Below are 57,671 nucleotides of genomic sequence, written 5' to 3'. Positions count from 1 at the left end.
ATCTCATAGATCCGAGGGAGTTAGGAGAAGAAATCAAGATAGAGATGCCCAGTGAATTTTTGGTGAATGACAATATGATAATAAAACCGCCTGTGAATGCGGATGAATTTGATGTTGTAAGAGGTCCAAACATAAAGCCTTTCCCTATCAATACTCCTCTTGCAGATATTGAAAAGGCCGTCTTGATAAAGGTAGGGGACGACATTACGACAGACCACATTATGCCGTCTAATGCTAAGCTTTTACCACTCAGATCTAATATTCCAGAGCTTTCAAAGCATTGTTTTGAGACGATAGATCCTGATTTTTCTAAGAGAGCTTTAGAAAATGGCGGTGGCATAATAGTTGGCGGAAATAACTACGGTCAAGGTTCCAGCAGGGAGCACGCCGCGTTGGCGCCGCTTCAACTGGGAGTGAAAGCAGTAATTGCAAAGTCATTTGCAAGAATACACAAGGCAAACCTCGTAAATAGCGGAATTCTTCCTTTAACATTTGTAAGTGAAGATGATTATGACAAGATCGATGAAGGCGATGTGCTCAAGATTGAAGGTGCTGTAAATCAAGTCAAGGCAAAAGGCAAGATTGTCGTTAAGAATGTGACGAAAGGGTATGAATTTGAAGTAGATCTTGACGTCAGCGACAGAAATCGGGAAATCCTAATAGAAGGTGGACTCATAAATTACGTGAGAAAAAAAGATAAGGTTTGATGAAAAAGCATGCTACGGCATGCTTTTTTTAGTAAGCTCTTTGGTATATAATAAAAATATATGCGAAAAGAGGGGTATTTACTTATGGAAAATGAAAGGCTTAAAAAGCAGATAGAGTTTTTGAAAGAGATAGACAAGTTAAAGCAAGTATTTAGGCAGACGCTTCTTATGGATGGCACACGCCATGAGAACGATGCTGAGCATTCTTGGCATCTTGCAATGATGGCGTTAGTCCTTTCTGAATACGCAAGCGAGAAAATCGATGTTAGCCATGTGATTAAGATGGTTCTTGTACACGATATAGTAGAGATTGATGCTGGTGACACATTTGTATACGATGAGAAGGGATATGAAGACAAAGCAGAAAGAGAGAAAAAAGCGGCAGAGAGGCTATTTAATATTTTACCTAAAGATCAGGCAGACGAGATAAAAGCCTTGTGGGAAGAATTTGAAGAACGCAAAACTAAAGATGCAAAATTTGCATCTGCCCTTGATAGGATGCAGCCTATAATACATAATTACTATACGAATGGGCATTCGTGGAGAGAGCATGGGGTAAAAAGCCATCAAGTTCTTGAGAGAAACAAAATTGTCAGCGAGATAGCGCCAGAGCTATGGCAGTTTATCAATGATATATTGGAAGATGCAATAAACAAGGGATATATTGAAAGATAATTAAAATTTTTGATAAATATTAAGAATATAGGAGGTCAATTTGATGTCGGTTTTTGATGTATTGAAAGAGAGAAATTTTATACAGCAGATGACGCATGAAGATGAAATCAAAGAATTACTTGAGAAAGAAAAGGTTACTTTTTACATAGGTTTTGACCCGACGGCAGATAGCCTGCATGTTGGACATTTTTTGCAGCTTATGGTTATGGCTCACATGCAAAGGGCAGGACACAGGCCTATTGCTTTAATTGGTGGTGGCACTGCCATGATAGGCGATCCTACTGGCAAGACAGATATGAGAAAGATGCTGACGAAAGAGGAGATAACACACAATGCCGAAGCTTTTAAAAGACAAATGAGCCGCTTTATAGATTTTTCAGATGGCAAAGCGATACTTGCCAATAACGCTGACTGGCTTTTAAATCTTAACTATGTGGAGTTTCTAAGGGATATAGGAGTACATTTTTCTGTAAATAAGATGCTTACTGCCGAATGCTTCAAGACGAGGCTTGAAAGAGGACTTTCTTTTTTAGAGTTTAATTACATGCTTATGCAAGCGTACGATTTTCTTATGCTAAACAAAGAGTACGGCTGTGTGCTTCAGATGGGCGGAGACGATCAGTGGTCAAACATATTGGCAGGCGTCGATCTGATAAGGAGGAAAGAAGGAAAACAAGCTTACGGCATGACATTTACTCTGCTTACTACAAGTGAAGGGAAGAAGATGGGTAAGACTGAAAAGGGAGCTATTTGGCTTGATGCTGATAAGACGCCGCCGTATGATTTTTATCAGTATTGGCGGAATATAGATGATTCAGATGTGGAAAAGTGCCTCTCATTGTTGACATTTTTGCCTATGGATGAAGTCAGAAGACTTGGCTCTTTAAAGGATAAGGAGATAAATGAGGCCAAAAAAGTTCTGGCGTACGAAGTTACAAAACTTGTACATGGTGTGGATGAGGCTGAAAAAGCGAAAAAGGCAGCAGAAGCCTTGTTTGAGGGCAGAGGAGATTTAAGCAATGTGCCTACTTCCACGATTACAAGTGACATGTTAGGATCAAATTTGTTGGATGTTCTTGTAAAGACGGGCATAATTCCTTCAAAGAGCGAAGGAAGGAGGCTTATTACTCAAGGTGGCCTTTACGTAAATGATGAAAATGTAAAAGACGTAAATGCTGTAGTTACAGAAGACATGTTTAAGGAAGGTTACATGATTTTAAGACGAGGTAAAAAGTCTTACAACAAGATAATCCTTACATGATGTGTGGCGTACATAGTGTGCGCCATATTTTTTTATAAATTTTATAATTTATTAATTATTACTTATTTGTAAAATATTATATAATTATACATGAGATAAAAGGGGTGGGCATTGTGAAAAAATTTATAATTTCTGTACTTGTATTGATAGCTGCATTTTTTATATCGTATGAGGTGACAATGGGTAAAAACGGCATCATACAAGAAACCTCTAAAGTTGGCAATGATAATTTAAAGCAGATAGCATCGATAGATGATAAAAATGTAAATAATGCTCCGATAGAAATTACCGTAAGCGCTGCAGGTGATACGACGCTGGGATCTGATGAAAGCTTTGGCAAAGAGTACACGTTTGACGCAGAGTTTCAAAAGCACAGTGGCGATTACGGGTATTTTACTCAAAATGTGAAAAGCATCTTTACAAATGATGACATGACAATAGTCAATTTAGAAGGCACGTTGACAAATGCTTCAAAAGAGGCCGACAAAGAGTACAAGTTTAGAGGCAATCCCATTTATGTAAATATATTGAAAGATGGTGGTGTTGATGCTGTAAATTTGGCCAATAACCATTCTTTTGACTATGGAAGGCAAGGATTTGATGATACAGTTTATACCCTTAAAAAAGCAGGAATAGGCTTTTTTGGATATGGGTATAAGTACATAAAGGAAATCAAAGGAATAAAAGTAGGAGTTTTAGGTTATACAGGTTGGAGCTTTCCTGAAGATTTGAAAAAGCAAATAAGAGAAGATATTCAGGATATGAAAAGGCAAACCAATTTAGTCATCGTATGCTTTCACTGGGGTGATGAGGGAAAGTACTATCCCAATAAGATACAGGTAGCATTAGGACATTATGCAGTTGATGAAGGAGCAGATCTTGTTTTGGGCACACACCCTCATGTGATAGAGGGCATAGAAAGATACAATGGCAAGTACATAGTCTATTCTTTAGGCAATTTTATCTTTGGCGGCAACAGAAACCCATCAGACAAAGATGCATTCATCTTTCAACAGTCTTTTACGTTTGATAATTCAAAAAGACTAATCAGTTTATCAAACATGAATTTAATACCTATATCAATTTCCTCTTTAAAAGATCGGAATGATTTTAGACCCGTCATATTAGAAGGCAGCGAAAAAGAAAGGGTATTGAAAAAGATTGCGGATCTATCAAATGGAATTAAATAAAATAAAAGAGCAATGTATTGAAATTACACTGCTCTTTTTAAATTTTTAATCTTTTAAAGGCCTATTTTTTTCGTCAACAAATACTACTTTCGGCTTATAAGTTTTAGCTTCTTCATCATCCATCATTGCATATGAAATTATGATCACAATATCACCGGGGACGCAAAGTCTTGCTGCAGCACCGTTTAAACATACAGTGCCTGAATCTTCTTCTCCTTCTATGACGTACGTTTCGAATCTTGCACCGTTGTTGTTATTAACGATCTGCACTTTTTCCCCGGGCAAAATGTCGGCAAGATCCATTAATCTCTTGTCAATAGTTATAGAGCCCATGTAGTTTAGGTTTGCATCTGTGACGGTTGCTCTGTGAATTTTAGATTTCATCATAAATCGCTGCATTATTCATCAACACCCCATAGTAGATTGTCAATCAATCTCGTATTTCCTATATAACATGCAATTGCAATCAATGCTTTATCACCTATAGTGTTTAGGTCATCCAACGTATCAGGGTCAACACATGAGACGTACTGTACTTTACATTGAGGCTCATCTTCTAAAGTTTTTCTCACAGCATCTAAGATTTTTTCTGCACTTCTTTCTCCAGATACAAGGAGTTTTTCTGCTTCTTTTAGTGACTTGTTTAAAATTAGTGCTGCACGTCTTTCCTCATCAGTTAAGTAAGTATTCCTTGAACTTAGTGCTAATCCGTCTTCATCCCTTACTATAGGTGATGCGATTATTTCGACTGGTATATTTAAGTCTTCCACCATTTTCTTTATTACAGCTACTTGCTGAGCGTCCTTTTGGCCGAATACTGCTATATCTGGCGTAAATATATTAAAAAGTTTTGCCACTACAGTGCATACGCCGTCGAAATGTCCTGGTCTATATGCACCGCAAAGCTTGTCTGTGATTTTCCTTACGGTTATTGTCGTAAGCCTTTCGTCTGGATACATTTCTTCTACCGATGGTATAAAAACAAGATCGCAACCTTGATTTTCCAACAGTTTAATGTCCCTTTCAACATCTCTTGGATATTTGTCATAATCTTCGTTTGGTCCAAATTGGATTGGATTTACAAATATGCTGGCACATACGAAGTCCGAATTTTCTTTAGCTTTTTTTATGAGGGAAAGGTGCCCTTCATGAAGATAGCCCATGGTTGGCACAAGCCCTATCTTTTTATTTTGCTTCTTTTGCGACTTTATGATTTCTCTGACATCTTGTATCTTTTCAACGACCATCATTTTTCATCACTCTCTCTATTAGCAAATGAGTATTCATCAGTTGGGAAGGATTGATTTTGGACATCTGATATATAGCTTCCTACGGCATCTTTTATTATTTGGCTGATGTTTGCGTACTGCTTTACGAATTTTGGCTTATGCCCCTGTGTAAGCCCCAGCATATCGTGAAGTACAAGTATCTGACCATCGCAGTATGGCCCTGCTCCGATGCCTATTGTAGGTATTGACAGAGATTTAGTGATTTCTTTTGCCAGATCCATCGGTACGCATTCTAAGACAAGAGCACAGATACCGGCATCTTCTAATGATTTTGCATCGTTTTTTAACTTTGATGCTGTTTTATCATCCTTGCCTTGAACCTTGTATCCACCTAATTTGTTTACAGATTGAGGTGTGAGGCCTATGTGACCTACTACTGGAATGCCGGCATTCACGATTGCCTTTACTGTTTCAGCTATTTCGATGCCGCCTTCCAGCTTTACGGCTTGTGCGCCTCCTTCAGACAAAAGGCGAGCAGCATTTTTAAGTGCATCTTCTTTAGATATGTTGTAAGACATGAAAGGCATATCAGCCACAACAAAAGCATTTTTTGCTGCTTTTGTGACAGCCTTTGTGTGGTGTACCATGTCATCCATTGTGACAGGTATGGTACTATCATATCCTAATACTGCCATGCCGAGGGAATCACCTACAAGTATAAAATGAATACCGCATTCATCCAATATCTTTGCTGTCGGATAATCATAGGCAGTCAATGCAGTTATCTTTATGCCATCTTTTTTTAATTTCTTTAGAGTAGAAACTGTTATTTTATCATTCATTAAATATCTCCTCCAATTCCGATATTTTCTCATCACTTGAGCCTTTAAAAAGTCTTATTGTGGTATTTCCCATGGCTTTGTATAGTTTTAAAATTTCATCATCGTTTATGTTTTCCACATGTTTTTTGACCGTTTCTATGTCGCATCTGGCAATAGGACCTGACAATGATGCGTCATATCCTCTTTCACTTATGTTTTTCAAAGTTCCATTTATAAGCGGTAAAAGCAGATCTGGATGTTTGTCAAAAGGAAATCCAGAAGCTTTTAAAAGTTCATTGGCAGCTTTTACAAGTGTAACAAGGTAATTTGATGCTATGACACATGCTGCGTGATAAAGGGGTTTATTAATGCCATTAATTACTATTGGCTTTGCTCCTATTGCTTTAGTTATACTTATTCCGACATTTACAGCAATGTCATCTCCTTCAATTGTAAAGTAACTTTCGGGAAGCAGAGAGACGGCAGCTTCTATTGATGGGCATGTTTGAATCGGGTGTATGACCATCGTGTGTCCATATTTTTTAAGAGGCTTTAGTACATCAATAGATATTGAGCCGCTTAAGTGGACAAAGATTTTATTGTTTATAATAGATTTGTGCTTTAGGATTTCTTCCACGATAGATTTTATACAGTCGTCTTTTGTGCTTATTATGATTACATCTGATGCGTTTATAATGTCTTCATATTTTGAAAAAGCAGCAGAATTTGTAAGTGATGATGCGTTCAATGATGAATTTACATTTCGACTTAGATATCCAGAGACTTTTATTGAAGAATGTGACAATAAAATACCTAAACCTGTGCCTATTTTTCCTGCACCTATGAAACCTACTTTCATTTAAACAACACTCCCTTCAAATGTGGGAGATAACAAAAAAACCTTCCGCACGGAAGGCATAATACACCATCTTATCTCCCGTCCCGGTCATATGATCCTGGCGAGGTATAAACTTTTAAAATTTTAACATCATGTATGGTTCCACTCGGGATACCATCATAATAAAAATAGCACTTTGATTCGATAAAGTCAAGAAAATTTGCTTGTCTTAAGATTTGGATGGTAAAATTTCATCTAATATAGCAACGAATTTATTGATTGTATACATGGAAAATGGTAAGATTTAATAAAAGCTTGAAAGAAGTCTCCCATCCTCTATAGGTGGGAAACGAATTTCTATTGTCTGCCATAGAATAATATGCCATAATGGATACAGAAAATTTTATTGTAGAAAGCCAAGGTGAGAAAAGATGATGACATGTCAGCATTTTTTCATAGAGCCAACAAAAGAACAAGAAGAAAAGCTTTTTTATACATTGTATTTATGTCGCAAATTATATAATTACTCACTAGATCAAAGAATAAAACATTACAAACAATATGGCAAAGGACTTACATATAAAGAACAGCAGAACATGCTTCCAAAATATAAAAAAGAACATCCAGAATACAAATTAATACAGTCGCAAATATTACAGGATGTGTTGAGAAGATTAGATAGAGCATATAAAAACTTCTTTGACAAAAGAGCCAAATATCCTAAATTCAAAGATAAATATCACTACACATCAATAACACTTCCACAATGCGAAACAAAAAGAAACTTTGGGAAAGAAGGATATGTATACATAAAAAATATAGGGCATATAAAAATCAAAGCACATAGAAACTTTGATCCAACAAAAGTCAAAACAATAAACATAAAATACCATGCAGGAAAGTGGTATATAAATCTGTCAGTTGAAGTAGAAGAAGAAAAAGAAAAAACAGTCATAAGAGAAAAAGCAATAGGAGTAGACAAAGGAATAAACTCAATAGCTGCAACATCAGATGGAGAATTATACTCAAATCCTAAATGGCTACAAAAATCAGAGAAGAAACTAAAAAGACTGCAAAGACAATTATCAAGAAAAAAGAAAGGAAGCAAAAACAGAGAAAAGCAAAAGAAAAGATTAGCGAAACTTCATGAAAAAATAGCGAATCAAAGAAGGGACTATCTACATAAGATAAGCTATAACATAGTAAAACATAATGACATCATATGCGTTGAAGATTTGCAAGTAAAAAATATGATGAAAAATCATAAACTTGCAAAATCGATAGCAAATGCAGGATGGGGAATGTTAGACAAATATCTCCAGTATAAAGCAGAAAAAGAGGGAAAAATCTTCGTAAAAGTAGATCCAGCATATACATCACAAAGATGTTCAAGATGCGGGAAAATAGTGGAAAAAGATTTATCGGTAAGAATACACAAATGCGAGTGCGGATTAGAGATAGACAGAGATATAAACGCAGCAATAAATGTACTATATGAAGGATTAAAACAATTAGGCATAGCAGCATAAGAGTAATAATTTTGTAGGGAAGGTTCCTCCCGAAGTTACGCCCATGGAGATTGTGTAAGACCTGCTGTGAATAGCAGTAGGCAATGGTCTATGAAGTAGGAAGCTCCACCCTCTATAGGATGGAGTGGGTTCACGTGTTATGCATCTTTTAGATATGCTGATACTCAGTTTTTGAGAGAGCAAAGGAGACAGTATCTGAGAAAAGAAATAGATAAATTGTTGAGGGGTGAATAAAATGGGTGATACGTGAAGCTGGAGTTTTGGATGTAGATTTTGCAGTTAAGATTGCTCCAGCTTCTGGTTTGAGGAATAGATTAGTGCACCAGTATGAAAAAATTGATGATAAAATTGTGTACAACAGTGTTAAAATGGCAATAGAGGATTTTAGCAAATATGTTGATATAATAAGCAGGTACATTGGTGTATGAGAAGTTATGTCCATAATTGTCAGTTTCATTCTTTAACTTTTAAAGTAAATCTTTGACTTGCTTCTATGTTGAAAGATAAAAGGTCTTTTCCGTCAAATTTATTAAAAGGACTACAAACGCTATAGCTAATAATCTCATACAGTCCTGGTTTATTAGGAGCAATCAATTCCATTTCCCCTATTCCTGTACTGCCTTTTGGAATTTCCAGTAATAAATAAGGTTTATTATTTATTAAGACTTGCTTGTATCCAATGGTTGTCAATAATAAAACTTGACTGCTTTCCTTTGCAGAAGGGGAAGAGACGTTATAGATTAATTTAAACTTTTGATTTGGTTTTACTGTGAAAACAACTGGAGGATTAGGCAAGATTTTCGTTTTAAGTATGCTATAATCATAGTCTTGATTTAACGTATAATTATAACTGGATTTAATAAGATTTTTTGGTATTTCGAATTCTTTTGTGTTGTCAAAATTGATATTTTCCGAATTAAAAATAATATCTTGAATTGTTGCACTTCCATACCAGTCTATGGTTTGATTTAAGTCAGATGAGTGTAAATCCGGGGCAATGCAAAAAGTTATAAGCAATTTGTGAGATCCAGACTTTGTCAAATTTTGAGGAAGATATAATGGTAGTTCAATTTCATATCCATCATTTAAATTAAAAATATATTTTTGATCGAATTTTCCGTTTGAATTAATTTTAAATTTTATTTGTTCGTAATCATAATAAACATTCATTATAAACTTTCTGTCTTTTCCATTATTGTTAAACATAACGGTAATTGGTTTAGTTAAATCAGAAATATATAATGTGTGATTTGCTTTGTAGCTATTAGGATCATTTTTTATACCTGTATTAAAACTATTTTCATTATAAACATTTATTCCTATGCTACTAGGAAAATTTTCGTATTTTGAATTATCCCATTTATGAATTCTATTAATATTTTTATTAAAACTACTACAACCAGATAAAATAATAATTACGATAAAAAATAGAACTGTTAATCTTTTTTTCATCAAATTTATCATCCTCGTTTCTATATTATTAAATATCAATAATATTTCAAATAAGACGTGGAACAAAGTTTCCACATCTTATTTGAAATAGATATAAGTTAAACTAAACAGTCGTTGAAGTAGAAGCTGTTTGAGTACCAGATGTAGGTGTGTCTTGAATTTCACCATATCCTTTCCACGTGACAGGTGAATCAGTCGTACGGCTAAAAATTTTTCCAGTAGTTGTAGAAGAACTATTATAAGCGTAATTAGTTGATGCTGGAATGCTGCCTAGTCCATCTGTGCCAGATACTTTTGCATATAAGTAGTAAGCTGTTCCGGCATAAGTAGACATTGTAGCATATGCATAATTTCTTCCGTTCCAAGTAAGGGTAACTTTTCCCCAAGATGCAAGTATGCCGATACCAGGTAGAGAAGAAGATGCCGAAATTGATTTTTCTCCAGCTATTGTAGCATCCTTATCTGCTGCATACGTTGTAATTGGTCCTAATAACCAAGATGCAATGATCAGCAGCATGATGGCAATTAGTATGCTTATCATTTTTTTTGTTCTGAAATCCTTCGTATTTCGATATCATGATTGATTCTCCTTTCGGTTTATTTTATAATTTTATAATTGAAGAAAATTATTTATCTATTTTGATGGGGCGGAAATTGATGTTTCTCCTTCTACAAGAAAAGGCATGTCAGTGTGAGATTGAGGTGTTACTTCCACTCCACCACTGGGTACAGAGATTGATGTTTCCCCTGCCACAGAAATGATTTCATCTGTGGCATAAGCCATACCTGTGCCAATTGTTGCTATTAGCAATGTTATTAAGATTGCAGATATGGCTACCCATTTTTTCTTTTGCTTGTAAGGTGAGTTTTGTTCGCCCAAAATCTTATTTAACCTCCTTTCCAGCTGTTTCTGCTTATCACTGAACGCAGAAAACAGCTTGACATTTTGATTTGCCACATTCCAGAGCACATTTAGTATTAATTCACAATATCGCCTCCTTTCGTAGCTGTCCATTGGTTTTACAACACTTTCGTCACATGAGAGCTCACAATAATTCTCAATATCATGTCTTGCGATATATGCCAAAGGGTTAAACCAATGGAGTAAATTAATGAGTAAAAATAAAATCTTTAGATATGGATCATGACGCTTCCAGTGAGTAAGTTCATGAAGATAAATATGCTTCAATTCTTCTTTGGTAAATTCAATGTCTGGCAAAACGATGCGAGGCTTAAAGATACCATACAGAAAGGGTGTAGTCATGCAGGAAGAGATGTAAATTTTTATGTCTTTTGCTATTAACATTTCTTGCTTGCATTTTAAAAATACATTTAAAGTCTTAGTACCATTGGCCAAACGGCACATGCTGAAAATACGTTTGTATTGGCTATAATTCTGAACAACAGTTGTAATTGTTGCTACCAGTGTTCCTGCCATCAATGTGTATGGGATCAAATCAAGGTAAAGTGATATAGATGCATGTATTTCATGTCTTGATGTAGCGATACCATTGGCAGCAGAACTTATATACCAAGATAGATATTGTGCAAAGCTCAAATTAAGCCAAGATACCAACCTGTGATACGGTATCAGGAAAAACATGTACATAAATATGTAACTGTAATAATGCCAGGTTGAAGAAAAATATTTAAAAGTAAATAGACTTAAAAGTTTTAAAATCAAATATAGTCCTCCAGCCACAACCGACATTATAAGCAATTGATTATAGATTATTTTAATCATAAGTAACACCTACTTTTTAAAACGTTTCATTAGGCTTTCAATGTCTTCCAATGTTATATCGCCATTATCACATAATGAAGAAATGAATCCTAATATAGAACCTTTATGGACATCTTTTATAAATTGCTTTATTTCAAAATTACGGTATTCCTGTTCAGTAATGCAAGGCTCATACTGGTTAGCCTTGCCTATTCTGGTTGCCTTAAGAATTTTTTTTCTAATTAAGCGAGTTAAAAAAGTAATCACTGTGTTCTGTTTCCATTCCGCTGCCTCAGGCAGATTTTTAATTATTTCAGAAGTTGTTACAGGATGCCCGGCAGCCCAAATATACTCCATTATCTTTTTTTCAGAATCTGACATTCTTTGCATCGTCTCAAGATACTCCTTTCGAATCTACACGATGTAGTTTAATTTCATTCTACATCGTGTAGGTTAATTTGTCAATATGTTTTTTATATATTCATATAATTTTGATAACGTCCCTCATTGTGGTATAATTCTATTTAAAAATAATATCATACGAAAGAGGGTATTCATTATGGAGAATGCTTTAATTAATAGGGATGAAGCTTATAAGTTATTAAAGGAGTACAACAAAAGTGAAAGCCTTATCACACATGCGTTGGCTGTTGAGGCGGTTATGAGACATTTTGCTGAGCTTTTTGGTGAGGACCAAGAAAAGTGGGGCATCATAGGACTTTTGCATGACCTTGACTATGAGATGTATCCAAATGAGCATTGCAAGAAAGTAAGAGAAATATTAAAGGAGCATGGATGGCCTGAAGAGTACATTCATGCAATAGAAAGCCATGGGTGGAAATTGTGCTCGGATGTAGAACCGGTACATAAAATGGAAAAAGTTTTGTACACAATTGATGAGCTGACAGGACTTATTACAGCTACAGCGCTTATGCGCCCCAGCAAAAGCATACTTGATTTAGAGGTGAAATCTGTAAAGAAAAAGTGGAAGCAAAAAAGTTTTGCAGCAGGTGTCAACAGGGACGTCATAGAAGAAGGTGCAAAAATGCTTAACATGGACTTAGATAAAGTGATAGAAGAAACCATAATAGGAATGAGAAGTGTAGCGGATGAGATAGGGCTAAAAGGTAGTCTGTGATTCAAAAATTTAGAAAATTTTTATTGATTAAAATATGGTAAAGTGGTAAAATATAACTGATTGAAAATTAACAAACAAGTCAAGGAGGGGTTATTGTGAAAAAGTTTGTTTCTATCTTTTTATCAGTTATGCTGGTTGCAGCTATTCCAGTGTTTGGTTTAGCAGCGCAGCCGTCGCCATCATACATGACGAGACAGGAGTTTGTAAATGATCTTGTAAAGGGATATGGGATTGATTTATCTGGACAGGATATCTCTCAGTATGTGAAAAGCAACCATATATTAGAAGGCGATGGCAAAGGAAATTTGATGCTTTCAGATCCAATCACTTACCAGCAGGTTGCTACCTTATTAAGCAGATTTTATGGACTATCGATGATAGATGCGCATCAGATAGAAGGGCCTGAATACGTATATGCCTTAGAAGAAGGCTTGATTCCTCAAGATGTTTCTCTAAATGATAAAGTAACAGAAGATGAAGGGCAGCAGTTATTGTCAAATATATTCGACAATTACGATAAAGTTAAAGATATGATAGATAGCAGCAAGAATTCTACAATGAAGAGTGGCAGCATAAGTGGCAATATGAAAATTGCCATCGGCTTTAACAATGGTGTTGCATTGCCATTTGATACAGTTTCTACACAAGTTTATGCTGATTTCAATTTAGACCAAGGAATCCATGAATCGATTAGCATGACTATTCCAAATGAAGGCTCAATGGATGTAGAAGAGTACATGATGGGCGATAAGGTTTACGTAAAATCACCTGATGGTCAGTGGAGCTATATGACGGTTCCAGGTATGTCAAACATCATGAACTTGGAAAAATTGCAACAACAAAATAATCTCTTCAGCAAAGACGTACTTTATAGATATGCTGGTACAAGCTATTTAAACGGAAAAGCAGTAGATGTGGTATATGCATACACTAAAATTACGGACATGTCAAAAATTGATGATTTAGTAAATGCTCTTGGCCTTGGAAATATTTTGAATGGTATGAAGTACAGCGATTTAGTCGATGGGGCGTATGGAAGAAGTGTTTATTATATAGACGCAACTACAAATCAGGTGTCTAAGCTTGACATGATTGTAAAAATCGTTTATAAGCAAGGAGCAAAAATTGGAGGAGTCGAGATACCATTGAAATGGGAAATGGTAAGCGGCTCAATAGTTTACTCGAATATAAATGGAAATGTCAATGTTGTGTTGCCTGACGATGCTAAAAACGCGAAAGAGTTGACAGCTCCAGCACAAAATTAATTTGTAAACTATAAAGACCCGGAGAATCCGGGTCTTTATAGTATGTTTTCAAGTGTCAGCTTCTCATTTGATGGTATGTGGCTATAAAGCTCTTTCAATGTTTTAAGCTCTGATAGGCTTAAATCTTTGTCTTTAGTTTCGATAAAGCTTTTAAGCTTTGAAAGACTCATATCAATATCGTCTATTTCTCTGTGCTCAACTAAAATTGCCCATTTGTTGCTTACTTTTCCCCAAGTTTTTTCTAAATCATCAGCATTTGTTTTGGCACTCATCCACTTCTCACTTTTTATGTTTTGTTCTATAACTTCAAGTTTTTTTTCCATGCTGTTGGATGAAGTATATAAGTAGTTGTACGAAGCTATATCTACAAGTATTATTAAGACAGTTATGGCTGCAATCAATGGAATCACGTGCTTCATTTCATGTATCACTCCTTCTTGTAAACTGTCAATACGTTATTGGGGTCAAGTGATGCCAGTATTACATTATCTACGCTGCTTATATTCCACATCTTCAATTGTTCATTAAGCCAATTCATATCTACATTTGCTATTTCCATGTTTTTTTCTATTATTTTTCCGTCTATTATTACTGGAAGAGGTAATCCTTCGTATTGTGGTGTCAGATTTAAGTCATTAGGTGTTACGGGTCTTTTATCGACTTTTGGTATTACGCTTAGGCAGCCATTTGTCTCCAATATTGCGTACTCTACGTCAGCTATATTTGGATAGCCCATGACTCTAAGCTCTTCTAAAAGGTCATTTATATTGTACCTTTCTTTTTGAAGTTCTTTTGTCAGGATTTTTCCTTTGTCAATTAGAACTGTAGGCTTTCCACAGATGATTTCGCGACCGTGCAGGCTTTTCATCGACACATACGATAAAAAAAGCTGTGATATAAGCAAAGTAAAAATAGGTATTATGCCTGTTAAAAGTGGTATACCTTTGTTTTGCATAGGTACGGCAACCAGGTCTGCTATCATTATTGCAACAACCAATTCGTACGGCTGCAATTGCCCTATCTGCTGTTTTCCCATTATTCTCATGACGACGACTACCAAGAAATAAAGGATTAACGTGCGAAAAAATATAATAAGCATAAGCCCACCCTTCCATTTAATATGTTCAAATATATTTTGAGAGTATTGATGCAAAATATACACTGTAAAAAGTTTGTTAAATAAAAAATGAAAATGTAAAATTTTCAGTGTTAACGTTTTATGCTAAATTATGATATAGTATGTAAATTTACAAACTGTTATAATATAGATATAGAAAAATAAACGTAGGGGTTGAAATATATGTGTAAGTTATTTGTAACAGATGCCGATGGAAGCCTTTTAGATAGCAATAACAAAATATCTGAAGCAAATATTAACGCCATAAATGAGCTGAGAGAAAAGGGAGTCATTTATACCATTGCCACAGGTAGGATGTTTTCATCAATATTACCATATGCTTTAGAGCTTAGGGTAAATGCACCTGTCATTTGCTTTAACGGAGCTTTGATAAAAGATATTTACACGAAAAAAGTGTACTATTATAACCCGATTCAACCTGATGATGCCATAGCAGTCATCGATGTATTAAAAAGCAGTGGCTATCAAGTAAATCTATATATCGATGATAAATTAGTGGTAGAAGAAATGAATGAAAGGGTTGAATGGTATTTGTCGTTTAATACGGTTGAAGTTGATGCTGTTGGTGATCTTGCTGAATACATCAAAAATACGGGAAAAGGCACTGCTAAAATATACGCAATAGGTGACATTAAAAATCCTGCCCCTGTAGATCCGGAAGTTTATGATAAGCTTTCAAAGATAGTTTCTGTTTCCACATCTGGCGGTGGCCATTTGGAGCTTAACGCTAAAGGTGTCAGCAAAGGCAATGCATTGAAGACTTTGGCAAATATGTACAACATTAAGAGGGAGCTTGTTGCTGCTGTAGGAGACAATCTCAACGACTTATCAATGATAGAGTACGCAGGTTTTGGTGTTGCAATGGCAAATGCGCCAGAGCTTGTAAAGATAAAGGCGGATTTCGTCACAAAGTCAAACAATGAAGATGGCATCGCATTTGCGATAAATAGGATTTTTGCAAGGCAACAAATTATAGCCGTTTAAAGACCATAAAACCACCTTTTGCATATAATGTAGTAGGCTTTATAAATGCCGGAGGTGGTTTTGTGGAACAGTTGATCGTAAAGCTAAGCATTCTTGTGGTCTTAGTTGTAGGCATAATGTACATGGCCATGTCTTTTATACCTTTGTTTGTTTTAAAAGATAGAAAAAAAGATGTTGATGAGGATGAAGACAAGTGATCTTCGTCTTTTTTTGTTGATTTATGAAAAACAATGTAAAATTTTTTCGAAAATCTATTGACAAATTTTCATTAAAAAAGTAAAATATCCATAAGGTATGAGAAAACGATAACTTAGAGGTGGTAAAGAGTGAATGCTACTATTAAAGATGTGGCTAGGGAAGCGAAAGTTTCTATAGCTACAGTGTCGAGAGTTTTAAATAACAGCGCTGTTGTCACTGATGAAACAAAGCAAAGGGTGTTGGATGCCATAAAAAAGACAGGCTATAAGCCAAATGCTTTAGCCAGAAGCCTGAAGATACAGAAGACTCACACGATAGGGCTTATTGTGCCTGATATATCAAGTCCCTTTTATCCTGAAGTTGTAAGAGGCATAGAAGACATTGCCAGCATGTATTCTTACAATATATTTCTGTGCAATACAGACCAAAAAGAAGAAAAAGAGATGAATTATATAGAGATACTTAGCGAAAAGCAAGTTGATGGCATCATATACATGGGCGATATAATTAGAGATTCTGTAAAGCAGCAGCTAAAAGACATTGGTATACCGATTGTCTTAGCAGGTACAGAGGATGCCGAGTCGGAGTTTCCAAATGTAAATATAGACAACAAAAAAGCCTCTTATGATGCTGTCAAATATTTGATTTCTTTAGGGCACAAGAAGATAGGCATGATATCCGGACCTGCTGATGATCCTATTGGAGGCGTACAGAGGACAAATGGATACAAAGAAGCCTTATCTGAAGCGAAAATAAGATTTAAGCCGTCGCTTGTTGTAGAAGGCAGTTTCAAAGCAAGGCAAGCATACCTTGCAATGCTAAAGCTTTTGGAAAACAATGTTGACGCTGTCTTTGCAGCATCAGACGAGATGGCTGCCGCTGCAATAAATGCCATATTTGACTCTGGATTTAGTGTGCCTGAAGACATTCACGTTATCGGATTTGATAACACGTATCTTTCGTATATGTTTAGGCCTACGATAACTACTATACAAAGGCCTGCATACGATATAGGTGCTGTAAGCATGAGGCTTATGACGAAACTGCTTGCTAAAGAGCCTATTGATGATATGCACGTGGTTTTGCCTCATCAGCTTATCGTCAGAGAATCAACAGGATATGGTGAAGAAAAAAAATAGCCTTATTGGCTATTTTTTTTCATAGACGATTTTCCCACCGACAATCGTCTTTTTTATCTCTATATTTTCGTCAAAGATTACTATATCTGCGTCATATCCTTCTTTTATAAGGCCCTTTCTGTCATCAACACCTATTACTTTTGCGCTGTTGTAAGACGCCAGTGCGACAGATTCAGGTAGTGATAAATCTGTATTGGATAAAATATTCTTGATAGCCTTGTCTAATGTAAGGGTGCTTCCTGCCAAGACACCGCTTTTTAGCCTTGCAGCACCGTCTTTGACGTATACGTCTTGACCGCCCAACTGATAAAGGCCGTCCCTTAAGTTTGCGGCCATCATTGCATCTGTTACAAGATTTACTTTTTCTTTTCCCTTTAACCTTATAAGCGCCCTTATGGCTGGGAAGACTGAGTGTATTCCGTCAGCGATCACTTCTGCGCTTATGTCGAGATCGAAGACTGCTCCTACTGTTCCTACTTCACGGTGGTGAAATCCTTTCATGGCGTTAAAGACGTGGGTGGCATGTGTTATACCTGCTTTGTATCCTAAAGCTACATCATCATAAGTAGAATCAGTATGTCCAACAGATGCGACGATGTTTTTTTCTTTTAAATAACGTATAAGCTCTAATGCTCCATCAACTTCAGGCGCTATTGTTACAAGTTTCACAATATTTACATATTCGCCGCAAATTTCAGTGAAATTTTCTACTGTAGGTTTTAAAATGAATTTATCATCTTGCGCTCCCTTTTGCTTTGGGTTTATGAAAGGCCCTTCCATGTGTACGCCTAAGATTTCAGCACCTTCAACACGGTCTTTGTTATCAAACACATTTTTTATAGCATTTTTGATTTTGCCTTTATCCTCAGTCATGGTTGTGGGGAGAAATGACGTGGCGCCGTGCATTGCCACAGACTTCGATATTGTATTTATTGCTTCAAAAGTCCCATCCATTGTATCAAATCCGGAAGAACCATGTATATGTATGTCTACAAAACCTGGCGATACGTAGTTTCCTCCAGCATCTATTATGTTGTCGCCATAAAGACCGTTTCCGATAGCCCTTATTTTATTTCCTTCAATCAATACATCTTTGTTACTTACTATATTTCCGCTAATTAATAATCTACCATTTACGATTAGCGTCTTCATATTATCACCTCAATTAAATTTTAGACTTATTTAAACATAAAATCAATTATATACAATTTTCACATAGAATATGATATACTAAAAATGGAGGTATCGGCTATGGAAAACATTTTAATTATCGATGATGAAGAAATGCTTGTAAAAGGGTTGAAGCTATCCCTCATTCAAGAAGGATATTACGTCGATTGTGCCTATGATGGTGAAGAAGGTTTGGAAAAAATAAAAAATGGCAATTATGATTTAGTCATATTAGATTTGATGTTGCCAAAAATCGACGGTCTTACACTTTGCAAAGAGGTAAGGTCATTTTCGAATATACCTATAATAATGCTTACAGCCAAAGGCGAAGATGTGGATAAGATAGTAGGCATTGAGATGGGAGCAGATGACTACCTTGCGAAGCCTTTCAACACGCGGGAATTGATTGCCAGAATCAGGGCTTTATTCAGACGGACAACGACACCTTATGTAAAAAAACACGATGTAATAAAGTTAGGTGATATTACGATAAATGTTCCTGACAAGATAGTCCAGAAGAATGGCAAAGACATCGACCTTACAAACAAAGAGTTTGAATTATTAGTTCTTTTAGCTTCCAATCCGGGAAAGCTTTATTCTAAGGACAAACTGATGGACTTAATATGGGGATTTGACTTTTATGGAGATACGAATACTGTAAATGTCCACATAAGAAAGCTTAGAGAGAAGATTGAAGACGATCCGGCAAATCCAAAGCATATTTTCACAAAGTGGGGCTCTGGCTACTACATGAAATAGGGTGATACGTTGAGTTTAAGGTGGAAGATATTTTCGATTTATTTTATTATCCTAATAGTTTCGCTGGCTTCTACAGGCATTTATCTTTTCAACAATATTTATGAAAGCTACCTTGCAAATGAAAGAGTCACTAATTTGACGCAGGCTAATATGATTGCAAATTTGGTTTCTAAATTTATAGGCGTCTCCTCGTATTTGATTGAGCCTACCATTGTTGACTATGCAAACCAGATTAACTCAAGGATCCTTTTTACTGATGTAAATGGAAAAGTGATAGTTGACTCTGCGGGAAATGGCGGTATCGAAGGCAAAGATATAAATAACTACAGTGATATTAAGTCTGCTTTAAAAGGGACAGGCTCTACAAGCATACACTACATCACAGGTTCCGGTTGGACCATGTATTCTGCTGTTCCTGTTACTATAAAAAATGAGATTGTAGGTAGTATCCTATTATCTACGTCTATTGACGATGTGATGAATTTTTTGTACTCAATTAAAATGCAGATGATATACACATTTACTGCCATAGGTTCTATCGTAAGCATACTAAGCCTAATAGTCGCTGCATTTATAACTAAGCCTTTAAAAAGGCTTACAGATGCTACGAAGATAATATCTGAAGGCAAATTTGACTACAAAGTTGATGTGAAGGGAAAAGATGAAATCGGCAAGCTGGCAGATGCATTTAACGATATGGGCACAAAGCTTATGAAAATAGACGAGGAGAGAAAAAGATTTGTCTCCGATGCATCCCATGAGCTTAAAACGCCATTGGCGGCAATAAAAGCCCTTGTAGAACCGCTTATATCCAGCGATAATGTCGATATATCCGTGTATAAAGAGTTTTTAAAGGATATAAATTCTGAAGTTGATAGAATGACGAGACTTGTAAATGAATTGTTGGTTTTAGCAAAGATTGATAAAATACGCTCAATCGAAAATAAAACGGAAAATATCAGCGAGATTGCTTACAATGTCATTGAAAACCTTGAAGCTATAGCGGATCAAAAAGGTGTTTCGCTGATATTTGAGAACGAGAAAAACATTTTTGCAGATGTTGATGCAGATAGATTTTACAGGATGATATACAACGTCGTGGAAAACGGCATAAAGTACACTCCAAGCGGTGGCTCTGTTAAACTGACTCTTGATTCTGACGATAAAAATGTCTACATCACCATATCTGATACAGGCATAGGAATAAGTCAGGAAACGCTGCCTAAGGTGTTTGAAAGGTTTTCCAGAGGCGATACGGCAAGATCTCAAAAGACGGGAGGCTTTGGATTGGGTTTAGCCATAGTAAAGGAGATTGTGGATTTGCATAAAGGACACATAGACGTTAAAAGCACTGTCGGTGAAGGCACCGTTTTCTACATAACGATTCCGGTTAAAAACATTTAAATAAAAATTTATTAAATTTTAAGGTTCTGTTAATACAGGTGTAATAAAAATGTTGTATCATATTTTTAGGAGGGGATAACAATGAAGAAGGCGTTTTTAGTCTTGATATTGATCGCTGCAATTTCTTTGTCAGGTTGCTTTACAAACACGAAAACTAAGACGGAAAAAAATGCCCCTATAAGTCCGAAATCTACTGTTCAAGCTGTTAAAGAAGTTTCACTGTATTTTTTAAATAGCAAGATGTCAGGATTGAATATGGAAGTAAGAAGCGTATCCGAAAATGCGGACTTACTGAAACAGGTGATAAATGAGTTGATGAAAGGCCCTAAAGACCAATATTCAAAGCCGATAATTCCTGACAACACAAAGCTTTTATCGGTTCAGTTGAAGGATACTACGGCTTATGTCAATTTTTCTAAAGATTATACATCTTCAACAAGTATCGATGGGACTACGGCAAAGTACATGGTTGCTGCACTTGTAAATACACTTACTGGGCTTCCAAATGTAAACAGTGTCCAGATTTTAGTGGAAGGCAACAAGATAGATTCACTTTATGGTTACAAAATAGGCCTTGACCCATTGAGTAGGATTGTGCTTACAGGAGAAGTGTACATTGATAAGGACAGGGTAAAAAAGCTTCAGGAGAGTACGTCATTTGGAAAGGATTCATGGAGACTTGATCCGATGAAAGTGATACAAGAGGAAGGCGGTGTTGTTGGATTTTCGCCTGATGACGATTTTTCATTGGAATCTAAAAAGGGTGGAATTGCACTCATAAATGCTATCCATGACAATAAGTCTTATCTTGTGACACTTGTCCAACCAGAAGGCGATAAGGAAGGCAATATATGGGTTATAAGTGATGTTAAGCCGAAATTTACGAAGATACCTGAAGCAGACCCTACAAAAGGAGAGACATTCATATATGGCATCGTAAAAGCCATCAATTACGATACGAGAGTCGTTACGATAGAGAGGGAATACCAAGATACAAGTGATATAAACAATGTAGCAGGTCCAGATATTAAGGTATTGCCAAATGCCATAATACACCGCCAGTCAAAGATCGGCTACGACAGTCAAGGTGGTTACCAGTATTCAGAGACAGACATGGATTTTACAGATATAAAAGTAGGTGATGAGCTTGGCATGATTTTGACGAAAAACAAAGAAGCGCGGGCTGTGATTGATTCTGACAAAAACACGATCACATCCTACAGCAGCCAAGAGGCAAACATAATCGTGCTGTCGCCTATGAGAAACAACAGCGTTACAAGCCCTATAAAAGTGGTAGGAAAGGCCAGAGTTTTTGAAGCTGTTGTGAATATAAGACTGTTGGATTCAAATGGCAATATATTGACGCAGACGTCTGTGCAGGCAAGTGCGGGTGCACCATCTTGGGGAGATTTTCAGGCAGACATACAGTACAATCCATTGTCAACACCACAAGATGGCACATTACAGGTATTTTCATTAAGTCCAAAAGATGGCTCTGTTCAAGATCTTGTATCAATACCATTGTACCTAAAGTAAAAAACATTAGCTCTGACTTACGTCAGAGTTATTTTTTATGGCTGCTTTCAAATAAAAAGCTCTATGTACGCTCATGGCGATGACTTCTGCCATCTCAAATACAAATCCAAGCCTTGTATTATGTACAGGTATTATGTCAAAGGCGTCAATCACGCCTATTATAGATATGTCGCCGACAGCAGGCAATACTTTTCCTACTCCTTTACCTGGATATATTGGCGATTTTTTTATGGATATTTTACCTATGTTGTCCTTATCTCCAAGACAAGCATCAACAGCAATGATGTTGCTGTATGGGTGCTTTCTTTTTATGTGTGCGATGTTTTCTTCAAGGTTCATTGCATGTATCGGATTTTTTAATGTTCCATAGACGCTTATGCCGCTGGTCATTTTTGATATCATGTCTCCTACAATAGGGCCTAACGAATCTCCGATGCATTTATCGGTACCTATGCAAAGTATCACAGAATCAAAGTTTATCTGATCTGCTAAATACGCCGACATGAGATTGATGGCGTTTTTGTCGTCATATCTAACCCGCAATTCATCCATAAAATCTTCCTCCAAAATTTGTATTAAATGCAGTTAAGGATGAAATAATAAAAGTATTCGAAGGGAGTGTTTTTTGGTGAAGAAATCAATCTGTAGCATTGGGATCGTCGTCGCTATTACGGCTGCCAGTATTATATTTATGCTTGATGCTTTTATAAAAGAACAGCCACCTCCAAATGAAGTCTTAAAACCGGAGAATGAAAGTACATACTACTCATCTACGGATAAAATTAATCAAAATGAGTTGCAGGTGCCTGTTTTTAACACTACTCAGAATGTGAAAGAAAATGAAGATAAATCGGCAGCAGATAATGAAAAAAGCGATAAGAAAAATTCGGATAAAAAGAACGGTGAGGAAAATGACATAAGAAAATTTGATGAAAAATCGCTGGATAAATTAATCCAAGAGAGGAACAGAAATTTTACAAATATAAACGGCAACAACAATTCAAAAGAAAGCAGTGAAAATTCAAACTTGAATAGAATAGTTGTGACGCCTGAAAAAATATTAAGTGTTCAAAGAGAGATGGATTTTGCAACAAAATCTAAGGCTATAGGCATATTGATGAAATTAGGCCCGTCAGGCATAGGCGAGATCATGAAAATGTCTCAAGATGGTGTGACAGCAGAAGAAAGCTACGAGATGATGGATATACTTAAAAAGCACCTGTCAGAAAATGACATAGATTTTTTAAAGAGTGTGGTGAAAAAGTATTTTGATGATAAAAATACATCAAAGTAAAAGATGCGCTTTTAGCGCATCTTTTACTTTGTAAACAAATTTTTATCTTGATAGTAAATGTCTTTTCCATTTACCATTATTGAAATGTATCTGGCGTCATTGTATATATCCATACTACCACTGCCATTATTTGTTCCATAATTAGATATATACCGTATGTTGTCATTCAATGTCGTATAAAAAGGCGTATCTCCGTTGTATATTATCCATACGTTTTTACCTGTATCTTCTCTGAATTTTTGCAGTGTATCCTCAAACAGTTGAGCTTCTTTTGTATCTTTGAACCCATCGGAGCCCCATACAGGTTTTGGCAAAACTACAAATAGATTATCTCCTTTTACGCTGTTTAATGTGTTTAAAAACCAACTCCACTGTTCCTTATTTGATGATAGCAAACCTCCATTAGTATCATCTAACATGATAAATGTCGAATTTCTAAAGTCATATACTCCATAAGAATTACCTGCTTTTATATAAGGAATCGTAAGTGATTTTAAGACTTTGTCATTTACATCCCCTGTGAAAACTATTAAAGGATAGTCTTTATTGGCTATGCTGGCAGCTTTTAAGGAAATTTGAAGCTTCAAAAGCGTATTGTAATCTGTGTCCCCAAATACCATGAATTTAAACGAATCGTTAGTGTTGCTGACGCTTACTTCCTTATTTTTGCTGTCAACAGATTCAAAGTCCAATGGCTTTGGAAGCTGTGACGCATCAAAATCTGATCCTTGCCCCACTTTTACCATTAAATTTCCTATTTTTCCGTTTATATTTACCGATAAAGCACCAGATAGATCACTATTGGCTGCTTTGAAGACCCCATTTGAAATGGTGCCTACATTGTTGTAGACAGTCCAGCTTATGTCTCTGTCTTCTATAGGTGCTCTATAGCCGTTTATGTCTTTGCCTATCACAGATATTGATGTAGTCCCGCCTTTATCGACATTGACCGAATAAGGCGTAAATCTTATGTCTGCTATAGCATCTAAAGCCTTTATTTTCAATGTACCAGTCACATTGCCTACTCTTGCTATTATTACGCCATCACCCGCACTTTGAGGCATGAATTCATTTCCATCAAATTTTCCTGCTATGCCGCTTATTGAAAATGATACGGAGTTTTGATCGATTTTTACTGGTTGATAATTTGCATCATATCCTTTTACAGTGATTGCTCTGTGGGTGCCTACAAAGACATTTGGGCTATCTGCTTCAACTTTTATGGCGTATAGATTTCCTGTTGGTGCTGTGTTAAATACTCCAACGCCGTTGGCTACATTTCTTTCGAAACCAGGAACTTCATTTTGGAGCTTTGCTTGACTATCTCCTAAAGGTCTTATGGCCATTTGAGTTGAGCCGCCGCCGTCCAAGTTCATAGCATCATAAGCGCCTAAGCTTAACATAAGCTGCGCTAATTCACTTTCTGTCATTCCTCTCGTGTTGGCGTTGTCAACTGTTGCTATTATTACATGCTTCTTATCTTCAGTATAGCCTATAGCTGTCCTTGCGTACATGCCGTCTACATTGTCGGTAAATTGCGACGGTATTGAACCGTTTTGTACCAAAATGGTTCCTCCGCTTACAGCCATCTTAAAGTTGTCAAATGGAGGGTCTGTAGAGATATTTTTGATGACTTTATCTCCTTGCTTTAGATTTAAAAGAATCTTTGCGACATCACCTGTTGCATCTATAGAATAGCCTCCATCGGGAATTGCTACAGGACCTTCACCCTGTCTTACCTCCAAGACGCTGTTGCTTTTGTCAACTAATACTTCAACAAGGTCTTTATAGCTATCGCTTAGACCCGGTGTCTCATCATTCCAGTCTTTTGTAAATATGACGCAAGATGTACCACTGCCTATGGAACCTACGTTGTTTAAAGCACTTACTGGAACTTGACTGCCGTCAGGTAGTGTTATGCTAAGAGAAGTGCTTTTCCAATATCCTATTGATGGAACATTGTTTTTATCTATGGCAAATGTGGCGTAATTCCCTTGATAGTATGGGACAGTTAAAAGATTTCCGTCTTTAACTGATGCTCCTACGATAAACCCTTGCTTCGTGTCAAAAAAATCGCCATTTACTGCGGCTATAGCACCGTTTCCATTTGCCATGTCTTCTACATCCATTCTGTCTTTAAAACCAGATGGATTAAAAATGGTGGATATTGATGTGTTACTGTCGCTTAAGTCCACATCCAAAACATTGATATTGATGAAACCATCTGTCGTAAAATATGTAATGTTTTTTTCTGTAACACCTTTACTTAATATTTGCTGGCTTTCATTTGAAGTTATTACGGTGTAAGCATCTGCAGCAATACCATTCATAAAAACCGATGAAAAAATGATTATTGAAGATATACACATGCTTATAACTTTTCGGTACTTCACGAAAATCCCTCCTATGTATTTAGCAATTGTTCTTTAAAACTTATCTTCGGCAATTTAGCGCGGTTGATAAATTTTCCATACCTATACAACCATATTGTACCTTTTGTATATTACAGTCGTGTTACAATTTCATAAAATAAAAATAAAAACTAATATTATTATTGCCTAAATTGTGTATAATGATTATAAAAGATAAATGGAGCATAAGCGAAAGATATCGAAAAAATGCCAAATTAACTGATGGAAACCGGCTAAAATGAGGAATAATAAATCTTGTGAAATTGATAGATTTCAACTATAATCAAATATGTCGCGAGACGCCGGGGTGTAGCGCAGTTGGTAGCGCACGTGCTTTGGGAGCATGGGGTCGGGGGTTCGAGTCCCTCCACCCCGACCATGATTGGTCGTATAGCTCAGCTGGGAGAGCACCTGCCTTACAAGCAGGGGGTCATAGGTTCGAGCCCTATTGCGACCACCATTTCTATTTGTGAATATTTTTTCTCATTAAAATAAAATAATCATGGAGGGATACCCAAGTGGCTAAAGGGGGCAGACTGTAAATCTGTTGGCTGGTGCCTTCGATGGTTCGAATCCATCTCCCTCCACCATGAATACAAGGCTAAAGGGCCTTTTTTTATTTTGCCTTTCAAGATTTCCTTATCATAATGATTTTTAAAAACATCGATAAAAAATTTTCCAAATCCTATTGACATAAAAAATAATTGATGTATAATAATACTTGTGAAGGGAAAATAGTTATTAATAGAAATAAAATATTAATAGCTTATCCAATGTATGATTGACTAAGAAGAATAGATGAGAGGTGTGTACATATGTCGTTGGTAGGTAAGAAAGCTCCTGAATTTAAGTTAGACAGCACAAAAGGTCAAATATCCTTAAGCGATTATAAAGGTAAATGGGTAGTGCTTTTCTTTTATCCACTTGACTTTTCGTCAGTATGTTCGACAGAAATACCTGAGTTTAACAGGATGAAACCTGAGTTTGACAAGCTCAATACAGAGCTATTAGGTATCAACACAGATAGCGTTTATTCACACAAGGCATGGATAGATAGCCTCGGTGGTGTTGATTTTCCGCTTTTGTCTGATTACAACAAGGATGTCACAAGGCAGTATGGAATACTTATTGAAGATGCTGGAATTGCTTTAAGAGCTGCTTTTATCATTAATCCAGATGGAATTATTGATTATGAAGTTGTACATGAGCCAGTAATCGGCAGAAATGTCGATGAAATACTAAGAGTGCTTAATGCACTTCAAACAGGTCATGCTTGTCCTGTAGGTTGGAAACCAGGGGACAAAGTATTAGATTAAAAAAAGGAGGAGATTTTGAAATGAGAGAAATGACGACAAAAAATCTAAGCGATGCATACGCAGGTGAAAGCCAGGCCCACATGAGGTACCAAATTTTTGCTGATGTGGCTGAAAAGGAGGGTAAGCCAAACATAGCAAAGCTTTTTAGAGCTATCTCATATGCAGAGCTAGTCCATGCTAGAAATCACTACAATACATTAGGAGAAGTGAAAGACACAGTAGCAAATCTTGACAAAGCAATAGCAGGTGAAACGTTTGAAGAAGAAGAAATGTATCCTGCATATAAGGCAGTTGCTGATCTGCAAGAAGAGAAAGCTGCAGATAGAAGTTTTAATTATGCGTTAGAAGCAGAAAAAATACATGCTAAGATGTACACAGATGCAAAAGCTGCAGCATTGAAAAATGAAGACATAAAGATTTCTAAAGTATATATTTGTCCAGTATGTGGCTATACTGTAATTGATACAGCACCAGAAAAATGTCCTGTATGCGGAGCTCCAAGGGATAAGTTTGTTGTATTCTAAAAGGCAAAAGAACCCCTTCATTATCATATATTAACTTTAAAGTGCTTGACAGTCGTCAAGCACTTTTTCACTTTCTAATTGACTTATTAGTTGTACTGTGATATTATATTTTAAGTTAAATAAGTGAAACTCTTATCAAGAGAGGTGGAGGGAAGAGCCCTGTGAAGCCCGGCAACCTGTCTTACGACAAGGTGCTAATTCTCGCAGAAGTTTACTTCTGAAAGATGAGGGTGGATGTGCCTCTTCTTTTGGAGAGGTTTTATTTTGTTTTAGGTCTTTTATGTGATTTAAAAAAGGAGGATACAGATGAAAAAGTATTTTACTTCAGAATCAGTTACTGAAGGACATCCAGATAAAATTTGCGATCAGATATCTGATGCTATTGTAGATGAGATCTTAAAAAATGATCCATATGCGAGGATAGCCTGCGAGACTGCTGTTACAACAGGTATGGTATTGGTGATGGGAGAAATATCCACAAAGTGTTACGTTGACATACCTAAAATCGCAAGAAAAGTCATAGAGGAAATAGGATACACTCGTGCAAAATACGGCTTTGATGCAGATACATGCTCTGTGCTTACATCAATAGATGAACAGTCTCCAGATATAGCATTGGGAGTTGATAAGGCTCTAGAAGTTAAAAAAGGCATCTCCCACGATGAGCTGGAAGAACAAGGCGCTGGAGACCAAGGCATGATGTTTGGATACGCATGTACAGAGACGCCTGAGCTTATGCCTCTTCCAATATCATTAGCACATAGGCTTGCTCGCAGATTAGCAGAGGTAAGGAAAAATGGCACTTTAGATTACCTAAGACCTGATGGCAAGACACAGGTGACGATTGAGTACGTTGATGACGTGCCAAAGAGAGTTGATTCAATCGTCGTATCTACACAGCATTCACCAGATGTGGATCATGATAAGATTGAAAATGATGTAAAAGAGTATGTGATAAAACCTATCGTTCCACCAGAGCTTATTGATGATGATACGAAGATATATGTAAATCCGACAGGGCGATTTGTAGTCGGCGGACCACAAGGAGACAGTGGTCTTACAGGAAGGAAGATAATAGTCGACACTTATGGTGGATATGCAAGACATGGCGGCGGTGCTTTTTCTGGCAAAGATCCATCGAAAGTAGACAGATCTGCTGCGTACGCTGCAAGGTATGTAGCGAAAAACATCGTAGCTGCTGGGCTTGCTGAAAGGTGTGAAGTTCAATTGGCGTACGCTATAGGCGTAGCTACACCATTAGAAGTCAATGTAGATACTTTTGGCACTGGGAAAATATCTGATGAAGAGATATCAGAAATAGTTAAAAAAGTATTTGATTTGAGACCTGCTGCTATTATAAGAGATCTTGATTTAAGAAGGCCTATTTATAGACAAGTTGCAGCATATGGACATTTTGGACGCACAGATCTTGACCTTACATGGGAGAGAACTGACAGAGTTGAGATACTGAAAAAACTTGCTTTCAATAAATAATAATTTTAAAGCCCGGAGTTTCCTCCGGGCTTTGCGGCTTGTATATTTATATTTATAGCCGCGATTTTTATAAAAATTGTACGCTCCGCTACTTTTATTATAGCATAAATTAGATGGCGATTCCATTGCTTTCTCTATTTTCTTTTTCGAGAATTTGTGTCTTTGTTTTAACCAAATTTTCTAATGCTGAAACAAGCATTTGGTTGTACTTTGCATCGCACTCTTTCAAATCTTGTATTGCTTCAATAGCATTTTTAGCTTTTCTATACTGTCTATCGTTTGTCATTGCGTCGAAAGAATCACACACTGCTACAATCTGTGCGCCAAACGGAATGATTTTTAAACCATAAGGATAACCTGTCCCATCTAGCCTTTCGTGATGATATAGCACAGTAGATGTCAAATATGCAAGTGGTGTTAAGGCTTCCAGTATATCGGCGCCGTATTTGGGATGCAATTTCATGACGTCGTATTCCAATTCTGTAAGTTTATCTGGTTTTGCAAGAATACTAATCGGAATCATCACTTTGCCTATATCGTGCAGCAATGCACCCTTGTATATCGTTATTTTTTCCTTTATATTAAGCCGCATCATGTTTGCTACATTGTATGATAACTTTGCGACTCTTATGCTGTGCTTGTACGTCTCGTAATGGTAGTTTTTTAGTGACATCAAAAGATGCGACATCAGTTTTTCTTCATCATAATTCATCTCATTTTTCCCCTTTTTTCGACAATTAATATTATATTATAATTTTTTGTACCAGTCAATAATTTCATGCATTGTAATAAAATTCAAAAAAAAAAAAAAAAAAAAAAAAAAAAAAAAAAAAAAAAAAAAAAAAAAAAAAAAAAAAAAAAAAAAAATTCGGAAAATTTTTAAACGCATATCCATATATTGACTTTGAAGTTGTTATTTTATATAATAAGTACAAACATTAGTTCGTAAAGGAGTAATGGAGATGAAGGATTTTGATATACCTGATGTCTACATTGCCATATTGCCTTGTTATCTTGATGATTACGGAGATGGGACGGAATTAATAGACTTAAATGGCAATGTATTGCATATAAAATCCAGTGTCAAAAGTTGTCTAAAGAGGACTTTGAAAAAGTATGCTGTAGATTTAAGTGCCATAAAAGAAAAGTACGCCAAAAGCCTTGGCATTAAAAATACTTTTCCAATTCCTATAGCTTCTAACTTTACGCTTGTGCAATTAAAAGTTAGAATTCCAAAGGTGGCAAAGGATGTATCTTACGGATATGTGTGCTATGAGAAGATAAAAGAGATAGAGGAGCATTCTACGTATTGCATTGTAAATCTTGGTGACGCTAAGATAAAAGTATATCAAAAGAAGATTACGATCGAGAAGCACTTGAGAGATGCTGCCATGATAAAGACTTTTTTTGCTAATTTAAGTCCATTAAACTTTGAAAGTAACAGATCTATGTATAACCTACCAGCAACGAAAGCAGACATAGCTCTTTTGTATGAAGAAATCGTGAAGATAAAGTACAAAATTGAAAAAATATGATGCGCGCTTCAAATATCTATGAAAATAATATACAATTGTAGATAGAAAATAAAAAAGTAGGGATAGCTATGGTTGAAATAATAGGTACTGTTGAGGAAATAATTTTTAAAAACGAACAAAATGGGTACGCTGTGTTAGAACTTAATTCGAAAAGGGATACTATTACAGTAGTAGGATATATGCCTTTTGTTGGGATAGGTGAGACGCTTAAAGTTGAAGGCGAGTGGATGGTACATCCTGACTATGGGGAACAGGTGAAGGTCTCAAAGTACGAGACGATAGCGCCGTCGACATTGTATGGGATGGAGAGATTCTTGTCATCTGGACTCATAAGAGGTATAGGTCCTGTCATGGCGAAAAAAATCGTCTCAAAATTCGGCGTCGATTCTCTAAACATCATAGAATCTCATCCGGAAAAGTTGTTGGATATACCTGGAATAGGCGAAGAAAGAGTAAAGATGATATCAGAATCTTATGAGCAGCAGAAGACATTGAGGGACGTGATGGTTTTTTTACAAGGTTATGGCATCTCCACTACGAATGCAATTAAGATATACAGGCAATACGGCGATGATTCTATAGAACTCATAAAGCAAAATCCATACAGATTATCGGATGAAATTTTTGGGATTGGCTTTAGGACGGCTGATAAGATAGCTCGAGCAATGGGCGTTGACTTGCATTCCAGCTATAGGATTTCATCTGGCACAAAGTATGTTTTGATACAATATGCATCAAATGGTCATACGTATGTGCCACTTGAACTTTTGCTTAAAGAAACAGCAAGGCTTCTTGAAGTATCAGAAGAAGAAGTTTACGATTCATTGGTTCTTTTGGCACAAAGCGAAAAAGTGAAGTTTGAGACATTTGAAGATGGTTCTCACGGTGTATATTATATACCGTATTTTGTAGCTGAAAACAACACTGCAGATAAGATTTTAAACATGACGCTGACAGATGTAAAGCCTGAGGATATTGATATTGAAAATGAAATATGGAAGATAGAATCAGATATGGGGATTCACCTTGCAGACAATCAGCGGATTGCAGTTTTAGAATCTGTCAAGAACTCAATTCTTGTCATAACAGGTGGACCTGGAACGGGAAAGACTACAATAATAAATTTCATAATAAAGCTTTTTAAAAAATTTAAAAAATCGGTAGCGTTAGCTGCGCCTACAGGGAGAGCTGCAAAGAGGATGACCGAAGCTACAGGGTTTGAAGCGAAGACGATACATCGCCTATTGGAATACTCATACACAGAAGAAGAAGGACGAGGCTTTGGCAAAGAGGACAAGAATCCATTGACAGAAGATGTCATAATAGTGGACGAGGCTTCGATGATAGACATATTGCTTATGAATGCTCTACTTAAAGCTATTCCGTTAAGCTCAAGGCTTATACTTGTAGGTGATGTCGATCAGCTTCCATCTGTTGGAGCTGGTAATGTGCTTAGAGATATCATAGATAGCGGCTTGGTAAAAGTGATAAGGCTTAATAAGATATACAGGCAAGGGAAGGAAAGTTTGATAGTAGTAAATGCCCACAAGATAAACAATGGCGAGTATCCTGTGCTAAACGATAAAGAAAATGACTTTTTCTTTATAAATGCTTCATCGCAAGACGAAATTTTAAATACTATATTGGATTTATGTAAAAGGCGGTTGCCTGAAGCGTATGGATTCAACCCATTTACGGATATTCAAGTTTTAAGCCCTATGAGAAAAGGCTTGATAGGCGTTATAAACATGAACAATGAACTGCAAAGGTGCTTAAATCCTTCAAAAAAAGGACTGGATGAAAGGCAGATGAAAGATTTTACTTTCAGAGTGGGAGACAAGGTGATGCAAATAAAAAATAACTACAAGATGAAGTGGACAAAAGGTGATGAAAAAGGCGAAGGTGTCTTTAATGGCGATATGGGTATCATAGAGTCTATCGATAATGATTCGCAGGAGCTTACTGTCTTATTTGATGATGATAAAAGAGTTGTTTACGATTTTGCAGATATAGATGAACTAAGCCTTTCTTACTGTGTGACTGTCCACAAAAGCCAAGGAAGTGAATTTCCGGCTGTCATCATGCCTATGAGCTTTGGACCGCCTATGCTTCTCACCAGAAACCTTCTTTACACTGCTGTAACGAGGGCTAAAAAGCTCGTGGTAATAGTTGGACAGGAAAAATATTTAAAAAGCATGATCGACAACAATCTCATATCAAAGAGGTATTCAGGGCTTTTGCCTAAACTTAGGAAAGTCCTTAAATTCATGGTGGAAGAAAGTTGATTAATTTCACGAATGTTAAATAAATTTTAAGATATGCCGATATAAAGATTAAATAGATGGACGGAAGGATGTACTATGATATTTCTCGATTTGCTATTTCCACCAAAGACAAATTGCATACTGTGCGGAAAGGTGATAAGAGAAGGAAAGATATGCCTTGACTGTGAAAGCAATTTACCGTTTATTGTTGGTAATAGGTGCGTTGTTTGTGGAAAGCCTATCATAGATGGCGACAAATGCCCCGACTGCATGGAGACAAACCATGTTTTTACTCGCAGCATAAGTCCTTTTGAGTATGACGATACGATAAAATCGCTGATTGCCAGATTCAAATACTACAAAGAGAGAAGTTTATCTGAATTTTTTGCAGAATACATGTATAAGTATATTAAAGAAGATGGTGTGGAATTTGATACGATAGTGCCTGTTCCGCTTCACAGGACAAAGCTGGATGAACGTGGATACAACCAATCAGAGCTTTTGGCGAGAGAGCTTTCTTATAGATTCGATGTAATCATGTCAAAGCCTTTGAGACGTATAAAAAACACTAAATCTCAAACTGAACTTAAAAGAGAAGAGCGGATGAAAAACTTAAAAGGTGCTTTTAAAGTGGTTTACGCTGATCTTGTCAAAGACAAGACCGTACTTTTAGTGGATGATGTTTTGACAACAGGTTCTACCCTTGATGAATGCGCAAAAGTTTTAAGAGAGAGCGGTGCAAAAGATGTTTTTGCAGCTACAATAGCAACAGGAAGGAATGTGTGAGGTTCTATGAATATAAGGAATTGTAAAAGGTGTGGAAAACTTTATAACTATACTGGGTTCGATTTATGCCCAGAATGTTTCAACAAAGATGAAGAGGATTTTATGAAAATCAGAGATTACATTGATAGAAATCCGCAGGCGACGGTTTTAGAGGTGTCCAAAGCTACAGATGTTGAGGTGAAAAGAATATTAGACTTTTTAAAAGAAGGCAGACTCATATTGGGCTCTAAAAACACCAATATTTCATTGACTTGTGAAAGGTGCGGTAAAAAGATATTGTCAGGCAGATACTGTGAATCATGTTCAAGAGAACTTGAGAAATCTTTAAAAAGCGCATTAGATGTTGATAAAAGAGACGAAAGTTTTGAAAAACTTTATTTGAGAGACGATAAAAAAGACATTAAAAGAAAATATTAAGTGAAATTGAATTTAACCGATATAATATTGGGAAGGTGGGAATGGAATGAAAATATACAATAATATCAATGTTAACAATATTTACGACATGTATAAGTCTGCAAATGCCAATGCTTTAAATAAAAGTAAGGCAAACAAAGTTGACAAAGTGGAAATATCAGATAATGCTTCTAAGATCAACAAAAGTTTTGCAGAATATGACAAATTGAGAGAAGAAAAGGTGCAGGATATAAAGGCTAAGGTTGATAGTGGCAATTACAACATAAAATCTGATGATATCGCTGAGTCCATAATTAAAGGGGCTATTTTCGATAAAAAAGTTTAAAGGTGGTATAATTATGCCAAATCCGAATATAGATGAGCTTATTTCTATATTGAATGGGGAAATGCTTTTGTACAAAGATTTATACGACATAGCTAATAAAAAGACCGATGTGATAGTGAGGGGAGAAATACATGAACTGGACAACATGACAAAAGTAGAGGGTAGTATAATAGGTAAGCTTATGGACTTGGAAGATGAAAGAGAAAAATTTTTAAACGACAATTTCGATAGTCAAATGACAATAAGTCAGCTTTGCGGTATACTGCCTGAAGATGACGCCGAAAAATTAAAAACAGTTCAAGAGGAATTTAATGATCTTTTAAGAGCGCTTAGCAATAGAAATGAGTTGAATAAATCACTTCTCAAACAATCAATCGAATTCGTAAACTATTCAATTGGTGTCATATCAAATAATTTGTTAGAGGACAATGGTATATACGGCGAAGGCGGAGTATCAAAAAAGATAAATAGAATCATCGATAAAAAAGCGTAAGAAATAATTATAGCTATGAAAGGAATGAAAGGCAGTGTCTACTTTTCAAGGATTGGAGATAGCAAAAACAGGTCTCTTTGCAAGCCAACAGGCGCTTAACTTGACGGGACACAACATCTCAAATGCAAACACGCCTGGGTATACGAGACAAGTCATAGATCTGTCTGCGATAGCACCTCCTACAACTTACGGTATGGCTGACCAATGGGGCAAAGCCATAGGAGGTGGCGTCAATGTTGATGGTTATCGACAGATAAGAGACCAATTTTTAGATCAGCAGTACAGGAGAGAAAATACTACACTTGGTGAATGGGAGACGAAATCAGATACATTGTCTGCTATAGAAGGCATCTTAAACGAGCCATCTGATACGGGAATCACAACCGTATTAGACAATTTTTTTAATTCACTTCAAGATTTGTCAAAAAACCCGGAAAGCCTTGAAGTAAGAGCTGAAGTTAGAGAAAATGGCATATCACTTACAGATACCATTAATACTATTTATCAGCATCTTGATGACCAAGAAAACCAAATAAATAGCACCATTCAAAGTCGAGTGCAGGAAATCAATTCATATGCAGAACAAATATCGAAACTGAACAATGAGATCTACAGATTTGAGCTTACAGGCCAGACTGCCAATGACTTGAGAGATCAGAGAAATTTACTTGTAGATAAGCTTTCTGAGATAGTCAACATAAATACTTATGAAGATTCAAATAAAAATTTCAGAGTAGATATAAGCGGACAAGCTCTTGTAGATGGGAACAATGCTTACACAATGAGCATAGACAATACAGGGACAATAAAGTGGGATCTTGCGGGAACACCTGTGAATCCGACAGGTGGCATATTAAAAGGACTTCTGGATATGAGAGATGGCGATGGTACAAATGGTGTTAAAGGGATACCTTACTATAAACAGCAATTGAATCAGTTTGCGTACAACCTTGCTACGGTTTTTAATGCACAGCATTCTAAAGGGTATGGGCTTGAGATTGATAGTAGCACGGGCACATATATTACAAATGTCAACTTCTTTAATATAACAGATTCTACGTATGATCCGACTGTTGAATATGCTAAAAATATACAAGTTTCATCAGACATACTTGCGGATGATGGGCTTCAAAAGATCGCCGCAGCATCTGATCCTAATTCATTGCCTGGAGATAATACAAATGTATTGAATCTCATAGCGCTTAGAGATACGAAGATCAGCGGGTTGAACAATGGAACATTGGATGATTTTATAAGCTCTTTGATTTCCAATCTTGGTGTTGATGCACAGCAGGCAAATCAGATGCAAACAAATCAAAGCACAATGGTGAAACAGGTTGATTACAACAGACAATCTGTGTCTGGTGTTTCTCTGGATGAAGAGATGACGAATATGCTTAAATATCAAAAGTCTTATGAAGCATCAGCAAGGATGATAACCGTCATGGATGAGCTTTTAGATACGCTTATAAATAAGATGGGAGTAACGTAAAAGGTAGGTGTAGACAATGCGAGTAACCAATAACATGCTTGTTATGGATTTTATGAATGATTACAACAAAAATCTTGAAAGGCTTCAGAAAGATCAAAATATGCTGTCAACTGGTGAAAAAGTAAGCAAGCCATCAGACGATCCTGTTGCAGTGGCCAGTATTTTAAGGATAAAGACAGAAATTGCGAGAAATAACGCATATACGAAGAATACAGACGATGCAAAGTCGTGGCTTAGCCTTACTGATACGGCATTAGGGCAAATAGGAGATATGCTGCAGAATGCCAGAGAGTTAGCAGTGCAGGGTTCCAATGGTACTCTAACTCAAAGTGACATGCAAAACTTGGCAGCACAGGTAGATCAGTTAAAACAGCAAATTATACAAGTAGGCAATACACAGTACAATGGAAGATACATATTCGCCGGATACAAGACTGATACAAAGCCCTTTAGCGACACAGACAATAGCTACGCTGGTGATGACGGTGCCATAAAGTTTGAGGTAGGCGCAGGTGGCAATACCATACAAGTGAATGTGACAGGCGATAAGGTGTTTGACGTATCTTCTGGCACTTCGCAGCTTCTTTCTGTGATGGACAACCTATCAGATAAATTAAAATCGGGAGATAACCAAGCTGTCAGCAACATAATAGGAGATATAGACAATCAAATCCAAAATATACTATCAATCAGGGCTGATGCAGGGGCAAAAGCGAATAGGGTAGATCTTACCGCAAATAGATTAAGTGATGATAACTATAACTTTACGGCGCTACTCTCCAAAAATCAAGATGCAGACATAGCACAGGTCATCACTAATTTAAAGATGGATGATAATGTGTACAGAGCATCATTAGCTGCAGGTGCCATGATCATCCAGCCATCATTAGTAGATTTCTTGAGGTAAAGGAACGGTACTATGGATATAGCAATACATCAAACGTTCGGCAGGATAGGCATTGACACTACTCCTGCCGCAATTAATATACACAATCAAAATGCAGATCTCAATATACATCAGGAGATGCCAAAGGTAGAGATTGATCAGAAATTGCCACAGGTTCATATAGATCAGTATCAGTGCTTTTACGAGTCTGGACTAAAAAACGTATTTGACCTGATACACGACGAGGCAGAAAGAAGCTACCAGATAGGTCTTGAAGCTATAGGGAAAATTGCTGAAGATGGTGATGCTTTGGCATCAATAGAGAACCATCAGAATGTCATACCAGAGTTAGCGTCTCAGGCAGGTGTTGAAAACATAGATTTTAACGTAGACCTTATGCCTAAGTCAAGGCCTAAGATATGGTTTGAAGGTTATCTCAATATAGATTGGCAGGAGGGTAAGGCGTATATAGATGTCACACCTAAAAAACCTGAGATAGATGCAACAAGGGCAAATGTAAATATATATATGCTTCAGTATCCTTCTATAAAAATCGACTACATAGGTCAGAATGTAGACGCAATAGTTTGAATTTGAAAGAGAGGCATGAGCGATGGATATAGAGACAAGAAATTTCGGCGTTGTCAGCTATAACGAAGAAGATGTACTACACTTTGAGGAAGGTATACCAGGCTTCGAGGGACTTAAAAGCTTCGTTCTTCTAAGCAGCGAGGAATTTACCCCCTTTAAGTGGCTTCAGTCCCTCGATGATACGGATATAGCGTTTGTGATAGTCGATCCGAAAGCTATAATAAAAGACTATAAAATCGAATTAGATGTGGAGACGGTAAAAGCGTTGGACATAAAAGACTTAAACCACATTCTCGTTTTTGCCATCGTTGTAATACCAAAAGAAATTGAAAAGATGACTGCCAACCTAAAAGCCCCTATAATCATAAATGCAGAAAACAACAGAGGGATGCAGATACTTCTCGACAATGATGAGTACATGATAAAGCATCCTATACTTAAGGAGCTAAAAAATGCTGATACTAACTCGTAAAATAGGGCAGTCTTTGATTATAGGGGATGATGTAGAGATAAAAGTTGTAGGCATCGATGGCGACAATATAAAGATAGGCATATCCGCTCCAAAGAATGTAACTGTCGTAAGAAAAGAGCTTTTAGAAGTAAAAGACGAAAATAAAAAGGCGATTAATATAGACAAATCATCGCTTGAGAAATTAGAAAAAATTATAAAAAAAGGCTAAACTAAAAAAAAATAAAATCGATATATATAGTGTGAAACAAATGATAAGCAGTTGGCCAACTGTGAAAGATCTATGGTCAATATGGCATGGATGCCAAATAAAAATTCAAGGAGGAAGAAAATATGGTAATCAACACAAACATAAGTGCTATAAACGCATGGAGAGCACTTGAGACAAACAACACAAACACACAAAAAGCATTGCAAAAATTATCATCAGGCTACAGGATCAATAGTGCAGCAGATGATGCAGCAGGTCTTGCAATATCTGAAAAGATGAAGGCACAGATAGCTGGATTGGATCAAGCTCAAAGAAATGCTCAAGATGGCATTTCACTTTTGCAGACAGCAGAAGGCGCATTAAATGAAACGACTTCAATTCTCCAGAGAATGAGAGAATTAGCGGTACAAGCATCAAATGATACAAATACCAATACAGACAAAGCTAATATTCAAAAGGAAATTGATCAGCTTAAAAATGAAATCAATAGAATAGCATCAACTACACAATTTAATACAAAAAATCTTTTAAATGGTTCATTAAAAACAGCTACACTTACATTCCAAATTGGCGCAAATAGCAAGCAAGTGTTGAAACTCAATATAGCCACAATGAATGCATCAGCTTTGGGTGTTAATGGTATATTTGTTGGTTCAGCAGGTGCTAGTGTTACAGCAGCAAGTATTACAAACCAAATTGCAACGATAGATACTGCTATTGACAAAGTTTCAGGTCAAAGAGCTTATTTAGGCGCATACCAGAACAGACTTGAGCACACAATAAACAACCTTGGTACAGCATCGGAAAACCTGACGGCTGCAAATTCTCGTATAAGAGATGTAGATATGGCTCAAGAAATGATGGAATTCACAAAGGACAACATACTAAACCAAGCAGCCACAGCAATGCTTGCTCAGGCAAATCAACAACCGCAAACAGTATTGCAACTTTTAAGATAACAAGAGGGAGGCAAAGTAAGCCTCCTTTTTTTAATTTTTTAATCGCAAGTTTTATTTGATGTTAAACTTTTAGAAATATCAAATTTATTTTTTAAAGTTCTAAAAATATATTTTTAAATGCCGATAAATCTTTTAGGATGAATAATCAATGAGGGGTGCTATAATGCTTAACGATATGATGAAAGAAACTGTAGAAGAAAGCCTTGAGTATATTCCCAGGCTTATTGGTGGTATAGATGATGTGACAATGTTAATAGATGAAGGTAGGTATGCAGAAGCAAATACTTTGCTTATAAATGTTATAGATGGTCTTAATTGGTCAATAAAAGCAATAACATTGACTATGTCATTTCATGGTTACGATTTGGATGTTGAAAAAGTGAATGAGAGTCTAAACGCATTGATGAATGGAATTGAAAACTCAGATTATCAATTAATATCCGATTCGCTGAATTATGAGATTAAGGATATATTATCTGGATATATGAATCACTGCAAAAAAGGAGAGCTTAACTTATGAGTTCATTCGAAATTTTAAAAGCTAAAGATGGTAATGACACTTTGGTATATATGGATGGAAGAAAAAGAAATTTTTTACATAGTTCATATTATCCAGATAGAGAAGCAAAAGAATGGGCTGATGTCATTGAAATTAATGATGAATCTATATTGATTATCTATGGTATAGGATTAGGCTATCATGTTAATTATCTTTTGGGTAGATTATCACCCAATAATCGGCTGATATTGGTTGAACCATCAAATGAAATATTTCAATTTGCACTAAATAATGGATATTACGATAAATTTAAAAATAGACAGAATTTATATTTTATAAGTGAAGAATCAGAAGAAAAATTAAATGTAATACTGCAGGCTTATATACCGTGGGACAACTTCGAAAATGTTGTATATAAAGAATTTAAACAGTATCCTATCGTTTTTAGAGAATATTATGAAAAATTTGATAAATGCTTGCTGGAAACTATTAATTCTATGAGAATTAATAGGAATACGGCACTTTATTTTGCTGAACAATGGCAATCAAATTTTATGGAGAATTTGGAGTTTGTTTTTAGAAGTGTACCTGTTAAGTCTTTTTTTGATGTATTTAAAAATATTCCTGCAGTAATAGTTTCTGCTGGTCCTTCACTTGACAAAAACATTGATCAATTAAAAGAAGCAAAGGGTAAATGTGTCATAATATGTGTTGGGACAGCTTTAAAAGCGCTTTTGAAAAAAAATATTGAACCGGATTTTGTTGTATCAATAGATGGTGGAAAAAAGAATTTTGAGCATTTTGATGGACATAAAGTCAAATCTCCACTCGTGTACGATTTGACTTTATATCCTAAAATATTAAAAGAATATGAGGGGCCACTTATCATTGCAGAGATTGCATCAGAATATACGAAATTGCTTAGTGACAAATTATCGTTAGATTTTGGAAAATTAAGCACAGGGCCATCTGTAGCTAATTTATCTTTGGATTTTGCATATATGTTAGGATGCAACCCTATTATTTTTATGGGGCAAGATTTAGCGTATTCAGATCATAGGACACATGCATCTGGAACAACTTATGAAAAAGAAAAAATAAAAGAAAACCTTGATGAAAAAGAGTACATATATGTTGATGGCAATTATGAAGAAAAAGTTTTGACTGATCGCGTTTTACTTTCCTTTAAAACGTGGTTTGAAAATTATATATATGGGCATTCGGATAGGACATACATAAATGCTACAGAAGGTGGTGCGCTTATAAAAGGAACTAAAATAATGAGATTTGAGGAAGTAATTGAGTTATTTATGAAAAGAGAAATAAATATAAGCGATGAGATAGACAGTACATTGAAAAACGGAAAAATTAAATTAGATAAGAAGCAGATCGATGGATTTATAAAAGAGTTTGAAGATGCAATTAGAAAATTAGAAAAAATAAAAAATGACTGCATGCGTGCTGCAAAGCTTTCGAAAAAGATGTATAATGAATATCAAAAGGATGTTAATGCAGACGTATCGCATATAACATCGATATTAGATAAAATAGATAAAAGATTAAAAAACTCCAAAAATAGTTTTGTGTATATATCTTCTATATTAAACATAGTTACTACAAAAGTTTTAAAAGGTTTTAAACCTGAAAAAGATGAGACCGAAAAACAAAAAAAATTAAGAATTGCAATGATGTCATATACACTTTATCAAGGGATATATGATGCAATAGAAAAATCATTGGAAGGTTTAAAGAAATCATTAAAGACAGTTAACGAAATCAAACGATGATTAAGCTGAAGACTTTTTAGGAGGATATGTGATGAACTTAAAAAATAAAAAAGTTTTAGTTACAGGGGCGGGAGGATTTATTGGCTCACATTTAGCAGAAAGATTGGTGGAAATAGGTTCAAAAGTTAAAGTATTTGTCAGGTATAATGCTAATAATAATTGGGGTTGGTTAGAAAAATCTATGTATAAAGATGAGATCGAAATTTATAGGGGCGATATAAGAGATTATGATAGTGTTAGAGAGGCTATGAAGGGAGTAGATGTTGTTTTTCATTTAGCGGCATTGATTGGTATTCCATATTCATATATATCGCCTTTAGCTTATATTAAAACTAATATTGAAGGTACATACAATGTATTGCAAGCTGCTAGAGATCTTGAAACGAGTAGGATTTTAATAACGTCAACATCAGAAGTTTATGGTACTGCAAAATATGTCCCAATAGATGAAAAACATCCTTTTCAAGGCCAATCACCATACTCTGCTACGAAAATAGGAGCAGATAGGCTTGCTGAATCATTTTATAGAAGTTTTAATATGCCAATAACCATAGTTAGACCATTTAACACGTATGGACCAAGGCAATCGGCGAGAGCAGTTATTCCTACGATAATTACACAACTTCTTGCAGGCAAAGAAGAAATAAAATTAGGTGCATTGACTCCAACAAGAGATTTTAATTATGTTAAAGATACAGTCAATGGCTTTATCGAGATAGCTAAATCTGATAAAACTATCGGAGAAGAGATCAATATTGCAACACAGAAGGAAATATCAATAGGGCAACTTGCTGAAGAATTAATACGACAGATAAATCCCAATGCAAAAATAGTATGTGATGAGAAAAGATTGAGACCGGAAAAGAGCGAAGTAAATAGGTTGTTAGGATCTAATGAGAAAATTAAGAAATTAACAAACTGGAAGCCACAATATACTCTAGAACAGGGTTTGATTGAGACAATAGAATTCATTAAACAGAATTTAGATAGATATAAAGTAGATATTTATAATATATAAATAGGAATGATAATTATGAGTCAAAAATTTATTCCTCTATCTGTACCAAATTTGAAAGGGAAAGAGTTAGAATACGTAACTAAAGCAATAAAAACTGAATGGGTATCAACAAGTGGACCATTTGTCAATGAATTTGAAGAAAAAATTGCAGCATATGTTAATGTAAAAGGTGCTGTTTCCTGCCAAAATGGAACATCTGGATTACATATTGCACTTTTAGTTTGTGGTGTAACAAAAGATGATGAGGTAATCGTGCCTACGCTAACTTTTATTGCCGCAGTTAATCCAGTTAAGTATATTGGCGCAGAACCAATATTTATGGACTGTGATGATTCCCTTACTATGGATCCGGACAAACTATCAGAGTTCTGTAATAATGAATGTAGTTTTATAAATGGTAAATTAATCAACAATAAAACTAAGAAACATATAAAAGCAATAGTAGTTGTACATGTATTTGGAAATATGGCTGATATGGAAAAAATAATGGAAATTGCAGATAAATACAATTTGAAAGTAATTGAAGATGCTACTGAAGCTTTGGGAACTTTTTATATTGAGGGGAAATATAGAGGTAAATTTGCAGGAACTATTGGAACAGTAGGTGTTTATTCATTTAATGGAAATAAAATCATTACCACAGGTGGGGGTGGAATGATAGTTTCGAATGATAAAGAATTACTCAAAAGAGCCAAACACCTTACAACACAAGCAAAAAGTGATGAACTTTATTATACTCATAATGAAATTGGCTATAACTATAGAATGACAAATCTACAAGCCGCATTAGGGCTTGCTCAACTTGAACAGCTTGAAAGCTTTATTGCAGTAAAAGAAAAGAATTATAAATTATATAAAGAAAAATTGAAGGCAATACGAGGGCTGACAATTTTGAACTTCAGAGATATTATAAGACCAAATTATTGGTTTTATGCTATGTATTGCGACAAGCCATATCCTCTTAATAGAGACCAAGTTATTAACTATTTATCATCAAGAGGAATTCAATCACGACCAATATGGGGATTAATTAGTGATCAGAAACCATATATAGACAATCAAAAATATAAAATAGAAAAAGCAAAGAAATATCTTGAACATGTTGTTAATATTCCTTGCAGTTCTAATTTAAGTATGGAAGATGTATTATATGTTGTTGAATGCCTTATGAATCCCGGGAAAGCATAGAATATGGTTGTGAAGTAGGTGAATGTGAATATGTTGGATGTTAAAGATTTTTTAATTAATGAAGAATGTACAATGATTGAAGCTATGGAGCAATTAGATAAAGTAGCAAAGAAAGTTCTTTTTGTTGTTAGAGAAGGACAATTTGTTGCAGCTATAACAGATGGAGATATTAGAAGATGGATTCTTAAAAAAGGAAATCTTGATGCCAAAGTTAAAGATATTGCGAATTACAATCCTAAATTTATATATGAAAAAGATAAAGATAAAGCTAAAGCATATATGAAAAAATACTTTATTGAAGCATTGCCAATTTTAAATGAAAAAAATGACATTGTCTCGATTGTTTTATTAAATGATGATGAAGTTGGAATTAGAAAAGCGCTAAATGTACCAGTAGTTATTATGGCAGGTGGATTTGGAACGAGACTGTATCCATATACTAAGATTTTACCAAAACCGTTAATTCCAATTGGGGAAATACCTATTGCAGAACATATAATAAATAGATTTCATAAATATGGCTGCAATGACTTTTTTTTAATTGTAAATTATAAAAAAAATATGATAAAGGCTTATTTTAATGAAATAGATAAAGATTATATTATTAATTATATAGATGAAAGTAAACCTTTAGGTACAGGTGGCGGGCTAAGCTTGCTTAAAGGAAAGATTAATGAGACCTTTATACTTTCAAATTGTGATATTCTCATTAATGAAGATTATGAAAAGATTTATAAATTTCATAAAGAAAGAAACTATATAATTACAATGGTTTGTTCATTAAAAAATATTCAAATACCTTATGGAGTGATTGAGATAGGTGAGAATGGTGACATAGAGAAGATAAAAGAAAAGCCTAAATTTTCTTTTTTTACAAACACAGGAATGTATGTTGTAGAACCTAGGGTTATAGAAGAATTAGAAGAAAACCATGCAATAAACTTCCCCGATATTATACAGAAATACAAAGATAAAGGAGAGAGAATAGGTGTATATCCAATAAGTGAACATTCATGGATGGATATGGGTCAGTTTAATGAAATGGAAGAAATGAGAAGAAGATTAGAAGAAGGTGGTTTATAATGACTTTTTTAATTTTATACTAGAGGGTGATTATTATGAAAAAAAGGGTATTAGTTTATCCTTGTGGAACAGAGATAGGACTTGAGATATATAGATCAGTAAAAAATTCAATTCATTTTGAATTAATAGGTGGCTCAAGTACATATGACCATGGACGCTTTGTATATAAGAATCATATTGATAATTTACCTTTTATAACCGATGATAGTAAACTAGAAGAAATTATCAAATTTAATGAGTTAATAAAGAAATATAATATTGATTTTATTTATCCAGCAATGGATGGAGTTTTATATAAATTTGCTGAGTATAGAGATTATTTAGATTGTACGTTAATAGCTCCTAAATTCGAAACTGCAATAATAACACGTTCAAAGAGTAAGACATATAATTTATTAAAGGATTATATTGAAGTCCCTAAAATATATGATTTTAATGATCCACATCTTGTTTATCCATTATTTGTAAAACCTGATGTAGGGCAAGGATCAAAATATACTCGGTTATTACGGAGTCCAAAAGATTTAGAATTTTATATTCAAGGAAATGAGACAAAAGGAATGTTATTACTTGAATATCTCCCAGGACCTGAATATACTGTAGATTGTTTTACTAATAATGAAGGTAAATTAATTTATGTAGGTGGTAGAGGTAGAAAACGCATTAGAGACGGAATTAGTGTAAATACGATTGAAGAAAAAAATGATGAGTTAAAAAAAATTGCAGAAATTATCAATTCTAAAATTCAACAAAAAGGTGGCTGGTTTTTTCAAGTTAAAAAAAATTTAAATGGAGATTTTTCATTACTGGAAGTTGCTTCACGAATTGCTGGAACATCTTCTTTCACAAGAAATCTAGGAGTGAATTTGCCTTTATTGACGCTTCATCTTTTCAATGGCAATGACATTGATTCCGTAATTGTAAATAACTATAATTTAGAATTAGACAGGGCTTTATACAATAAGTTTAACAATGATATCAAATATAGTCGCGTTTATATTGACTACGACGATACTTTAATGGTAAATGGAAAAGTTAATACTCAAATTATTGCGTTTTTATATCAATGTGTGAATGAGGATATACCAATTACATTGATTACAAAGTATGAAGGTGATTTAGAGGAAGAATTAAAAAAGCATAAATTAGTAAGTCTTTTCGATGACATTATTCATATAAGAACCGATGATGAAAAGTATAAACATATAAAAGAAAAAGATTCGATTTTTATTGATGATTCTTATGGGGAGCGTTTAAAGGTTAAAAGCAAGTTAGGGATAAATGTATTTGATGGGCATATGATAGAATGTTTATTAAAGGATATTGAATAAATTGGGAGTGTGACAAATGCCAAGAAGAGTTTTTATTATTGCAGAAGCTGGAGTAAATCACAATGGTGACATTGAGAATGCTAAAAAATTAATTTATGTAGCTAAAGAATCAGGGGCAGATGCTGTAAAATTTCAGACTTTTAAGGCAGAAAAAGTGATATCAAAATTTGCGCAAAAGGCAGAATACCAAAAAAAGACTACTGGAGAAAGTGATACTCAGTTGGATATGGTAAAAAAATTAGAATTATCATATAAAGACTTTAAAGAATTAAAAAAATATTGTGATGAGGTTGAGATAAACTTTATGTCAACTCCATTTGATTTAGATAGTATTGAGTTTTTAAATGAGCTAAATATAGATGTATTTAAAATTCCATCAGGAGAAATAACAAATTTGCCATATTTAATTAAGATTGCACAGACGAACAAGCCTATTATAATGTCTACAGGAATGAGCACTTTAGATGAAATAGAAGCAGCCATAAATATTCTGAGACAAAACGGCAGTGGTGAGGTTACATTACTTCACTGTACAACTGAGTATCCAGCACCATATAAAGATGTAAATTTAAGAGCTATGAAAACATTAAGAGAAAGATTTAAAGTAAATGTAGGTTATTCTGATCATACAAAGGGCATTGAAATACCGATAGCTGCAGTTGCCATGGGAGCTACAGTTATAGAGAAGCACTTTACACTTGACAGAAATATGGAAGGTCCTGATCATAAAGCCAGCTTAGAGCCTGATGAATTAAAAGCAATGGTTCAGGCTATTAGAAATGTAGAATCTGCATTGGGAGATGGTATAAAAAGACCTACAGAATCTGAAATAAAAAATATTGAAATTGCACGAAAAAGCATAATTGCAAAACGTGATATAAAAAAAGGAGAGATTTTTACTGAGGAAAATATAACAGTTAAAAGGCCAGGCAATGGAATAAGTCCAATGAAATGGTTTGAAATTTTAGGAAAGACTGCAGTGAGAGATTTTAAAGAAGATGAGTTGATCGAATTATGAAAAAGATAAGTATATTAACAGCAACAAGAGCGGAATATGGATTATTAAAGCCAATAATTAAAAAATTGAAAGAAGTTCCGGATTTTGATGTGCGTATTGTTGTTACAGGCGCTCATTTGTCACCAGAATTTGGTCTAACATATAAAGAAATTGAACAAGATGGAATTGATATTGATGAGAAAATAGAGATATTATTGAGTGCTGATACGCCATCAGCAATTAGTAAATCAATGGGATTAGCTATGATAAGTTTTGCAGATTATTTTAGTAAGTTAAATCCTGATCTATTAGTTGTTCTTGGTGATAGATATGAAACATTAGCTGTTTGTTGTGTAGCTATGAATCAAAGAATTCCTATTGCACATCTCTATGGAGGAGAAACAACAGAAGGTGCTATAGATGAATCTATACGTCATGCAATTACAAAACTTAGCTATTTACATTTTACAAGTACAAATGAATATCGAAAGCGTGTAATCCAACTTGGAGAAAATCCTGAACGTGTTTTTTGCGTTGGAGCTATTGGTATTGAAAATATTTTTAATGAACAGCTTATGAGTAAGTCAGAACTTGAAAAAGCAATTAATTATAAGTTAGATAAACCTTATGCCGTTGTAACATTTCACCCAGCGACATTAGATGAAAGTACCTCGGCTAATCAGTTTGAAGCATTGTTGGATGCATGTAAAAAACATAAAGATATGAAATTCATATTTACAAAAGCAAATGCTGATGTAGATGGACGTATTATTAATAAGAAAATTGATGAATTTGTAGCAGAGAGTGCTAATGCCATATCATTTGAATCGTTAGGAACAAAAAGATATTTAAGTGCAGTAAAATATAGTTCAATGGTTATTGGAAATTCATCGAGCGGATTGATAGAAGCTCCAAGTTTTGGCATACCAACTATTAATATTGGGGATCGCCAAAAAGGAAGATTGCAAGCAACTAGTGTTATTAACTGTGAACCTATTACTGAAGAAATTGATAAAGCAATTAACCTAGCGTTAACAGAAGAATTTAAGAATAAATCAAGAAATACTATAAACCCATATGGTGATGGCAACACATCAATGAAAATAGTTGAAGTTTTAAAAGATTTTTTGTTAGGAGATAAGATTAATCTTAAGAAAAAGTTTTATGATCTGGAGGTATGTGAGTGAAAAATATAGCAATAATTCCAGCAAGAAGTGGATCTAAGGGTTTAAAGAATAAAAACATTAGATTACTTAATGGCAAACCGTTGATATCATATACAATTGAAGCTGCTCAAAGATCCGGTTTATTTGATGAAATATTTGTATCAACAGATTCCATTGAATATGCTAAAATTGCACAAGAATTTGGTGCCAGTGTTCCATTTTTGAGGAATAAGGAATTAGCAACGGATAATATATCTTCTTGGGATGTTGTTAAAGATGCATTGCTTAATTATAAAAAACTTGGTAAGGAATTTGATACAGTTGCTTTATTGCAACCAACATCACCACTAAGGAAACATTATGATATTATTAATGGATATGACCAGATGAGAAGAAAAAACGCTAATGCTGTAGTTGCTGTATGTGAAGTTGACCATTCACCATTATGGTGCAATACATTATCTGAAGATGAATCGCTTCAAAATTTTATAAAAGAAGAGCTGATAAAGATTCCACGGCAATTTTTACCTAAATACTATCGAATAAATGGAGCGTTATACATAGTAAAAACTAATTATCTTATGTCTACGGAAAATATATATAGTGAAAAGTGCTATGCTTTAATAATGGCAAAAGAACATTCTATAGATATCGATGATGAGATGGATTTTATAATTGCTGAAGCTTTGATGAGGTCAAATTTAAGCCAATAGAATATGAAATATTCAAAAGGACATGACTGTTACTTTTGAATAAATTGATGACATAGAAATCAGTTAATAGATTGTGCAAATTGTAATTGTCTTGAATGTGTTATAGCCTAAATCTATATTTCAGTCGATGGAATATATAACTTTTTTTATAGACTAATATAAATAGATTAACTAAAATAACATTTTGGGGGTGTTTTATATTATACCCGGAACAAAGTTAGAGATGCTTGATGCCGAATACTGGATAGAAAAGATACCCGATGCTGATAGCCTTATAATGACGCAAGATGATATTATGAAGTTCAATCAAAAGATTGTAGAAAAATGCGGTAGCGTATATGATTTAAAAAGCTATAGGGATAGTCTTACTTATGATGAATTGTTGTCTTTGATAAGAGAATATAAATTGCCAGAAAAAGAGATGTATTTTAGAAATGGTGAAGTAGTGAAAAGAGATTTTTATTATCATATAACTGGCAATTTAAATATCACTGAAATAAAAGAAGTCAATCCAGTACAGTACGGTATCACCATAAGAAAGACATCTCTTAGAAGCTTTCCTACGGAGATAGCGGTATACAGCAAGAAAGGCGATATCGAATTTGATAGATTTCAAGAGACATCGTGTCAAGCATTAGAGCCTGTTTTGGTGCTTCACGAAAATAAAGATGAAAAGTGGTATTTTATCCAGATGTACAACTACAGAGGATGGGTAAAGGCATGTGATATAGCAATCGCCAAAAATAAGGAAGAAGTGTTTGATTATCTTGATACAGATGACTTCATAATGATGACTGGAAATCATGTCAAAACGCATTTTAATCCTTATGATAGAAATGTATCTGAAATTCAGTTTGACATGGGAACGAAAATACCACTGGAAAAAGATATGATTTACAGTGTAGGTAATCAATCTACTTATGGCAATTATGTTGTTAAGCTTCCTTCAAAGGATGATAAAGGCAATTTAGTATTTAAAGATGGTCTTATATCGATAAAAGAAGATGTCCATTGGGGCTATGTCCCATACACGAGAGCCAATATTTTAAATCAGGCGTTTAAACTTATTGGCGATAGATATGGATGGGGAGATAGCTTCAATGGCAGGGATTGCTCCAGCTTTGTCATGTATGTATACAAGACATTTGGATTTAAGCTTCCAAGAAATGCTGATGAGCAGGAAAAATGTCCAGGAATAGTCTATAAATTTTCTGATGGATTATCATTAGATGAGAGAATAAAGGTTTTTGATAAGATTAAGCCTGGCGCAGCTTTATACATGCCGGGTCATGCTATGATGTACGTTGGAATGGATGGCGGAGTGCCTTACATCATACATGATTTTACTGGATATGGAGCAAAAAATGGAGATAAGTATAATTTTGTGCCGATTAATGAGGTCATGGTCACATCATCACTTCTACCTACATCAAATGGCATGCCATTTATAGATAGATTTTCTTCTGCCATTCAGTTTGAGATGTAGTTATTGCTTTTCTGTAAGCATATCCCAGTATTTTTTAGGCATGTGTTGTCTTTGAAGCCTTAGGTTTTTTCTTTCTTCTATAGAGATGCTTTTATGATACATTTTCCATAGGATTTCGTAGTCTTCTGTGTCTTTCATATTAGATATATTTTCAAGAGGCATGTCGATGATTATCCATGCTTTTTTATCGTATATTGCCGACAAGTTCCTCTTTTCGTCGTGTATTATGAAATACTGGTCTTGAAATCTTTCAGCAAAGTGAGGCATTATGATAGGCAGTACGTTGTAGTCTGGATGTATCTTGGCAATAAACAATCCTTTTTTGACTTCTTTAAATCTGATTAATTCGATCATCTTGTACGCTTCATGTTTTACTCTTTGGCTTAATTTTGTCACTTCATGGACTATGTCATTTTGAATGAAGTAGTCTATTTTTTTGCCTATTTTAAAGCCTAACCTGATATATTTATATATCAGCATATATGACGACTCCAACTCTGACAGATAAACGTAGTAAATATTTTTGAGTGCTTCTTTTGATATTTTTGTCGTAATGGCATTTTGCACCTTATCTGATTTGTCTATATCCGTTGACACGAACACATCATGGCCAAGAAAGTTTATTTGATGATTGACTTCAGAAAAAATATCATTGGGATGTTGGTGACTGTAATACGATTCGTATATAACGGTCATGAGGCCATCAAATGTCCCATCGAATATGTAGTTTATCATATATCTACTCTCCTAACTAAGCTATACGATTATCGGCAAATTGTTAAATGCATTATTATTGATGTCGAATATGCTAAGCTGTCCATCTAAAATGCGATTTTTATTGGTAGTTAGTTTATTTTTTATTTTGTCTTTTTCTATTTCACATTCACCATAGTACTTTCCATTGCATGTTATAAAGTATTTTGCCCTTTTTAATACGACTCCCAGTTTTTTAAGTGAATCATAGTTAAGGTTAGCAGCTTTCCGCGCCTTCACAATCCGCTTTGCTGTCCTTAAACCTATGCCTGGTACTCGTAAAAGCATATTGTAGTCTGCAGTATTTACTTCGACAGGAAATAGGTTTAGATTTTTCATGGCCCAGTTGATTTTTGGATCTAGTGATACATCGAAATTCGGTTCTTCTTCGGTGAGCAATTCATCAGCCTTGAAATTGTAGTACCTTAAAAGCCAATCAGCTTGATACAAGCGGTGCTCCCTTAAAAGAGGAGGTGATGATACTCCCAAAAGATTGTTGCTATTAAAAACGGGAATGTATGCAGAGTAATACACTCTTTTAAGGTCATAATATTTATACAGATTCTCTGATAATTTTAATATAGTCCTATCGCTTTCTGGTGTTGCACCTATGATAAGCTGTGTCGTCTGTCCTGCAGGCACAAATTTATCTGTGTGGCGCATCAGCTTTTTTGATTCACTCTTTTCCAAAAGTTGACTGTGTATGAAGCTCATTGGCTTTATTATTGATTCTTTTGTCTTTTGAGGTGCCAATAATTTTAAAGACTTTTCTGATGGAAGCTCGATATTTACACTCATGCGATCTGCGTAAAGGCCGGCCAACCTAATGAGATTTACGTCTGCACCTGGGATAGCCTTTAAATGTATGTATCCGTTAAAATTGTATTCCTCCCTCAGTTTTTTGACAGTCTTAATGAGAAGCTCCATCGTGTAGTCAGGGCTTTTGTATACAGCAGAGCTTAAAAACAATCCTTCTATGTAATTTCTGCGGTAAAAATTTATCGTAATGTCAGCAAGCTCGTCTGGGGTAAATATTGCTCTTTCTACATCATTTGAACATCTGTTTACACAATATGAGCAGTCGTAGATGCAGATGTTTGTAAAAAGTATTTTTAGAAGGGATATGCACCTGCCGTCTTCAGACCAACTGTGGCATATACCATAGAAGGATGCATTTCCTATTCCGCCATTTTTGTTTTCTCTATCGCTTCCGCTGGATGAGCATGACACATCGTATTTTGCTGCATCAGCCAATATACTTATCTTTTTGAGAAGATCCATGTTAAAACACCTCAATGATATTATAACACAAACATACGTTCAGGCAAAAGCAATTAAATCATGCTGAAAAAAATTTAATAAAAATTTCTTAAAGCCGATATATAAAAATGAAGTAAGTTACAATAGCTTATATGGAGGAGAAAATGGCAAAGATCATAAGAGAACATTACTATAAAAATGATTCAGTGGAGGAGAAGATAAAGCTTTTGAAGAAAGAGCTTAATAAGAACATAGTAGATATGGCGAAAGCGCTGGAGATAAGTCAGGAATTAGATAAGCTTATTGTAGAATACATGTCTTGCGAAAAAAGCGCTAAATAAATTCACTAATTTTTTAAAATATTTTGCCGATATAGAAATTAACATGTGAGTTATTTTTAGGGAGGTATATAGATGATTCAAAATATATCATTAGAAGGAGGAAATGGAAAGCTAAATAGCTTGTTGACTGGCAAGATTGATGACGTAAAAGAGATTTTCAAAAATCCGGTTGATGAGAAAACGGTAAAAGACGAAATAAACGACGTCAACAATAAAATCAAGAAAAATGACGGCACATATTTTGAATTTTCTGTTCACAAACCTACAAATACGATCGTAGTGAAAATTGTAGACAGCAGGACAAATGAAGTCATAGACGAGATCCCGCCAGAAAAAATATTGGATTTGGTGGCGGGATTGTGGAAAATAGCAGGGCTTTTTGTTGATAGAAAAATTTAGGAGGAGTGTAGTATGGATCCTATTACAATGCAAAACTCTACTACAAGTAATTTGCTTAGAATAAGCGGTCTTGCATCAGGAATAGATACTGATTCTATTGTGAAGCAGCTTATGACGGCTGCAAGTCAGCCCCTTTATCAATTGGAGCAGCAAAAGCAGTGGTTACAGTGGCAGCAGGAGGATCTTCAAGACATAAATACAAAGCTTTTGACACTAAGGGACAATACTTTGTTTAGCATGAAGTTGCAAGGGACATATCTTGCAAAAACAGTTTCATCAAATACATCAATTGCGACGGCTACAGCGGGTGTAAATGCTGTAAATGGGACATATCAATTAACTGTAAAAACTCTTGCATCAGCAGCTACCGCAACAAGCCAAAATACTATTAATTCAGGAGATGTTATTAACGATACAGGTAATGATATAACTTTAACTATATCAAATGGAGACGCTAATAGTTCGGCTACAATTACGATAAAGAGTGGGCAAACAATAAATGATTTAGTTACAGCTATTAATAGTGTGTCAAATACAACTCATATTAATGCAACGTATGATAGCAATTTAGGAAGGTTATTTTTGGTTTCAAGTACGACTGGAAGTAATTCACAAATAAATATTTCAGAAAGTGATACAAGTAATACTATTTTAACTAAATTAAATTTATATATACAAAACGGAAATAACGCGGATTTTATTTTTAATAATGTTGAGATCACAAATAGTACTTCGAACAATGTTACGGTGGCAGGAATAAATGTCAATCTTACAGGTATAGGTTCAACAACCCTCTCTGTTCAGACAGATACAGATACAATATACAATAGTATAAAGAGTTTCGTTGATGCATATAACGATGTGATCACAACTATAAATTCAAAATTGACAGAGCAAAGGTATTATGACTATCAGCCATTGACAGATGATCAGAAAAAGCAGATGACGCAAGACGATATTACTGCGTGGCAACAGAAAGCCAGAAGCGGTGATTTAAGCGGAAATGACAATCTTACGTCCATATATTACAGCATGAGAAATGCCATATCAGGCACTGTGATTGCTTCTGACGGCACTAAGATGACTTTAAGCTCTATTGGGATAACTACTGGTCAGTGGTATGAAGGAGGTAAGCTTTATATAGATGATACGAAGCTTAAAGATGCAATACAAAAAAATCCGCAGGAAGTAATGGATCTATTTACAAAAATAACGGAATCAACGACAGATGTAAATGCGACACCTGGTTCTAGTCAAAATGACGGAATAGCAGCAAGGCTCTATTATATAGTAAATAATGGTATAAACTCGATTACGAAAGAAGCTGGTGGGGGGCAGTATCAACTGTATGACAACAGCTTTTTGGGTCAGCAAATTAATGATTTAAATCAGAGAATTTCAGATATGCAGGATCACCTAAATACGCTTGAGCAGCAGTATTATGATCAATTTACTCAATTAGAGACGTATATGGCGCAGATGAATTCGCAGAGCCAGTGGCTAAGCCAACAACTTAGTGGTTAATAAAGTTGATGCAATAGGCAGGAAGGGGAATTGATAAATGATTGATCCATACTTGGAATACAAACGGAATTCCATAATGACGGCAAGTCCTGAAGAGCTAGTTATGATGCTGTATAATGGCATTATCCGTTTTGTGAATGAAGCGAAACAGGCGATAGATGATAAAAATATCGAAAAAGCTCATAACAGCATAACAAGAGCGCAGGACATAGTATTAGAGCTTATGGCGACTCTTGACATGCAGTATGATATATCGAAAAATCTTTACAGCATTTATGATTTTATTTCAAGAAGGCTGATAGATGCAAATTTAAAAAAAGATAAAAAGCCGTTAGACGAAGTGATATCTTTGATAACAGAGCTTAGAGATACATGGGGAGAAGCGATGGGAAAAGTTCGAGCAAAAGTTTATTCTAAAGGTTGATATAGTATGGTAAGCGATATAAAAAAATTGATAGAGTTGGCTGAAAAAAAATTAAATTATTTAAATGAAATGCTTCAACTAAATAACCAGTTAAACATAGCCATAAATTCACAAAAGCTTGATGACATAAAAAACATACTGGAGAAAAAACAAGACATCATAGCAAGCATTGATGAGATAGACAGTGAATTTCTGCCTATGTACAATCTGTACAAGAAAGTAAATAGGATTGACAGCATTTTTAATACACCTAATAATAGTGCAGATAAAAGCGTGTTAAAGGGAATACTGATAGATATAAAAGGCACATTAGAAAAAATAAAAGAAGTTGAAGATAAAAATTTAGAGGATATAAACTGCGCTTTTAAAAATCTTGAAGAAAAAATAAATGACGTAGCAAAAGGGAAAAAAGGATATATAGAGTATCTTAAGTATTACACACCTGGCAGCTATTTTGTGGATAAAAAGCGTTAAATGTTTATGCAGTAATAATTATACAATTTTTAAAATTTTAAAATTTATTGATAAAACTCTTAACTGGTGGTATAATATTACTGTATAGTCTAATTGGCTATACAGTAAATAAATGTCAAAGTGAGGGGATTATTTATTATGTATCAAGACAAGACATTGGTCTGCAAAGACTGTGGGGCAGAATTCGTGTGGACTGCCGGTGAACAAGAATTTTATGCTCAGAAAGGCTTTCAAAATGCGCCAGTAAGGTGCAAAGCATGCAGAGATGCTAAAAAGCAGAGAAACAATCAGTTTAACTCCAGGAGAGGAAGAGTTGCTGGAGCAAATAAGTAATCCCCTTCACTTTTGCAAGAAGTAAAGAGGATTATTGAGGGCATTCCGAAAGGGATGCCCTTTAATCATTTTTCCACCAGAAAATTTTTTGATGCGTTAAAAAATATATTGCAATATTATGCATGTGATAGTATAATTATTTAGTAAATTATCTATTGTCGGGAGGAGAAAAAATTGAAAAAAAGGTTGATAATATCTTTAATTCTTATTACTATTATGTCTATCGCACTAAGTGGTTGTTCGAAACAGTCTACGCTAAGCAGAGTGAAAAAATCAGGAGTTATCGTCATGGGTACCAGCGCTGATTTTCCACCGTTTGAATTTCACAAAGTTGTCAATGGTAAAGATACTATAATGGGATTTGATGTGGATTTGGCCAATGCAATTGCCAAAAAGTTAGGCGTAAAACTAGAGATAAAAGATATGGACTTTACAGGGCTTATTCCAGCTCTTCAAAGCGGCCAGATTGACATGGCTATTGCAGGTATGAATGCAACACCAGAGAGAAAGAAAAACGTTGATTTTTCCGATGAGTATTATAATTCTGAGCAAGTTTTAGTCGTGAAAGATACCAGCAATATAAATAACTTAAATGACTTGAAAGGAAAGACGGTAGCTGTGCAGCTTGGCACTACATCTGATGATGCGGCTAAGAAGATAAAAGGAATAGACATAAAAGAGTTAAATAGATTAGGCGATGCATTTTTGTCATTGGAAAATGGCAGGGTAGACGCTATATTGATGGAAAGCACAATTGCAGATGCATACTTAAATGAGTATAAAGACATGAAGATGCTTCACATAAAAGAGATAAATGAAGCTGTGCCAGGATACTCAGTCGCTGTTGCAAAAGGGAATCAGGATCTGGTAAACCAGATAAATAGCGTAATAAAAGAGCTTAAAGACAGCGGCGAATACGAAAAAATGTTAAACAAATGGATGGGAAAATAAAGCCTCTTGAAAGGAGAAAAAAAGGTTAATGAATCTTGATTTTTCAAGCATGCCACAATACACACAGCTTTTTATAAACGGACTCATAATGACAATAGAGCTTACTATTATATCTGTGGCAATAGGCGCTGTATTGGGATTGATAGTTGCTTTAATGAAGATGTCCAGCGTGAAAGTATTGAGCTTTATTGGCTCAGCATACGTTGAGATAATAAGAGGTACACCGCTTTTGGTTCAGATACTCATCATATACAACGGTTTGCCTCAGTTTGGCATAAAGTTTCCTGGATTTGTAGTAGGCATAATAGCCCTTTCTATGAA

Annotated in this window: 64 protein-coding genes, 3 tRNA genes and 1 riboswitch (2 of these 68 cut by a window edge); of the genes, 51 read left to right on the top strand and 16 right to left on the bottom strand. The window is 35.2% G+C overall.

What is annotated here, in order from left to right; all coding sequences use genetic code 11:
- The 4 genes from JJQ93_RS07955 to JJQ93_RS07940 form a co-directional block, all read left to right on the top strand.
- A protein-coding gene (locus tag JJQ93_RS07955; protein WP_274893370.1) for an aconitate hydratase crosses the window boundary here: on the top strand, positions 1-707 show its final stretch. The gene continues 1,216 nt to the left of window position 1, outside the view; only the last 707 of its 1,923 coding nucleotides appear in the window; the start codon falls outside the window, past its left edge; its stop codon occupies positions 705-707.
- An 84-nt stretch (positions 708-791) separates the two neighbouring features.
- Entirely contained in the window at positions 792-1,382 is a 591-nt protein-coding gene (locus JJQ93_RS07950) for an HD domain-containing protein (protein WP_274893369.1), read from the top strand.
- Between the two features lie 43 nt (positions 1,383-1,425).
- The gene (gene tyrS, locus JJQ93_RS07945; RefSeq protein ID WP_085111756.1) at positions 1,426-2,643 is read left to right on the top strand and encodes a tyrosine--tRNA ligase; all 1,218 of its coding nucleotides are present in this window, start codon (positions 1,426-1,428) and stop codon (positions 2,641-2,643) included.
- A 113-nt stretch (positions 2,644-2,756) separates the two neighbouring features.
- Positions 2,757-3,833: a CapA family protein gene (locus JJQ93_RS07940; protein ID WP_274893368.1), complete on the top strand. Its 1,077-nt coding sequence runs from the start codon at positions 2,757-2,759 to the stop codon at positions 3,831-3,833.
- A gap of 45 nt (positions 3,834-3,878) precedes the next feature.
- On the opposite strand, the gene panD is transcribed toward JJQ93_RS07940, so the two are convergent.
- Genes panD through JJQ93_RS07920 form a run of 4 tightly spaced genes read right to left on the bottom strand, consistent with a single transcriptional unit; the run spans position 3,879 to position 6,742 of the window.
- On the bottom strand, positions 3,879-4,232 hold the full coding sequence (gene panD, locus JJQ93_RS07935) for an aspartate 1-decarboxylase (protein ID WP_085111754.1): 354 nt from the start codon (positions 4,230-4,232) through the stop codon (positions 3,879-3,881).
- The gene (panC, locus tag JJQ93_RS07930; RefSeq protein WP_274893367.1) at positions 4,232-5,083 is read right to left on the bottom strand and encodes a pantoate--beta-alanine ligase; all 852 of its coding nucleotides are present in this window, start codon (positions 5,081-5,083) and stop codon (positions 4,232-4,234) included. The genes panD and panC overlap by 1 nt, the downstream gene beginning before the upstream one ends.
- Positions 5,080-5,904, bottom strand: coding sequence for a 3-methyl-2-oxobutanoate hydroxymethyltransferase (gene panB / locus JJQ93_RS07925; RefSeq protein WP_274893366.1), 825 nt, complete (start codon positions 5,902-5,904; stop codon positions 5,080-5,082). The genes panC and panB overlap by 4 nt, the downstream gene beginning before the upstream one ends.
- Positions 5,897-6,742, bottom strand: a complete 846-nt coding sequence (locus JJQ93_RS07920; RefSeq protein WP_274893365.1) for a Rossmann-like and DUF2520 domain-containing protein — start codon at positions 6,740-6,742, stop codon at positions 5,897-5,899. Before JJQ93_RS07920 ends, panB begins: the two co-directional genes overlap by 8 nt.
- A gap of 410 nt (positions 6,743-7,152) precedes the next feature.
- Here JJQ93_RS07920 and JJQ93_RS07915 point away from each other — a divergent pair, with 410 nt between their 5' ends.
- A complete protein-coding gene (locus tag JJQ93_RS07915) occupies positions 7,153-8,250 on the top strand; it encodes an RNA-guided endonuclease InsQ/TnpB family protein (RefSeq protein WP_274893364.1) in 1,098 nt (365 codons plus the stop codon).
- Between the two features lie 239 nt (positions 8,251-8,489).
- Positions 8,490-8,678: a DUF86 domain-containing protein gene (locus JJQ93_RS07910; protein WP_274893363.1), complete on the top strand. Its 189-nt coding sequence runs from the start codon at positions 8,490-8,492 to the stop codon at positions 8,676-8,678.
- 25 nt (positions 8,679-8,703) lie between these two features.
- Here JJQ93_RS07910 and JJQ93_RS07905 read toward each other — a convergent pair whose 3' ends face one another.
- The 4 genes from JJQ93_RS07905 to JJQ93_RS07890 form a co-directional block, all read right to left on the bottom strand.
- Positions 8,704-9,702 carry a hypothetical protein gene (locus JJQ93_RS07905; RefSeq protein ID WP_274893362.1) on the bottom strand — a complete coding sequence of 333 codons (999 nt, stop codon included), beginning with the start codon at positions 9,700-9,702 and terminating at the stop codon, positions 8,704-8,706.
- A 103-nt stretch (positions 9,703-9,805) separates the two neighbouring features.
- A complete protein-coding gene (locus JJQ93_RS07900; protein WP_274893360.1) occupies positions 9,806-10,243 on the bottom strand; it encodes a hypothetical protein in 438 nt (145 codons plus the stop codon).
- 93 nt (positions 10,244-10,336) lie between these two features.
- Complete coding sequence (locus JJQ93_RS07895; protein ID WP_274893359.1) at positions 10,337-11,446, bottom strand: M56 family metallopeptidase; 1,110 nt, start codon at positions 11,444-11,446, stop codon at positions 10,337-10,339.
- A gap of 9 nt (positions 11,447-11,455) precedes the next feature.
- Complete coding sequence (locus JJQ93_RS07890) at positions 11,456-11,815, bottom strand: BlaI/MecI/CopY family transcriptional regulator (RefSeq protein WP_274893358.1); 360 nt, start codon at positions 11,813-11,815, stop codon at positions 11,456-11,458.
- Between the two features lie 169 nt (positions 11,816-11,984).
- On the opposite strand from JJQ93_RS07890, the gene JJQ93_RS07885 reads away from it, so the two are divergent.
- Together JJQ93_RS07885 and JJQ93_RS07880 are read left to right on the top strand one after the other, a co-directional pair.
- On the top strand, positions 11,985-12,563 hold the full coding sequence (locus JJQ93_RS07885; protein WP_274893357.1) for an HDIG domain-containing metalloprotein: 579 nt from the start codon (positions 11,985-11,987) through the stop codon (positions 12,561-12,563).
- 95 nt (positions 12,564-12,658) lie between these two features.
- Positions 12,659-13,828 carry a DUF6612 family protein gene (locus tag JJQ93_RS07880; protein WP_274893356.1) on the top strand — a complete coding sequence of 390 codons (1,170 nt, stop codon included), beginning with the start codon at positions 12,659-12,661 and terminating at the stop codon, positions 13,826-13,828.
- Positions 13,829-13,863: 35 nt separating this feature from the next.
- On the opposite strand, the gene JJQ93_RS07875 is transcribed toward JJQ93_RS07880, so the two are convergent.
- The gene (locus JJQ93_RS07875) at positions 13,864-14,247 is read right to left on the bottom strand and encodes a DUF4363 family protein (RefSeq protein ID WP_274893355.1); all 384 of its coding nucleotides are present in this window, start codon (positions 14,245-14,247) and stop codon (positions 13,864-13,866) included.
- Positions 14,248-14,255: 8 nt separating this feature from the next.
- Positions 14,256-14,927: a YetF domain-containing protein gene (locus JJQ93_RS07870; protein WP_085111745.1), complete on the bottom strand. Its 672-nt coding sequence runs from the start codon at positions 14,925-14,927 to the stop codon at positions 14,256-14,258.
- Positions 14,928-15,128: 201 nt separating this feature from the next.
- On the opposite strand from JJQ93_RS07870, the gene JJQ93_RS07865 reads away from it, so the two are divergent.
- The 3 genes from JJQ93_RS07865 (at position 15,129) to JJQ93_RS07855 (ending at position 17,287) form a co-directional block, all read left to right on the top strand.
- Positions 15,129-15,950 carry a Cof-type HAD-IIB family hydrolase gene (locus JJQ93_RS07865; protein ID WP_085111744.1) on the top strand — a complete coding sequence of 274 codons (822 nt, stop codon included), beginning with the start codon at positions 15,129-15,131 and terminating at the stop codon, positions 15,948-15,950.
- A 62-nt stretch (positions 15,951-16,012) separates the two neighbouring features.
- A complete protein-coding gene (locus JJQ93_RS07860) occupies positions 16,013-16,147 on the top strand; it encodes a hypothetical protein (protein WP_274893354.1) in 135 nt (44 codons plus the stop codon).
- A 129-nt stretch (positions 16,148-16,276) separates the two neighbouring features.
- Entirely contained in the window at positions 16,277-17,287 is a 1,011-nt protein-coding gene (locus tag JJQ93_RS07855) for a LacI family DNA-binding transcriptional regulator (protein ID WP_014756974.1), read from the top strand.
- A gap of 9 nt (positions 17,288-17,296) precedes the next feature.
- Here the strand turns inward: JJQ93_RS07855 and nagA are convergent, their stop codons facing one another.
- Positions 17,297-18,439: an N-acetylglucosamine-6-phosphate deacetylase gene (nagA, locus tag JJQ93_RS07850; protein ID WP_274893352.1), complete on the bottom strand. Its 1,143-nt coding sequence runs from the start codon at positions 18,437-18,439 to the stop codon at positions 17,297-17,299.
- A 99-nt stretch (positions 18,440-18,538) separates the two neighbouring features.
- Between nagA and JJQ93_RS07845 the strand changes: the two genes are divergently transcribed.
- The 3 genes from JJQ93_RS07845 (at position 18,539) to JJQ93_RS07835 (ending at position 22,156) form a co-directional block, all read left to right on the top strand.
- Positions 18,539-19,216 (top strand): response regulator transcription factor, encoded by a 678-nt coding sequence (locus JJQ93_RS07845; RefSeq protein WP_013788657.1) that lies wholly within the window; start codon positions 18,539-18,541, stop codon positions 19,214-19,216.
- 9 nt (positions 19,217-19,225) lie between these two features.
- A complete protein-coding gene (locus JJQ93_RS07840) occupies positions 19,226-20,620 on the top strand; it encodes a sensor histidine kinase (RefSeq protein WP_274893351.1) in 1,395 nt (464 codons plus the stop codon).
- 81 nt (positions 20,621-20,701) lie between these two features.
- Complete coding sequence (locus JJQ93_RS07835; RefSeq protein ID WP_274893350.1) at positions 20,702-22,156, top strand: Gmad2 immunoglobulin-like domain-containing protein; 1,455 nt, start codon at positions 20,702-20,704, stop codon at positions 22,154-22,156.
- A 6-nt stretch (positions 22,157-22,162) separates the two neighbouring features.
- Here JJQ93_RS07835 and yyaC read toward each other — a convergent pair whose 3' ends face one another.
- Entirely contained in the window at positions 22,163-22,708 is a 546-nt protein-coding gene (gene yyaC / locus JJQ93_RS07830) for a spore protease YyaC (protein WP_274893349.1), read from the bottom strand.
- A gap of 76 nt (positions 22,709-22,784) precedes the next feature.
- Between yyaC and JJQ93_RS07825 the strand changes: the two genes are divergently transcribed.
- Positions 22,785-23,450: a hypothetical protein gene (locus tag JJQ93_RS07825; protein ID WP_274893348.1), complete on the top strand. Its 666-nt coding sequence runs from the start codon at positions 22,785-22,787 to the stop codon at positions 23,448-23,450.
- 23 nt (positions 23,451-23,473) lie between these two features.
- On the opposite strand, the gene JJQ93_RS07820 is transcribed toward JJQ93_RS07825, so the two are convergent.
- A complete protein-coding gene (locus JJQ93_RS07820; protein WP_274893347.1) occupies positions 23,474-25,843 on the bottom strand; it encodes a phosphodiester glycosidase family protein in 2,370 nt (789 codons plus the stop codon).
- 321 nt (positions 25,844-26,164) lie between these two features.
- Between JJQ93_RS07820 and JJQ93_RS07815 the strand changes: the two genes are divergently transcribed.
- The 6 genes from JJQ93_RS07815 (at position 26,165) to metK (ending at position 29,195) form a co-directional block, all read left to right on the top strand.
- Positions 26,165-26,240 (top strand) — tRNA-Pro (locus JJQ93_RS07815).
- A 5-nt stretch (positions 26,241-26,245) separates the two neighbouring features.
- Positions 26,246-26,321, top strand: a tRNA-Val gene (locus JJQ93_RS07810).
- A gap of 44 nt (positions 26,322-26,365) precedes the next feature.
- Positions 26,366-26,451, top strand: a tRNA-Tyr gene (locus JJQ93_RS07805).
- A 225-nt stretch (positions 26,452-26,676) separates the two neighbouring features.
- Positions 26,677-27,177: a peroxiredoxin gene (locus JJQ93_RS07800; protein ID WP_274893346.1), complete on the top strand. Its 501-nt coding sequence runs from the start codon at positions 26,677-26,679 to the stop codon at positions 27,175-27,177.
- Positions 27,178-27,197: 20 nt separating this feature from the next.
- On the top strand, positions 27,198-27,701 hold the full coding sequence (locus tag JJQ93_RS07795) for a rubrerythrin family protein (RefSeq protein ID WP_274893345.1): 504 nt from the start codon (positions 27,198-27,200) through the stop codon (positions 27,699-27,701).
- Between the two features lie 129 nt (positions 27,702-27,830).
- A riboswitch (SAM riboswitch) is annotated at positions 27,831-27,932 on the top strand.
- 75 nt (positions 27,933-28,007) lie between these two features.
- Entirely contained in the window at positions 28,008-29,195 is a 1,188-nt protein-coding gene (metK, locus tag JJQ93_RS07790; protein WP_274893343.1) for a methionine adenosyltransferase, read from the top strand.
- A gap of 109 nt (positions 29,196-29,304) precedes the next feature.
- Here metK and JJQ93_RS07785 read toward each other — a convergent pair whose 3' ends face one another.
- Positions 29,305-29,907: an HD-GYP domain-containing protein gene (locus JJQ93_RS07785; protein WP_085111736.1), complete on the bottom strand. Its 603-nt coding sequence runs from the start codon at positions 29,905-29,907 to the stop codon at positions 29,305-29,307.
- Positions 29,908-30,157: 250 nt separating this feature from the next.
- On the opposite strand from JJQ93_RS07785, the gene JJQ93_RS07780 reads away from it, so the two are divergent.
- The 22 genes from JJQ93_RS07780 (at position 30,158) to JJQ93_RS07675 (ending at position 50,891) form a co-directional block, all read left to right on the top strand.
- Complete coding sequence (locus JJQ93_RS07780) at positions 30,158-30,730, top strand: hypothetical protein (protein WP_274893342.1); 573 nt, start codon at positions 30,158-30,160, stop codon at positions 30,728-30,730.
- 68 nt (positions 30,731-30,798) lie between these two features.
- The gene (gene recD2, locus JJQ93_RS07775) at positions 30,799-33,015 is read left to right on the top strand and encodes an SF1B family DNA helicase RecD2 (protein ID WP_274893341.1); all 2,217 of its coding nucleotides are present in this window, start codon (positions 30,799-30,801) and stop codon (positions 33,013-33,015) included.
- A gap of 75 nt (positions 33,016-33,090) precedes the next feature.
- Positions 33,091-33,780 (top strand): ComF family protein, encoded by a 690-nt coding sequence (locus JJQ93_RS07770; protein ID WP_085111733.1) that lies wholly within the window; start codon positions 33,091-33,093, stop codon positions 33,778-33,780.
- 6 nt (positions 33,781-33,786) lie between these two features.
- On the top strand, positions 33,787-34,197 hold the full coding sequence (locus JJQ93_RS07765) for a TIGR03826 family flagellar region protein (protein WP_085111732.1): 411 nt from the start codon (positions 33,787-33,789) through the stop codon (positions 34,195-34,197).
- Positions 34,198-34,243: 46 nt separating this feature from the next.
- Entirely contained in the window at positions 34,244-34,522 is a 279-nt protein-coding gene (flgM, locus tag JJQ93_RS07760; RefSeq protein ID WP_085111731.1) for a flagellar biosynthesis anti-sigma factor FlgM, read from the top strand.
- A gap of 13 nt (positions 34,523-34,535) precedes the next feature.
- Positions 34,536-35,015, top strand: coding sequence for a flagellar protein FlgN (locus JJQ93_RS07755; RefSeq protein WP_274893340.1), 480 nt, complete (start codon positions 34,536-34,538; stop codon positions 35,013-35,015).
- Positions 35,016-35,049: 34 nt separating this feature from the next.
- Positions 35,050-36,507: a flagellar hook-associated protein FlgK gene (flgK, locus tag JJQ93_RS07750; RefSeq protein WP_274893339.1), complete on the top strand. Its 1,458-nt coding sequence runs from the start codon at positions 35,050-35,052 to the stop codon at positions 36,505-36,507.
- Between the two features lie 16 nt (positions 36,508-36,523).
- Positions 36,524-37,414, top strand: coding sequence for a flagellar hook-associated protein FlgL (gene flgL / locus JJQ93_RS07745; protein WP_274893338.1), 891 nt, complete (start codon positions 36,524-36,526; stop codon positions 37,412-37,414).
- A 12-nt stretch (positions 37,415-37,426) separates the two neighbouring features.
- The gene (locus tag JJQ93_RS07740) at positions 37,427-37,984 is read left to right on the top strand and encodes a DUF6470 family protein (protein ID WP_274893337.1); all 558 of its coding nucleotides are present in this window, start codon (positions 37,427-37,429) and stop codon (positions 37,982-37,984) included.
- Positions 37,985-38,006: 22 nt separating this feature from the next.
- On the top strand, positions 38,007-38,456 hold the full coding sequence (gene fliW, locus JJQ93_RS07735; protein WP_274893336.1) for a flagellar assembly protein FliW: 450 nt from the start codon (positions 38,007-38,009) through the stop codon (positions 38,454-38,456).
- Entirely contained in the window at positions 38,437-38,664 is a 228-nt protein-coding gene (gene csrA / locus JJQ93_RS07730; protein WP_274893335.1) for a carbon storage regulator CsrA, read from the top strand. The genes fliW and csrA overlap by 20 nt, the downstream gene beginning before the upstream one ends.
- A gap of 122 nt (positions 38,665-38,786) precedes the next feature.
- On the top strand, positions 38,787-39,623 hold the full coding sequence (locus JJQ93_RS07725; protein WP_274893334.1) for a flagellin N-terminal helical domain-containing protein: 837 nt from the start codon (positions 38,787-38,789) through the stop codon (positions 39,621-39,623).
- Between the two features lie 148 nt (positions 39,624-39,771).
- Entirely contained in the window at positions 39,772-40,143 is a 372-nt protein-coding gene (locus JJQ93_RS07720) for a DUF8042 domain-containing protein (protein ID WP_274893333.1), read from the top strand.
- Positions 40,140-41,909, top strand: coding sequence for a motility associated factor glycosyltransferase family protein (locus JJQ93_RS07715; protein ID WP_274893332.1), 1,770 nt, complete (start codon positions 40,140-40,142; stop codon positions 41,907-41,909). The genes JJQ93_RS07720 and JJQ93_RS07715 overlap by 4 nt, the downstream gene beginning before the upstream one ends.
- 31 nt (positions 41,910-41,940) lie before the next feature.
- Positions 41,941-42,927 carry an NAD-dependent 4,6-dehydratase LegB gene (locus JJQ93_RS07710; protein ID WP_274893331.1) on the top strand — a complete coding sequence of 329 codons (987 nt, stop codon included), beginning with the start codon at positions 41,941-41,943 and terminating at the stop codon, positions 42,925-42,927.
- A gap of 15 nt (positions 42,928-42,942) precedes the next feature.
- On the top strand, positions 42,943-44,115 hold the full coding sequence (locus JJQ93_RS07705; protein ID WP_274893330.1) for a LegC family aminotransferase: 1,173 nt from the start codon (positions 42,943-42,945) through the stop codon (positions 44,113-44,115).
- Between the two features lie 30 nt (positions 44,116-44,145).
- The gene (locus JJQ93_RS07700) at positions 44,146-45,198 is read left to right on the top strand and encodes a sugar phosphate nucleotidyltransferase (protein WP_274893329.1); all 1,053 of its coding nucleotides are present in this window, start codon (positions 44,146-44,148) and stop codon (positions 45,196-45,198) included.
- Positions 45,199-45,233: 35 nt separating this feature from the next.
- A complete protein-coding gene (locus tag JJQ93_RS07695; RefSeq protein WP_274893328.1) occupies positions 45,234-46,529 on the top strand; it encodes an ATP-grasp domain-containing protein in 1,296 nt (431 codons plus the stop codon).
- A gap of 16 nt (positions 46,530-46,545) precedes the next feature.
- The gene (gene neuB, locus JJQ93_RS07690; RefSeq protein WP_274893327.1) at positions 46,546-47,547 is read left to right on the top strand and encodes an N-acetylneuraminate synthase; all 1,002 of its coding nucleotides are present in this window, start codon (positions 46,546-46,548) and stop codon (positions 47,545-47,547) included.
- Positions 47,544-48,713 carry a UDP-N-acetylglucosamine 2-epimerase gene (gene neuC, locus JJQ93_RS07685; protein ID WP_274893326.1) on the top strand — a complete coding sequence of 390 codons (1,170 nt, stop codon included), beginning with the start codon at positions 47,544-47,546 and terminating at the stop codon, positions 48,711-48,713. Before neuB ends, neuC begins: the two co-directional genes overlap by 4 nt.
- A complete protein-coding gene (locus JJQ93_RS07680; RefSeq protein ID WP_274893325.1) occupies positions 48,710-49,405 on the top strand; it encodes an acylneuraminate cytidylyltransferase family protein in 696 nt (231 codons plus the stop codon). Before neuC ends, JJQ93_RS07680 begins: the two co-directional genes overlap by 4 nt.
- Before the next feature lie 223 nt (positions 49,406-49,628).
- Entirely contained in the window at positions 49,629-50,891 is a 1,263-nt protein-coding gene (locus JJQ93_RS07675; protein ID WP_274893324.1) for an SH3 domain-containing protein, read from the top strand.
- Here JJQ93_RS07675 and JJQ93_RS07670 read toward each other — a convergent pair whose 3' ends face one another.
- The gene (locus tag JJQ93_RS07670) at positions 50,892-51,626 is read right to left on the bottom strand and encodes a TIGR03915 family putative DNA repair protein (protein WP_274893323.1); all 735 of its coding nucleotides are present in this window, start codon (positions 51,624-51,626) and stop codon (positions 50,892-50,894) included.
- 21 nt (positions 51,627-51,647) lie between these two features.
- Positions 51,648-52,925, bottom strand: coding sequence for a putative DNA modification/repair radical SAM protein (locus tag JJQ93_RS07665; protein ID WP_274893322.1), 1,278 nt, complete (start codon positions 52,923-52,925; stop codon positions 51,648-51,650).
- Positions 52,926-53,068: 143 nt separating this feature from the next.
- Between JJQ93_RS07665 and JJQ93_RS07660 the strand changes: the two genes are divergently transcribed.
- From JJQ93_RS07660 to JJQ93_RS07625, 8 genes are all read left to right on the top strand, one after another.
- Positions 53,069-53,245 carry an aspartyl-phosphate phosphatase Spo0E family protein gene (locus tag JJQ93_RS07660; protein WP_274893321.1) on the top strand — a complete coding sequence of 59 codons (177 nt, stop codon included), beginning with the start codon at positions 53,069-53,071 and terminating at the stop codon, positions 53,243-53,245.
- 72 nt (positions 53,246-53,317) lie between these two features.
- Positions 53,318-53,644, top strand: coding sequence for a flagellar protein FlaG (locus tag JJQ93_RS07655; protein WP_274893320.1), 327 nt, complete (start codon positions 53,318-53,320; stop codon positions 53,642-53,644).
- Positions 53,645-53,656: 12 nt separating this feature from the next.
- The gene (gene fliD / locus JJQ93_RS07650; protein WP_274893319.1) at positions 53,657-55,168 is read left to right on the top strand and encodes a flagellar filament capping protein FliD; all 1,512 of its coding nucleotides are present in this window, start codon (positions 53,657-53,659) and stop codon (positions 55,166-55,168) included.
- A gap of 37 nt (positions 55,169-55,205) precedes the next feature.
- Positions 55,206-55,592 carry a flagellar export chaperone FliS gene (fliS, locus tag JJQ93_RS07645; RefSeq protein ID WP_274893318.1) on the top strand — a complete coding sequence of 129 codons (387 nt, stop codon included), beginning with the start codon at positions 55,206-55,208 and terminating at the stop codon, positions 55,590-55,592.
- Positions 55,593-55,598: 6 nt separating this feature from the next.
- Positions 55,599-56,066 (top strand): flagellar export chaperone FlgN, encoded by a 468-nt coding sequence (flgN, locus tag JJQ93_RS07640; RefSeq protein ID WP_274893317.1) that lies wholly within the window; start codon positions 55,599-55,601, stop codon positions 56,064-56,066.
- Positions 56,067-56,204: 138 nt separating this feature from the next.
- On the top strand, positions 56,205-56,399 hold the full coding sequence (locus JJQ93_RS07635) for a zinc-ribbon domain-containing protein (RefSeq protein ID WP_013788614.1): 195 nt from the start codon (positions 56,205-56,207) through the stop codon (positions 56,397-56,399).
- Positions 56,400-56,573: 174 nt separating this feature from the next.
- On the top strand, positions 56,574-57,350 hold the full coding sequence (locus JJQ93_RS07630; RefSeq protein WP_274893316.1) for a basic amino acid ABC transporter substrate-binding protein: 777 nt from the start codon (positions 56,574-56,576) through the stop codon (positions 57,348-57,350).
- 28 nt (positions 57,351-57,378) lie between these two features.
- On the top strand, positions 57,379-57,671 hold the 5' end (the start) of the coding sequence (locus JJQ93_RS07625; RefSeq protein WP_274893315.1) for an amino acid ABC transporter permease. Its footprint extends 370 nt past the window's final position; 293 of the gene's 663 nt are visible here — the first part of the coding sequence; it begins with the start codon at positions 57,379-57,381; its stop codon lies off the right edge, out of view.

The organism is Thermoanaerobacterium sp. R66 (assembly GCF_028895185.1).
In the GTDB taxonomy this organism is placed as follows: Bacteria; Bacillota; Thermoanaerobacteria; order Thermoanaerobacterales; family Thermoanaerobacteraceae; genus Thermoanaerobacterium.
Note: the sequence above shows the minus strand (reverse complement) of the source record. Positions and strands in the feature narration are given on the sequence as shown.

What these genes read in the sequence shown, in the direction of transcription:
- fliW (WP_274893336.1), top strand. Translation starts at nt 38,007, where the DNA reads ATGGATATAGAGACAAGAAATTTCGGCGTTGTCAGCTATAACGAAGAA.
- fliD (WP_274893319.1), top strand. Translation starts at nt 53,657, where the DNA reads ATGGATCCTATTACAATGCAAAACTCTACTACAAGTAATTTGCTTAGA.
- JJQ93_RS07780 (WP_274893342.1), top strand. Translation starts at nt 30,158, where the DNA reads ATGAAGGATTTTGATATACCTGATGTCTACATTGCCATATTGCCTTGT.
- JJQ93_RS07795 (WP_274893345.1), top strand. Translation starts at nt 27,198, where the DNA reads ATGAGAGAAATGACGACAAAAAATCTAAGCGATGCATACGCAGGTGAA.
- JJQ93_RS07655 (WP_274893320.1), top strand. Translation starts at nt 53,318, where the DNA reads ATGATTCAAAATATATCATTAGAAGGAGGAAATGGAAAGCTAAATAGC.
- JJQ93_RS07845 (WP_013788657.1), top strand. Translation starts at nt 18,539, where the DNA reads ATGGAAAACATTTTAATTATCGATGATGAAGAAATGCTTGTAAAAGGG.
- JJQ93_RS07660 (WP_274893321.1), top strand. Translation starts at nt 53,069, where the DNA reads ATGGCAAAGATCATAAGAGAACATTACTATAAAAATGATTCAGTGGAG.
- JJQ93_RS07725 (WP_274893334.1), top strand. Translation starts at nt 38,787, where the DNA reads ATGGTAATCAACACAAACATAAGTGCTATAAACGCATGGAGAGCACTT.
- JJQ93_RS07920 (WP_274893365.1), bottom strand. Translation starts at nt 6,742, where the DNA reads ATGAAAGTAGGTTTCATAGGTGCAGGAAAAATAGGCACAGGTTTAGGT.
- panB (WP_274893366.1), bottom strand. Translation starts at nt 5,904, where the DNA reads ATGAATGATAAAATAACAGTTTCTACTCTAAAGAAATTAAAAAAAGAT.
- JJQ93_RS07890 (WP_274893358.1), bottom strand. Translation starts at nt 11,815, where the DNA reads ATGCAAAGAATGTCAGATTCTGAAAAAAAGATAATGGAGTATATTTGG.
- JJQ93_RS07740 (WP_274893337.1), top strand. Translation starts at nt 37,427, where the DNA reads ATGGATATAGCAATACATCAAACGTTCGGCAGGATAGGCATTGACACT.
- JJQ93_RS07950 (WP_274893369.1), top strand. Translation starts at nt 792, where the DNA reads ATGGAAAATGAAAGGCTTAAAAAGCAGATAGAGTTTTTGAAAGAGATA.
- JJQ93_RS07700 (WP_274893329.1), top strand. Translation starts at nt 44,146, where the DNA reads ATGTTGGATGTTAAAGATTTTTTAATTAATGAAGAATGTACAATGATT.
- flgM (WP_085111731.1), top strand. Translation starts at nt 34,244, where the DNA reads ATGAAAATATACAATAATATCAATGTTAACAATATTTACGACATGTAT.
- JJQ93_RS07670 (WP_274893323.1), bottom strand. Translation starts at nt 51,626, where the DNA reads ATGATAAACTACATATTCGATGGGACATTTGATGGCCTCATGACCGTT.
- JJQ93_RS07720 (WP_274893333.1), top strand. Translation starts at nt 39,772, where the DNA reads ATGAGGGGTGCTATAATGCTTAACGATATGATGAAAGAAACTGTAGAA.
- JJQ93_RS07785 (WP_085111736.1), bottom strand. Translation starts at nt 29,907, where the DNA reads ATGAATTATGATGAAGAAAAACTGATGTCGCATCTTTTGATGTCACTA.
- JJQ93_RS07875 (WP_274893355.1), bottom strand. Translation starts at nt 14,247, where the DNA reads ATGAAGCACGTGATTCCATTGATTGCAGCCATAACTGTCTTAATAATA.
- fliS (WP_274893318.1), top strand. Translation starts at nt 55,206, where the DNA reads ATGATTGATCCATACTTGGAATACAAACGGAATTCCATAATGACGGCA.
- JJQ93_RS07675 (WP_274893324.1), top strand. Translation starts at nt 49,629, where the DNA reads ATGCTTGATGCCGAATACTGGATAGAAAAGATACCCGATGCTGATAGC.
- panD (WP_085111754.1), bottom strand. Translation starts at nt 4,232, where the DNA reads ATGCAGCGATTTATGATGAAATCTAAAATTCACAGAGCAACCGTCACA.
- csrA (WP_274893335.1), top strand. Translation starts at nt 38,437, where the DNA reads ATGCTGATACTAACTCGTAAAATAGGGCAGTCTTTGATTATAGGGGAT.
- nagA (WP_274893352.1), bottom strand. Translation starts at nt 18,439, where the DNA reads ATGAAGACGCTAATCGTAAATGGTAGATTATTAATTAGCGGAAATATA.
- panC (WP_274893367.1), bottom strand. Translation starts at nt 5,083, where the DNA reads ATGATGGTCGTTGAAAAGATACAAGATGTCAGAGAAATCATAAAGTCG.
- JJQ93_RS07800 (WP_274893346.1), top strand. Translation starts at nt 26,677, where the DNA reads ATGTCGTTGGTAGGTAAGAAAGCTCCTGAATTTAAGTTAGACAGCACA.
- JJQ93_RS07695 (WP_274893328.1), top strand. Translation starts at nt 45,234, where the DNA reads ATGAAAAAAAGGGTATTAGTTTATCCTTGTGGAACAGAGATAGGACTT.
- JJQ93_RS07895 (WP_274893359.1), bottom strand. Translation starts at nt 11,446, where the DNA reads ATGATTAAAATAATCTATAATCAATTGCTTATAATGTCGGTTGTGGCT.
- JJQ93_RS07765 (WP_085111732.1), top strand. Translation starts at nt 33,787, where the DNA reads ATGAATATAAGGAATTGTAAAAGGTGTGGAAAACTTTATAACTATACT.
- JJQ93_RS07755 (WP_274893340.1), top strand. Translation starts at nt 34,536, where the DNA reads ATGCCAAATCCGAATATAGATGAGCTTATTTCTATATTGAATGGGGAA.
- yyaC (WP_274893349.1), bottom strand. Translation starts at nt 22,708, where the DNA reads ATGGATGAATTGCGGGTTAGATATGACGACAAAAACGCCATCAATCTC.
- JJQ93_RS07710 (WP_274893331.1), top strand. Translation starts at nt 41,941, where the DNA reads ATGAACTTAAAAAATAAAAAAGTTTTAGTTACAGGGGCGGGAGGATTT.
- JJQ93_RS07870 (WP_085111745.1), bottom strand. Translation starts at nt 14,927, where the DNA reads ATGCTTATTATATTTTTTCGCACGTTAATCCTTTATTTCTTGGTAGTC.
- JJQ93_RS07665 (WP_274893322.1), bottom strand. Translation starts at nt 52,925, where the DNA reads ATGGATCTTCTCAAAAAGATAAGTATATTGGCTGATGCAGCAAAATAC.
- JJQ93_RS07835 (WP_274893350.1), top strand. Translation starts at nt 20,702, where the DNA reads ATGAAGAAGGCGTTTTTAGTCTTGATATTGATCGCTGCAATTTCTTTG.
- JJQ93_RS07915 (WP_274893364.1), top strand. Translation starts at nt 7,153, where the DNA reads ATGATGACATGTCAGCATTTTTTCATAGAGCCAACAAAAGAACAAGAA.
- JJQ93_RS07715 (WP_274893332.1), top strand. Translation starts at nt 40,140, where the DNA reads ATGAGTTCATTCGAAATTTTAAAAGCTAAAGATGGTAATGACACTTTG.
- flgN (WP_274893317.1), top strand. Translation starts at nt 55,599, where the DNA reads ATGGTAAGCGATATAAAAAAATTGATAGAGTTGGCTGAAAAAAAATTA.
- JJQ93_RS07900 (WP_274893360.1), bottom strand. Translation starts at nt 10,243, where the DNA reads ATGATAAGCATACTAATTGCCATCATGCTGCTGATCATTGCATCTTGG.
- flgL (WP_274893338.1), top strand. Translation starts at nt 36,524, where the DNA reads ATGCGAGTAACCAATAACATGCTTGTTATGGATTTTATGAATGATTAC.
- metK (WP_274893343.1), top strand. Translation starts at nt 28,008, where the DNA reads ATGAAAAAGTATTTTACTTCAGAATCAGTTACTGAAGGACATCCAGAT.
- recD2 (WP_274893341.1), top strand. Translation starts at nt 30,799, where the DNA reads ATGGTTGAAATAATAGGTACTGTTGAGGAAATAATTTTTAAAAACGAA.
- JJQ93_RS07635 (WP_013788614.1), top strand. Translation starts at nt 56,205, where the DNA reads ATGTATCAAGACAAGACATTGGTCTGCAAAGACTGTGGGGCAGAATTC.
- JJQ93_RS07705 (WP_274893330.1), top strand. Translation starts at nt 42,943, where the DNA reads ATGAGTCAAAAATTTATTCCTCTATCTGTACCAAATTTGAAAGGGAAA.
- JJQ93_RS07905 (WP_274893362.1), bottom strand. Translation starts at nt 9,702, where the DNA reads ATGAAAAAAAGATTAACAGTTCTATTTTTTATCGTAATTATTATTTTA.
- JJQ93_RS07885 (WP_274893357.1), top strand. Translation starts at nt 11,985, where the DNA reads ATGGAGAATGCTTTAATTAATAGGGATGAAGCTTATAAGTTATTAAAG.
- tyrS (WP_085111756.1), top strand. Translation starts at nt 1,426, where the DNA reads ATGTCGGTTTTTGATGTATTGAAAGAGAGAAATTTTATACAGCAGATG.
- neuB (WP_274893327.1), top strand. Translation starts at nt 46,546, where the DNA reads ATGCCAAGAAGAGTTTTTATTATTGCAGAAGCTGGAGTAAATCACAAT.
- JJQ93_RS07770 (WP_085111733.1), top strand. Translation starts at nt 33,091, where the DNA reads ATGATATTTCTCGATTTGCTATTTCCACCAAAGACAAATTGCATACTG.
- JJQ93_RS07865 (WP_085111744.1), top strand. Translation starts at nt 15,129, where the DNA reads ATGTGTAAGTTATTTGTAACAGATGCCGATGGAAGCCTTTTAGATAGC.
- neuC (WP_274893326.1), top strand. Translation starts at nt 47,544, where the DNA reads ATGAAAAAGATAAGTATATTAACAGCAACAAGAGCGGAATATGGATTA.